The sequence below is a fragment of the Psychrobacter pulmonis genome (assembly GCF_904846465.1).
Taxonomy (GTDB): domain Bacteria; phylum Pseudomonadota; class Gammaproteobacteria; order Pseudomonadales; family Moraxellaceae; genus Psychrobacter; species Psychrobacter faecalis.
The window spans coordinates 173,014-230,684 of the sequence record NZ_CAJHAT010000001.1 but is presented as its reverse complement, the minus strand read 5'-3'; the positions used below and the strand labels follow the sequence as shown (position 1 = coordinate 230,684).

At 42.9% G+C, this 57,671-nt stretch carries 45 protein-coding genes (1 of these 45 running past the window's edge); 35 read left to right on the top strand and 10 right to left on the bottom strand.

Annotation, left to right across the window (positions count from 1 at the left end; genetic code table 11):
* Positions 1-123: 123 nt before the first annotated feature.
* The 22 genes from JMX70_RS00965 to JMX70_RS00865 all read left to right on the top strand — a co-directional run bounded on the left by JMX70_RS00965 (position 124) and on the right by JMX70_RS00865 (position 25,562).
* The gene (locus JMX70_RS00965) at positions 124-1,845 is read left to right on the top strand and encodes a hypothetical protein (RefSeq protein ID WP_201588856.1); all 1,722 of its coding nucleotides are present in this window, start codon (positions 124-126) and stop codon (positions 1,843-1,845) included.
* A gap of 91 nt (positions 1,846-1,936) precedes the next feature.
* Positions 1,937-5,971, top strand: a complete 4,035-nt coding sequence (tssM, locus tag JMX70_RS00960; protein ID WP_201588853.1) for a type VI secretion system membrane subunit TssM — start codon at positions 1,937-1,939, stop codon at positions 5,969-5,971.
* Positions 5,968-6,987, top strand: coding sequence for a type VI secretion system-associated protein TagF (gene tagF, locus JMX70_RS00955; protein ID WP_201588850.1), 1,020 nt, complete (start codon positions 5,968-5,970; stop codon positions 6,985-6,987). The genes tssM and tagF overlap by 4 nt, the downstream gene beginning before the upstream one ends.
* A gap of 65 nt (positions 6,988-7,052) precedes the next feature.
* Positions 7,053-7,880, top strand: coding sequence for an OmpA family protein (locus JMX70_RS00950; RefSeq protein ID WP_201588847.1), 828 nt, complete (start codon positions 7,053-7,055; stop codon positions 7,878-7,880).
* Positions 7,881-7,990: 110 nt separating this feature from the next.
* Positions 7,991-10,846 carry a DUF2345 domain-containing protein gene (locus JMX70_RS00945; protein WP_201588844.1) on the top strand — a complete coding sequence of 952 codons (2,856 nt, stop codon included), beginning with the start codon at positions 7,991-7,993 and terminating at the stop codon, positions 10,844-10,846.
* A gap of 2 nt (positions 10,847-10,848) precedes the next feature.
* A complete protein-coding gene (locus tag JMX70_RS00940) occupies positions 10,849-11,280 on the top strand; it encodes a hypothetical protein (protein WP_201588841.1) in 432 nt (143 codons plus the stop codon).
* Positions 11,277-11,801, top strand: coding sequence for a hypothetical protein (locus tag JMX70_RS00935; protein ID WP_201588838.1), 525 nt, complete (start codon positions 11,277-11,279; stop codon positions 11,799-11,801). The genes JMX70_RS00940 and JMX70_RS00935 overlap by 4 nt, the downstream gene beginning before the upstream one ends.
* Before the next feature lie 150 nt (positions 11,802-11,951).
* Positions 11,952-13,058, top strand: a complete 1,107-nt coding sequence (locus JMX70_RS00930) for a hypothetical protein (RefSeq protein ID WP_201588835.1) — start codon at positions 11,952-11,954, stop codon at positions 13,056-13,058.
* Between the two features lie 192 nt (positions 13,059-13,250).
* Positions 13,251-13,988 (top strand): DUF2345 domain-containing protein, encoded by a 738-nt coding sequence (locus tag JMX70_RS00925; RefSeq protein WP_201588832.1) that lies wholly within the window; start codon positions 13,251-13,253, stop codon positions 13,986-13,988.
* Complete coding sequence (locus JMX70_RS00920) at positions 13,988-14,956, top strand: hypothetical protein (protein ID WP_200662898.1); 969 nt, start codon at positions 13,988-13,990, stop codon at positions 14,954-14,956. Before JMX70_RS00925 ends, JMX70_RS00920 begins: the two co-directional genes overlap by 1 nt.
* An 88-nt stretch (positions 14,957-15,044) precedes the next feature.
* A complete protein-coding gene (locus JMX70_RS00915) occupies positions 15,045-15,485 on the top strand; it encodes a hypothetical protein (protein WP_201588829.1) in 441 nt (146 codons plus the stop codon).
* Positions 15,486-15,605: 120 nt separating this feature from the next.
* Positions 15,606-15,884: a hypothetical protein gene (locus tag JMX70_RS00910; protein ID WP_201588827.1), complete on the top strand. Its 279-nt coding sequence runs from the start codon at positions 15,606-15,608 to the stop codon at positions 15,882-15,884.
* Complete coding sequence (locus JMX70_RS00905) at positions 15,851-16,582, top strand: DUF2515 family protein (RefSeq protein WP_201588824.1); 732 nt, start codon at positions 15,851-15,853, stop codon at positions 16,580-16,582. The genes JMX70_RS00910 and JMX70_RS00905 overlap by 34 nt, the downstream gene beginning before the upstream one ends.
* 14 nt (positions 16,583-16,596) lie before the next feature.
* Positions 16,597-17,787, top strand: a complete 1,191-nt coding sequence (locus tag JMX70_RS00900; RefSeq protein ID WP_201588821.1) for a hypothetical protein — start codon at positions 16,597-16,599, stop codon at positions 17,785-17,787.
* A 298-nt stretch (positions 17,788-18,085) separates the two neighbouring features.
* Positions 18,086-18,256, top strand: coding sequence for a hypothetical protein (locus tag JMX70_RS12420; protein WP_227671114.1), 171 nt, complete (start codon positions 18,086-18,088; stop codon positions 18,254-18,256).
* Positions 18,257-19,837 (top strand): amidohydrolase, encoded by a 1,581-nt coding sequence (locus JMX70_RS00895; protein ID WP_227671113.1) that lies wholly within the window; start codon positions 18,257-18,259, stop codon positions 19,835-19,837. It begins immediately after the preceding gene.
* Between the two features lie 111 nt (positions 19,838-19,948).
* Positions 19,949-20,887, top strand: coding sequence for an alpha/beta hydrolase (locus JMX70_RS00890; RefSeq protein ID WP_201588818.1), 939 nt, complete (start codon positions 19,949-19,951; stop codon positions 20,885-20,887).
* Between the two features lie 74 nt (positions 20,888-20,961).
* Positions 20,962-21,783: a 2,3,4,5-tetrahydropyridine-2,6-dicarboxylate N-succinyltransferase gene (dapD, locus tag JMX70_RS00885; RefSeq protein ID WP_198327893.1), complete on the top strand. Its 822-nt coding sequence runs from the start codon at positions 20,962-20,964 to the stop codon at positions 21,781-21,783.
* A 231-nt stretch (positions 21,784-22,014) separates the two neighbouring features.
* Positions 22,015-22,755: a 7-carboxy-7-deazaguanine synthase QueE gene (gene queE, locus JMX70_RS00880; protein WP_201588815.1), complete on the top strand. Its 741-nt coding sequence runs from the start codon at positions 22,015-22,017 to the stop codon at positions 22,753-22,755.
* A 219-nt stretch (positions 22,756-22,974) separates the two neighbouring features.
* Complete coding sequence (locus JMX70_RS00875) at positions 22,975-24,159, top strand: multidrug resistance efflux transporter family protein (protein WP_201588812.1); 1,185 nt, start codon at positions 22,975-22,977, stop codon at positions 24,157-24,159.
* A 14-nt stretch (positions 24,160-24,173) separates the two neighbouring features.
* Positions 24,174-24,809 (top strand): trimeric intracellular cation channel family protein, encoded by a 636-nt coding sequence (locus JMX70_RS00870; RefSeq protein ID WP_144297166.1) that lies wholly within the window; start codon positions 24,174-24,176, stop codon positions 24,807-24,809.
* 90 nt (positions 24,810-24,899) lie between these two features.
* Positions 24,900-25,562, top strand: a complete 663-nt coding sequence (locus JMX70_RS00865; protein ID WP_201588809.1) for a trimeric intracellular cation channel family protein — start codon at positions 24,900-24,902, stop codon at positions 25,560-25,562.
* An 18-nt stretch (positions 25,563-25,580) separates the two neighbouring features.
* On the opposite strand, the gene recJ is transcribed toward JMX70_RS00865, so the two are convergent.
* A complete protein-coding gene (gene recJ / locus JMX70_RS00860; protein WP_201588806.1) occupies positions 25,581-27,416 on the bottom strand; it encodes a single-stranded-DNA-specific exonuclease RecJ in 1,836 nt (611 codons plus the stop codon).
* A 389-nt stretch (positions 27,417-27,805) separates the two neighbouring features.
* Here recJ and JMX70_RS00855 point away from each other — a divergent pair, with 389 nt between their 5' ends.
* A complete protein-coding gene (locus JMX70_RS00855; protein ID WP_068408032.1) occupies positions 27,806-28,321 on the top strand; it encodes a hypothetical protein in 516 nt (171 codons plus the stop codon).
* Between the two features lie 133 nt (positions 28,322-28,454).
* On the opposite strand, the gene copM is transcribed toward JMX70_RS00855, so the two are convergent.
* Together copM and JMX70_RS00845 are read right to left on the bottom strand one after the other, a co-directional pair.
* The gene (copM, locus tag JMX70_RS00850) at positions 28,455-29,210 is read right to left on the bottom strand and encodes a CopM family metallochaperone (protein WP_227671112.1); all 756 of its coding nucleotides are present in this window, start codon (positions 29,208-29,210) and stop codon (positions 28,455-28,457) included.
* Between the two features lie 239 nt (positions 29,211-29,449).
* On the bottom strand, positions 29,450-29,917 hold the full coding sequence (locus JMX70_RS00845) for a DUF305 domain-containing protein (RefSeq protein WP_227671111.1): 468 nt from the start codon (positions 29,915-29,917) through the stop codon (positions 29,450-29,452).
* Positions 29,918-30,302: 385 nt separating this feature from the next.
* On the opposite strand from JMX70_RS00845, the gene JMX70_RS00840 reads away from it, so the two are divergent.
* Both JMX70_RS00840 and JMX70_RS00835 read left to right on the top strand, forming a co-directional pair.
* Entirely contained in the window at positions 30,303-31,022 is a 720-nt protein-coding gene (locus tag JMX70_RS00840) for a heavy metal response regulator transcription factor (protein WP_200662907.1), read from the top strand.
* Position 31,023: 1 nt separating this feature from the next.
* Positions 31,024-32,490 (top strand): ATP-binding protein, encoded by a 1,467-nt coding sequence (locus JMX70_RS00835; protein ID WP_200662914.1) that lies wholly within the window; start codon positions 31,024-31,026, stop codon positions 32,488-32,490.
* Between the two features lie 65 nt (positions 32,491-32,555).
* Here the strand turns inward: JMX70_RS00835 and JMX70_RS00830 are convergent, their stop codons facing one another.
* The 3 genes from JMX70_RS00830 to JMX70_RS00820 form a co-directional block, all read right to left on the bottom strand.
* Entirely contained in the window at positions 32,556-34,862 is a 2,307-nt protein-coding gene (locus JMX70_RS00830) for a nitric-oxide reductase large subunit (RefSeq protein WP_201588804.1), read from the bottom strand.
* A 529-nt stretch (positions 34,863-35,391) separates the two neighbouring features.
* Entirely contained in the window at positions 35,392-36,315 is a 924-nt protein-coding gene (locus tag JMX70_RS00825) for an HpcH/HpaI aldolase/citrate lyase family protein (RefSeq protein WP_227671109.1), read from the bottom strand.
* A 109-nt stretch (positions 36,316-36,424) separates the two neighbouring features.
* On the bottom strand, positions 36,425-36,832 hold the full coding sequence (locus JMX70_RS00820) for a DUF1971 domain-containing protein (protein WP_144297173.1): 408 nt from the start codon (positions 36,830-36,832) through the stop codon (positions 36,425-36,427).
* 321 nt (positions 36,833-37,153) lie between these two features.
* Here JMX70_RS00820 and JMX70_RS00815 point away from each other — a divergent pair, with 321 nt between their 5' ends.
* The gene (locus JMX70_RS00815; protein WP_201588802.1) at positions 37,154-38,632 is read left to right on the top strand and encodes an MFS transporter; all 1,479 of its coding nucleotides are present in this window, start codon (positions 37,154-37,156) and stop codon (positions 38,630-38,632) included.
* Between the two features lie 122 nt (positions 38,633-38,754).
* On the opposite strand, the gene JMX70_RS00810 is transcribed toward JMX70_RS00815, so the two are convergent.
* From JMX70_RS00810 to JMX70_RS00795, 4 genes are all read right to left on the bottom strand, one after another.
* Complete coding sequence (locus JMX70_RS00810) at positions 38,755-39,711, bottom strand: cytochrome P450 (protein WP_201588800.1); 957 nt, start codon at positions 39,709-39,711, stop codon at positions 38,755-38,757.
* Between the two features lie 29 nt (positions 39,712-39,740).
* On the bottom strand, positions 39,741-40,010 hold the full coding sequence (locus JMX70_RS00805) for a hypothetical protein (RefSeq protein WP_201588798.1): 270 nt from the start codon (positions 40,008-40,010) through the stop codon (positions 39,741-39,743).
* Positions 40,011-40,178: 168 nt separating this feature from the next.
* Complete coding sequence (gene narL / locus JMX70_RS00800; RefSeq protein ID WP_201588796.1) at positions 40,179-40,838, bottom strand: two-component system response regulator NarL; 660 nt, start codon at positions 40,836-40,838, stop codon at positions 40,179-40,181.
* Positions 40,839-40,971: 133 nt separating this feature from the next.
* Positions 40,972-43,023: a histidine kinase gene (locus tag JMX70_RS00795; protein WP_201588792.1), complete on the bottom strand. Its 2,052-nt coding sequence runs from the start codon at positions 43,021-43,023 to the stop codon at positions 40,972-40,974.
* Between the two features lie 288 nt (positions 43,024-43,311).
* Here JMX70_RS00795 and JMX70_RS00790 point away from each other — a divergent pair, with 288 nt between their 5' ends.
* The 9 genes from JMX70_RS00790 to moaA all read left to right on the top strand — a co-directional run.
* Entirely contained in the window at positions 43,312-44,691 is a 1,380-nt protein-coding gene (locus JMX70_RS00790; protein ID WP_200663285.1) for a NarK family nitrate/nitrite MFS transporter, read from the top strand.
* A gap of 385 nt (positions 44,692-45,076) precedes the next feature.
* Positions 45,077-48,835, top strand: coding sequence for a nitrate reductase subunit alpha (locus JMX70_RS00785; protein ID WP_201588790.1), 3,759 nt, complete (start codon positions 45,077-45,079; stop codon positions 48,833-48,835).
* A gap of 106 nt (positions 48,836-48,941) precedes the next feature.
* On the top strand, positions 48,942-50,480 hold the full coding sequence (narH, locus tag JMX70_RS00780; protein ID WP_144297179.1) for a nitrate reductase subunit beta: 1,539 nt from the start codon (positions 48,942-48,944) through the stop codon (positions 50,478-50,480).
* A gap of 58 nt (positions 50,481-50,538) precedes the next feature.
* Positions 50,539-51,336: a nitrate reductase molybdenum cofactor assembly chaperone gene (narJ, locus tag JMX70_RS00775; protein WP_201589628.1), complete on the top strand. Its 798-nt coding sequence runs from the start codon at positions 50,539-50,541 to the stop codon at positions 51,334-51,336.
* 14 nt (positions 51,337-51,350) lie between these two features.
* Positions 51,351-52,076 (top strand): respiratory nitrate reductase subunit gamma, encoded by a 726-nt coding sequence (gene narI / locus JMX70_RS00770; RefSeq protein ID WP_201588788.1) that lies wholly within the window; start codon positions 51,351-51,353, stop codon positions 52,074-52,076.
* 260 nt (positions 52,077-52,336) lie between these two features.
* Positions 52,337-53,518: a globin domain-containing protein gene (locus JMX70_RS00765; RefSeq protein WP_201588786.1), complete on the top strand. Its 1,182-nt coding sequence runs from the start codon at positions 52,337-52,339 to the stop codon at positions 53,516-53,518.
* 245 nt (positions 53,519-53,763) lie between these two features.
* Positions 53,764-54,774 carry a peptidylprolyl isomerase gene (locus tag JMX70_RS00760; protein WP_201588784.1) on the top strand — a complete coding sequence of 337 codons (1,011 nt, stop codon included), beginning with the start codon at positions 53,764-53,766 and terminating at the stop codon, positions 54,772-54,774.
* 378 nt (positions 54,775-55,152) lie between these two features.
* On the top strand, positions 55,153-56,448 hold the full coding sequence (locus JMX70_RS00755; protein ID WP_201588782.1) for a molybdopterin molybdotransferase MoeA: 1,296 nt from the start codon (positions 55,153-55,155) through the stop codon (positions 56,446-56,448).
* Between the two features lie 272 nt (positions 56,449-56,720).
* Positions 56,721-57,671, top strand: partial view of a GTP 3',8-cyclase MoaA gene (gene moaA, locus JMX70_RS00750; RefSeq protein ID WP_201588780.1) — the 5' portion only. The gene runs 153 nt beyond the window's last position; only the first 951 of its 1,104 coding nucleotides appear in the window; it begins with the start codon at positions 56,721-56,723; its stop codon lies off the right edge, out of view.

Genomic DNA, 57,671 nt, shown 5'->3' with positions numbered 1-57,671 from the left:
GATAAACGGTTGATAAATATAGTCTAAAATACATGGCAAACTAAAGTAGGTATATTTAGTAGCCATAATAAAGAAAATACCATAAACTGCCTGTCATAAATTTGTTCTATCAGAGGTATTGAAGTGCATTCTAAGAAACGATTAAGCTATGCATTATATGCTTTAACCCTTATTTTTATTGCTTACTTACTATTGACTTGGATGTATTTTAAAGATAATGCAGTACAACTTACTGCCTTTAGACTATTACTTTGGTTTATCCTTATCCCGATATCTTTGTTTGGTTTCATATTAACATTAAGATGGTTTAGAGATAAGTCTGACAGTAAAGAAAATAAAACCGAGCTTATTACCAACGAAAAGGCAGAACTATCGTCTTTAGAAACCTACCGATTGTTTATCAAAGCTAGCATCAGCTTACCGGAAGGAAATAGCTGGTCTGAGATAATAGATAATAAAAACGACCTCACGGTATTGAGTGAAGATTTATCTGATTTTGATGGTTTAGCGATTCTAATCAAGCCAATAGAGAGAGTGATAACTGAGCAAAACCCGTTATATCTTTCTCAAAATAAGAATGTTTTTGCTAACGATTATTTTGAAATCGAAGCAGACAATTATGAGATTTATGACGAAACATATAACGACGACGATGAGGAAGATCGGGCGCAATCTACAGATACACTGACCTTGCGTTTGTGCGCTTTAATTGATGAGCAGCTACGACTGAGTGATGAGTTACTCTCCCTACTCGCTCAACATTCCTCTTATCTTGAACAAGATAAAGACGAGCCAAATTCAGCCATTCATGTACATCCTGATTGGCAGCCGCATTACCTTTTGGGTGCTAATAGCAGTAATCATAATAGTAATCATAGTAGTGATATGGACGATGAAGAATCACGTAAGGACTTGCCTGCCCCAGCTCTGCCAAAATTATCTATTTATTTGTGTATACCAAACCTTGCTGACGCTGATTTTCTGATACGTTTTATCAGACAGCAACTGGCTGATTATGGAATAGCAGATTCGTCATTCGAGGTCAGCATTATACTTGCTAATGATGACTCCCATCAGCCGCTCGACTTTATCGATGAGCATCTTATAACGCTTGCCAAAGCCACTACTCCTGTAGCTTGTATGCTTATCACAGTAGATTCCCAAATTAATGAGGCTTGGGTAGAGTCGTCACTATATGAAACTGCGCTCGATAATACGATACCAACTGAAGCAGGAACCTTGTTATTCTTTTCTAATAAAGCTGCTCAAGAAGCTCTTAATTTAGAAAATAACAACTCTATCTTACTGACTAAGGTTCCTAACGATACTCTCAATTCGCTAGACAATACTACAGATGCTGACTCCGATTCTTTAGAGGCGACTCCTCTTGAACGAGATATTCGCCAGCACTACGCAAAAAACCTACAAAAGATAAAGCACTTATTACTAAATGGTACGTCGACTATAGCCCTCATTGACAAACCTAAAATGCAAAGCATAGAAAGACAAAATCTTGAACCTATTGCTGATGGATCAACCATTAAAGCCATAACCTCTAAAAACAATATAAACGCCCTAACGGACATTAATCCATTAGAGCAGGCTTACAACCTATCTGCGTTTATGACATTTATCGACTCATTAATAGAAAAAGACGTACTGGTAAACGAACATCATTTAGGGCATTATATGCCATCAAACCTATGGTTAAAGACATATGTAAGCTTATCTTTACTGGTTTCTCAAGATGAACTCGATGAACAAGAGTCAGACTTATCGTTTTTAATTACCAAACATAAGAATAATTGTATGCTATGGCTTAAATATTTTTCGGAAGCCGCTTAAGTATGTTTTTATTCATTATTTGACATTATAGTCGCCGTTCACTCTGATCTGATAACTCCCTACTATTTTAAGATTACATTAGGTAGCAAGTATGTTTGCAAGATTTTTTCATCTTATTTACCACCCAAGAGTATTATTAGTCTTAGGGGTTATCGTCGCTTTGGTTTTACTTTACGATTATGTGCCACTAAAAACCTTCATCATTATTCTTGCTGTTACCGTCACGTGTGCCCTACTGTCCACCTTAGGTTACTATTTTTGGAAAAAACGCAAACTTGCCTCGGCAGACTTGGCAAATTTGGTAGAAGACAATGGCGACGAATATAATAAGGACGCCATTGCCAAAGATGAGAACGCGCAAGAGGTACAAGCATTACGTCAGCAAATGCAAGACGCCATTAAAACCATTCGTAAATCAAAAATCGGCGATCAAACTGGTAAAGCAGCATTGTATGAGCTGCCCTGGTATATGGTGATTGGCAATCCAGCAGCCGGTAAAAGCTCAGCAGTACTACACTCTGGGTTAAAGTTTCCATTTATGGAGCAAACCAACAAGCTGTCAGTCAAAGGTGTGGGCGGTACGCGTAATTGCGATTGGTTTTTTTCTACTGAAGGGATTCTGCTCGATACCGCAGGGCGTTATTCTGCTTATGAAGACGATCGTTCAGAATGGCTGTCATTCTTAAACCTACTGAAAAAGAACCGTCCCAAGGCCCCTATTAATGGCATTATTATCGCCGTTAGTATTGCAGAATTGACCAAAAACGAGCCTAGCTATGCGCTGGATTTGGCCAAAAACTTACGTAGCCGTGTGCAGGATTTGACCGAACAACTAGAAGTTTATGCCCCTGTTTATGTGGTATTTACTAAGATGGATTTGGTATCAGGATTTCGTGATTTCTTTCATGATTATGAGCAAGAAGAACGCGGGCAAGTATGGGGGGCGACCATTCCTTATCCAGAAGACCCCGACAACATCAATATTACAGATGTTTTTGAAGAGCATTTTGGCGTATTAGTCAATGGTCTAAAAGACTTAAGCACCACCAAACTGTCGTTACGCCATCAGCGTACTGTCTCACCCAGTTTAATGACATTTCCAATGGAATTTCAGTCATTGCGTCCTATGATACGTACCCTCATGCACGCTCTGTTTGAAGACAATCCTTTTCAATTTAAGCCGATATTGCGTGGCTTTTATTTCACCAGTGCGCTCCAAGAAGGCCAAGTTAGCAGTCAGATGACGCTACAAATGGTACAAAATTTTGATTTGCAGCCACCAGCCGTTCCTCTTAATTCTCAGCAAACTAGCACTGATAAACCTTATTTTTTAAACGATCTTTTTTCCAAGGTTATTTTAAAAGACAAGCATTTGGTTAAGCAGCACAAGAACCGTGATAAACGTAGTCATCGCGCCTTGGCAACCTTAGCATCTGTCGTGGTGCTCTGCGCGGCAGCTGGGCTATGGACGTGGTCATATGCCAATAATAAACAGCTGACTGAACGGGTAGCAGCAGATTTACAACAAGTGGCTCAAATCCAAAAAAATTCAAACGGTGATTTGCAGTCACAACTAGAATCACTCAGTATTTTACAAAGTCGCATAGAACAGCTTGAGGCGTACGAAGAAAATCGCCCTCTCTCGTTAAGTTTTGGCTTGTATCAAGGCGACAAGCTCAAAGAAAAACTGCTATCAGAATACTATAACGGTATTGGCATCATTGTCTTAGCACCTACCAAACAAAATATAGAAAAATTCCTTACTGAGGTCAATGCCAATACGGCACAACTAGCCGTTAAAGAGCCAGAGGCGCAAGAAAGTGAGTCTGCAGCTGGCAATACTGATACCTATATCCAATCAGACCCTACCGATGTTGAAGATGCTTACAATGCGCTCAAAGCGTATTTGATGCTAAGCAATCACGAACATTTAGAAACCAGCCATTTGAGCGATCAGATGACGCGCTTTTGGCGTACTTGGCTTGAGGCCAATCGCGCAGATATGCCGCGCGATAAAATGATTCGACAAGCCGAACGGATTTTAAGTTTTAGCTTGGCTCATATTAACGACCCAAGCTTTCCTTTGATTCAAAACGACTTAGGATTGATTGATAAAACCCGCATGAACTTATCTAAAGTCAGTAAGGGCCAGCCTGCACGTGAGCGTGTTTATTCTGAGATAAAAATGCGCTCATCAGCACGCTTTCCAGCAGTGACGGTGGCACAGATTACTCAAAATACAGGTAACGAAGCATTATTAGGTAGCTATGTGATTTCTGGCACCTTTACCAAGCAAGCATGGGAATCCTTTATCAGTGATGAAATCGATAAAGCGGCGACCAATAAGATGGTGGCTGACGATTGGGTATTGGCAACCAGCAGCCAAAACGACTTGACCTTGACCGGTAGTCCTGAACAAATACGCCAATATTTGGTCAGTCGCTATAAGCAAGAATATATCAGCGAATGGAAGCGGTTTTTATCACAAGTCTATATCCGTGACAGTGAAGGCTTTGACGATCATGCGGTACTATTAAATCAGCTGTCTAATGCCACAGAATCTCCTTTAAAGACTTTATTTGAAACTGTTGATCGCCAGACCCAATGGGATAATAAATCCACAAGCTCGTCCTCGGCGGATGGCGCGCAATCTCGGCGCTCGTTTGTAACTTGGTTTAAGCAAACCATTCTTCGTCAAAGCCCAGCGGAGCTCCGTCAGGCGGAAGCCATGATAGATAACAACCAATCAAGCCCTAATCCTACGGCTGCACCCGTGAATTCAGGCTTGATTGCGCAAGAGTTCTCCGCTATTCATAATTTGGTCACGCCAAGAGAAGACAACCAAAACCTGTCTTTGTTGGATAACTACTTGGCAAGTTTGGGTCATATTAGAACCCGCTTTAATAATATCGCTCGTAGTGATGATATTGGTCCCGATGCCTTGTTGTTTGCCTCACAAACTTTAAGTCCTGAAGGCTCAGAGCTTACCAAATCTTTACAGATATTAGATGAACAAATACTCAGTCAAGCCAACTCTGAGATGAAGCAATTGGTACGCCCATTATTAAGTGAGTCCCTTACGCGCTCATTTAATATGCTTTTAAAGCCTACCAAAGATGAGATTAACAAAGTTTGGCAAGCACAGGTCTATAAGCCTTTTCTTGACAATTTGGGCAATAAATATCCGTTTACTGCCAATGCCAATTTAGAAGCCACGCCTGCTGAGATTGGGCAGTTCTTTGGTGAGGATGGCTATGTAGCAAAATTCGTCAATGAAACCTTGTCGCCCTTTATCATTCGCCGCGGTGATCAGATATCTAGCAAAATTTGGAATGGTGCAGGTTTGGGACTCAGTCCGAAGTTTGTGGCTGACTTTGGTCGCTACTTCGTCAATTACACTGGTGGTAATGGCAGTGGCACGAACGGCGGCGCAGGTGCTAATGGTGCCTCGAATCAAACCACCTTTCAGATTATGCCATTACCAGTTAGTGGCTTAACAGAATACACCATTGTCGTCGATGGTCAGCAGTTGCGTTATCGCATGGGCACCCAGGCGTGGACGACATTTGTATGGCCAAACCCTAGTAGCCAGCCAGGTGCGAGTATTAGAGCCAAGGATTATGATGGCAAAGACTACACTGTCTTTGAAGAAGCTGGTAGCTTTGGGGTAGAGCGCCTTATCAATAGTGCACGGCGCACCGAGCTTGGCGATAATATTTTTGAGATGGCATGGTCAGGTGATGGTATCACTGTCTCCGTCCGCTTTAGGATTATCAGTGGCAATAGCAGCACCGCCAGTCAAGGTCGCTCAAGCAATCCTTTCACGGGTATGAAACTGCCTAACGAAGTGATTGGGCTTGGGGTTACGCGTACCGCAAAGCCCACAACAGCAGCATCCAATAGTGGTAATACCAATGAGCGTGATACAAACGCTCAAAACCAACCTTTGAGTAGCTCGCCACGCACAAACACCGCATCGCAAAATCCGAATGCTAGTGAACGGGCGGCGAATGGCGTAGCTAACTCTGCAAATACAAGCAATGACGATGTCAGTGAAGCGTCTCATTTGAGCACTGCTACTAGCGATGCTAATGCCAGCTCTGAGCCGCAGGAGCAAAATCCATGACTTCTGAATCATTACCATTAGTATATTTTGGCAAACTGCCTGCACGTGGTGACTTTATTCGTACGCGCACTCATATCAGTGAAACCAATGATATAGACACTTGGGTCAGTCAGGCACTAACAGAATCAGAAATATTAGGAATCTCAACGACGCAAGCTGCATTAACTGAGCACTCACTAGAGAAAGAACCTTTAAGAAATGGCGCTGTAAAAGAAGACACAGCGCTATATTTCAGTCACATCGATACGACGGCCAATAAAATCGTCACTGGTGTCCTGATATCCAGTCACGATAGCAATCAACGCAGCTACCCTTTGATTGGCTTTGCCCTGATGTATCACGATAAACCCAAAAGTTGGATGAATTATGTACCGATTAAGTCTCTGTCTTTATGGGATGACGTGTCTGACGCCTTAATAATCGCTAAATCTCAAACCGACACTATCAAAGTAATGGAAGATTTAAATGATTGCTCGTTGGTTGTCGATCAAAATGCCAGTACCCACTACTACAACTTCATCAATACCACCACGATGCAAGATATTGCAGACTTAATAGGTATCGATAAAGCACATTTGGTCCAACAAATTATTGCCACGGGTTTACTATTTTTACCAACTTACGCTAAAGGCTTTCATGGGCTAAACAAATCTATAAGCTGGGCGCTACCCGCTGAAAAGGCTACTGCTATATATATGGCAACCTTTTGGCATGACTTGATTCATGGGTTTTATCAGCCTCATCAACTACAGCTTAATACCTATGTTTATCGAACCTCTGCGCATTACCAGCTGTTATTGAGCTTTAGCAAACCAGACAGTCAGCTACTTGCTCAATTATTAACGCATAAGAACACTCTACCTGCTGATTGGGTCTCAATTGGAGATAGTGGTTGGACACAAAGCTATATCGATGAAGATATTGGTTTGACTCGATTCAACAAAATATTGTTGCAAGACGATCTTTATTTGTATGACACCAGACAATTATTTAAGCAAATATTTTTAGCTCAATGAGGCTTATTGTCTATTTTTTCCTATTTATACACCTGATAAACATTGAAGTAAAAAAGGGTACTGCCATGCTAACTCGTTTCTCAATCAAGAATTCTAGGCTAATAGGAAGTAGAAAAAACCTATTATTGGCAGCAATCACTACCTTATCTATGAGCGCGATGGTCTTTGCTGCTCAAGATAGCCTACCTAACGATCAAGATGTACCTGTGGTTATAAAAGGCGTCGTTGCCACAAGCTCAGATAAGCAGCAGCTTCTTGATAAGCTCAAGGCTCAGTACCCTGATAAACCGGTCAGAGATGAAATCGAGGTGCGCTCAAATATCAACATACCGACCAATTGGCAACAAGTAGCCACTGCCATTATTGACAGCGACATCGCCAATATACGTCAAGGTCGGATAGATATTCATGGTACGACTATTAGCCTACATGGCAAAGTCAGCAGCCTTGAACAAAAACAAGCCATCCAAAACCGCATTCATACGCGTTTGACCGATCTTTATCAATTAGAGAATCAGCTGGTTGTCACTCAAGGCGAACAACAGCTCATAGATGAGACTTTAGGCAATCGTATCGTTGAGTTTGAATCAGGAAGTGCCAACTTAACCCCAATGGGGCTTGGTATCTTAGATGATATGGCAGGGGTATTACAGCGGGTCGGTGATAAACCTGTAACTATCACCGGACATACAGACAATGTCGGTAATTCTGCTAGTAATTTAACACTATCGAATCAGCGTGCGGAAGCGGTAAAACAGTATCTTATTGGTCGCAACATTGATGCTGCTCGCCTAAGTACTGCTGGCAAGGGGGATCTAGACCCTATTGCTAGCAATGATAATGAAGAAGGACGCACGCGTAATCGTCGTATCGAGTTTACCCTTGCTGAATAACCTTTATTTGCTAGTAATCATTATCAGTGATAACTCAGAATGATAAAACTTGGCAATTTATACGCTTCATAGCACCGCTTTACATTGCTTAATAAAATGGGACAACAATCATGCTACGTTTGCTTAATACGGCGCTACCCATGCATCTTGATAGGCTATATGCCAGTGAAGGCAGTAGCCAAGCTCCTTATGCCAGTGCCAAACAAGATATTGTTGCTCATCAAACATGGCAAGATGAATTGCTCAATGCCGAGTATGAGGCAGCTATCATTGAGCGCTTAAATCCTAATAGCGGTTATCAGCATCAACAGCATGGTATCGACACTTATGTGCTACAGGTCTACATTCACGAAGGCCATCATTTGCCCTTCTCTTCTTGTACGGATTTAATTGGTAGTCCTTTAACCTTATGCTTTGATACGCCGAATGGCAGCGGCTATCGCCATCTATATCTAACCGCTATTTGTCAATTGGATCATGATGGCAGCTATGGCTATTACCGCCTACTCGCACAGCCTATTACTTATCGTTTGCATCAACATTTAAGCAGTCATATAGATACTGAAACTTCTGTCCAAACGATGGTCGCACAGCGCACAGCGGCGCTAGACATAGAAGTCATCGATGACAGTATTGGTAATGAAGATGCCGGCTGGACACCTGCACGTATGACCCAATGGCAAATAAGTGATTGGACACATATTTGTGAGCGGCTCTCGCGTCAAGGTTTAACCGCTTACCTGCGTCATCAGCAAACTTCTGAGCACCGCTCGCCGAAGCTGATCATAACTTCAGTATATCCAAGCGATAATGATAACATCAGTCAGAATATTGGCGCATTACGCTATCAGCAAGTACTACCTGACCGCGTGCATGCGCCTGTCTTAGCAATCAGTGAGCATGTTACGGTACAGCCTGATTCTGTCATCATGCAACGCTTCAATGCCGCAAAGGTTGCACACCCTACTCAAACGGCTGAGATTATTTTTGACGACGACAACCCCAAGCAAAATAATGGCAACGACAATACGCTGACTTTCGATAGTCCTGCCGCCTTTGCTCCAGTGACGGATACCGAGGCCATAGATGAGGCGGCTATCATCGCAAACAGCCATCAAAGTCAGTATAGCGTCTATCATGCTCTTAGCCATGCTACAGATTTAAATATCGCTGATACCTTTGTATTAGCCGAGCATAGCGCACTGAATCAGCATTACCGTACCACTCATATCGTACATTTAGCACGTAATAGCCTCGCTCATGTGACAGGATTAACAAGTAGTCGCCGCCATCATCAGCGTCACGCCTTTTCTTTAGAGGCTGGCACTCACCTAACCCAACTTAGATTAATCACTGCTAATACTCCGTGGGTCGGTCAGCTCTATAGTAGACACGCGTTGCCACCAATGACGGGCATCACTGAAATGCAAAATGAGATTGATAGCCGTAATCATATGACGCCGACTAAAAGCTATTTACTAGATAGCCCCGCCCAACCTATCAATCGCCTTGAAGCACAAGCAGGTGCTAATTACGGCAGTCATTTCACCCATAGGGCTGATGACCAAACCCTCATACAGTCTATCGGTGATGGCGAGCATCTGATCAATACGGGTAGCTTATTATCATCAAGTCGCCCAAGCCTATTTGCCACTGACAATGAACAAGCGGTCGAAAGCGGTTATCGCAACACGGGTAACGGCCTATCAGAATGGGTGACTGACCATCGTACAGAGCAAGCTTACTCTCAGCTAAAAGTAGACAGTGCCGGGATATCCGCCAGTCTAAAAATGGGGGTCATCAATCCATCAGACACCGCCAAACGTCAAGGTATTAATGCCATTACCAATGCCCAAATCAATATAAAATCAGGTGAAGCCCTCGTCCTATCAACCCAGCCGCAGACCCACGCGCAAGTCCAAGAGCACAATTATCAACAGCATACCCCGACCCTCACCCAAACTGGTCTTGGCGGACAGCACCTAGCGGCGCGTTTAACGCAGTTAGCAACGGGACTTGGCAGACAAGTGAATGACCATAAGGCGATTAAAACCCAACTTGAGACTATTGCAGAAGAACAGCACACCAAAACCCATCAAACAACGCCATTCACGCTCATTGATAGTGCGGCTGATACTGGTTATGTCAGTGATGACCTACTCATTCACCGGTCAATGGGTGAAATGATAATGACCTCGCAGCAAGATATGTTAACTAGTAGTGGCGATAGCCATAACCAAGTCAGCAGCGAGTCACTCAATATAGTAGCCGATGGTCAATTTAGTATGACCAATGCCAAAGAAAATATCACCCTTTCTGCGCATACAGGAAAACTGGAAGCCATAGCAAAACAGGATGTGAATATCGCCTCCTCGACTAAGGAAGTTGAGATAGTGGCAACGAATAAGATTACGCTGACGGCTGGCGGTGCCATTATTACGCTTGATGGTGCTGATATTACGATAACAGCGAAGCAGTTTACGGAGAAGGCTGGGAAGCATAGTAAGGCTGAAGGGGGGATGGATGGGTTGGGATTGGCGGGGTTGCCCAGCTTGATAGCTGGTGCGATGTACAAAGCTCAGTTTAGATTTGCTGACGATGATGATATCGCTTATGCCAATACACCGTATATTGCTATTAATGAAAATACAAAAGAGACTTTTGAAGGCATAACTGATACTGAGGGAAATACGGAAACTTTCTTTAGCTCTAACTCCAATAAGATTAAAGTGCAACTAAGAAATGAAGACCCTTGGGGATCTATTGAACTTTATAAAGTTAAATTTAAATTTACTGATGATGATGGTAACCCTTATAGCCATGTTCATTATCGTGCAATATCTGAGGTAAAAGAGTTAATTTATTTTGGAATCACTAATGCTGAGGGTGAAACTGAAAACCTTGTATCATCACTTGAGGAAAACTTTAATGTTCACCTTTACCTATCAACGAATGGAGATTATTAGTTATGCAAAAACCGCCTCAATATTCTACAGATAAAACTACCTTAGATGGTAAAACTAAACAGGTGAAGATTACAAAGGGGAACAAAAATTTAAAAGCTTGTCCTGTATTTGATAATTTGGTGCTCAGTGCAAAGGGATCTGAATATTTAGATGACATTAACTCTCGTCTTAAACTTGGTAGCTGGCTAACAAGATTTTTAGGTATAGGAGGAGTAGCTACTGTCTTTATAGGCGGAACAACTTTAAATGCAGAAGTTGCAGTAAAATCAACAGACTGGATAATGCTTGCAGAAGGTATGAGAGACGTGAGTAAGATAACTCGACGAAAAGTTGAAGACATAGCAGGTATGGCTGTCATTGACCTTCAAAATGATGGAGCAAGTAACGATGAAATTAAATTCTTTAGATCTATTTACGATGGATGTATACCATGAAAAAAACTATATTCTTTTCATTAATATTAATCATATTTTCAGTATCGGCTTGTGCTAAAACAGAGACACAATTAGAAGATAAAATTACTCTAGAATCAGCAATAGAACAGTACGAGAACACTATAGATCTATGCACTGCTGAAGAAAAAAACAGAGCTTTACCTGATGAAAGTACTTTAAAGAAGATAAGTGAAATTGACATAAAAAAAGTTAAAGATTACATATTATATCGTTCAGATATCAACTATAAGATATGTATGCTTAAAAATGGTGCAGCTCCACTTGAATATTTTGTAGCTTTATCAACAGATAAGGCAAAAAGCTCCGCAGTACGAAAAAGAGCACGTTTAATTTCTGAAGAAATAGTCAGCAGTCATATAATAGATAAAGTAAATAATATTTCAAATTTAACATCAGAAGAAATGTTACAACTAAAGTCAATCGGTTATTTAAACACAAGCTTTGATGCGGTTAAAACATATGATGCTTTAAAATCTTATAACAGCCAAAAAATCGATTGACTTAATGATAGAAATTAGAATAGTAAGAAGCAGTGCACTTTGATGTTTGATCTGAATGAGTAGATAGATATGTTGAAGCGATTAAGGTTCATTACTTCTTTTTTTATCATATTAATAGCTACTTCTTGCCAAGCTAAAACAAAGGTTACTATGCCTGATAAACCGTTAGAAATCGCCTTGAACATGACAGCAAAAGAACTATACGATGCAAACCCTGAATATAAAGCATTTCAAGAAGGTGATGTTCAACCTATGGGAGTTACCTTTCAAGGATATGACTTTCCTACTTCTAACATGGCAACCACCACCTTTATTTATCCTAATGGGCAAATAACTTTAAATAATGTCGTTACGGTTATGGGGTTAGATAACCTCAAAGATAATGACCGTTCTTTAGAGTTTCTTTCCATATCTTTTTTTCTTCGTGATGAAAGTAATAATATTACTGACGAAAAAGCCTACGATCAAACTATGACTTTATTTGATGAGCTTGAGAATAAAGGATGGGTTTTTAATTATAGTATTGGATCTCCACGTCTTTTTAAACAAGACAGCTTTGATTTTACAATTGCGGATCATACAAGCGATTTAAATTTAGACTTTACTTACCCTCTCACCTTTGAAGAATGGATGCAACTAGATGATATACATACATGGCAACTACGCCATGGTACAGATGTTTTTATGGATATACGTTACAACAGGCAAACCGACCCTGCCACAAACAACCGATATTATTTGATGGACTTAGATATTCTTAGTGAAAAAGAGTTAGTGCAACAGATGGTAGACTCCGTAAACAGAAATAGTTGGGATCAATACTATCCAGAAGAATACAAGGATTTACCGCTAGCAAGATTACAATCAGAGACCCAAGCATTAGAGATGGGCTTAGACATCCAACAAGATCAACCTGACTACACCCTACCACTCATACTAGAAAAGACAGGTATTGATACCAGCAAGTTTGTATCCATCGATCCCTATAAAATAACTTACGAAGAGTTTATCAAGCGTCAGGAAGCTGGCGAAGATATGACGCCCTACTACGAAAACCAGCCCACAGCTAAACCCGAAATCACCAGTCAAGCCAAAGGGCGTTGCCCAGCAAATCAGCCCTGCCCTATATCTGGTTACTGGTTCACTTTAGCCAAAGCAGATAGCAGAGCTTACTTTAAAAAAGGCGACATCATGCCAGATTACCCTCACAATAATTGGGGTGAGGTTATTTGGCAGTTCGATGGTGAGAAAGCTTAGTTTTTAATATTTCGATCTGAACCACCTTCGGGTGGTTTTTTATATTTAGTCCTATCAACCCAAGCACAAACCCACGCGCAAGTCCAAGAGCACAATTATCAACATCATACCCCGACCCTCACCCAAACTGGTCTTGGTGGACAGCACCTAGCGGCGCGTTTAACGCAGTTAGCAACGGGACTTGGCAGACAAGTGAATGGCCATAAGGCGATTAAGACGCAACTTGAAACTATCGCAAAAGAACAGCACACCAAAACCCATCAAACAACGCCATTCACGCTCATTGATAGTGCGGCTGATACCGGTTATGTCAGTGATGACCTACTCATTCACCGGTCAATGGGTGAAATGATAATGACCTCGCAGCAAGATATGATAACTAGTAGTGGTGATAGCCATAACCAAGTCAGCAGCGAGTCACTCAATATAGTAGCCGATGGTCAATTTAGTATGACCAATGCCAAAGAAAATATCACCCTTTCTGCGCATACAGGAAAACTGGAAGCCATAGCAAAACAGGATGTGAATATCGCCTCCTCGACTAAGGAAGTTGAGATAGTGGCAACGAATAAGATTACGCTGACGGCTGGCGGTGCCATTATTACGCTTGATGGTGCTGATATTACGATAACAGCGAAGCAGTTTACGGAGAAGGCTGGTAAGCATAGTAAGGCTGGGGGTGGGATAGATGGGCTTAGTTTGGCGGGGTTGCCGAGTAAATCGATAGAAACAGATGACAACTTAAGAATTGTATATGATGAAGGTTTCGTGATCGTTGATGAAGATACTCAAGAACCTATACCAAACTATCACTATAAAATTACGAAACCTGATGGAAGTATTGAAACAGGGATTACAGATGATGAAGGCAGAACAAAAGTAATAGAAAGCTATGCAATTGAAGATCTTAAAATAGAGGTAAGATTCTAATGGCTGATAATTGGGAATTAATTGGACAGTCATCAACTAGTCCAAGAAGTAATACTAATAGAGCAGTAGTAAGTACGAAAGTACCAAAAACTGAGAATATTATATTTATTGGTTCTGAATTCGAATACAATAACTTTTGGCTAAAAAATATGTTTATCGCAGCTGCCTATCCTTTTATTAAAAATAGAAGAAAATTTAGAGCGTGTGATAAAGTGACTATTGCCTATGTTGATTATGGCTATACTCGTTTAGAAAAACTAGCTATTGAAGGGCTAAAAAACGAAATAGAATTTACTGATAATATAATTTTTGTCGCGTTGAAAACCAAATCAAAAATTATAGAGCTATTAAACGCGAATAGAGAAAACTACAAAATTAAAGACTTAGCTTTTTTTTGCCATGGGTTGAATGGAAAGATTACCTTGAATTATAGTGCCAGACCTAACATCGACCTAACTACTTCAGATATAAATTCTATTGGTAACACTAACTTTCTTAGTTCAGCTAAAGCTAGTTCGTATGCTTGTAGAACAGGAATGGCAGATAGTGTAACACTTAGGACTCAAGGATCGTTTGATGACATTAGCGAGGCAGATCCTGATAACAGTTTTGCTCAACTATTCGCAAATAGACACAATATCGATTTTTATGCATTTCATAAACGTACACTATATAGTAATATTTTGAACCCCAAAGACGATGCTGAAAAAATAGCTGAAGACCTCAAAAATAAGAGAAAAACAAATAGTATTGATGTCATTTCTATATTAGAAAATTATGAAGCATTAACACATCCAGAATTGGGTGAAGGTTATAAAAATATGTGGGGATGGATTCCTAGAGGGGCAGTATCAGAAGGAACAGTTGGATATTCATTATGGCGAAAAGGGGGTGGATTAAAAATACCAGTTGCTGCCAGCACTCCTACAGGATTACCTTCAATAATGACTAGATTCAGTCCTAAATAATATGATTAACAAAAAACCAAAGCTCACATTCCTTATATTTACGCTAATAATCTTATTAGTTTTTTCATATATTTATATGGTGAAGTCAATGAATGCATTTAACTATCAACAATTCGACGAGAAAGATTTTTTACTCATTCAGGCAGATTTAAAAAGAGAATATAGTCTCTATTTAAATAGCTTTGAAAAAGATAACAGCGTTCAAGTCACTTTTAATCTCTATAATATTTCACCGCCACATGGTTCCACTATAGAATTATACTCTCATAAAATATCTAGTTACATATATATTGGTCCTTATCAATCTACACTTTCATTTGTTGTAAAAGATGATTTATTCGAAGATAGTCTCGATTCGCTAACTATCTCAATAGTCGATTCAGAAAATAGATCCTCTTATACTATAGAGCAGGAAAAGGTTTTCAAATTTTGGCAAAAAGGAAAGGTTATTAATATTTGGTTTTTACCTTTTAGAAAAAGCGATGAAGAAACTAGTACAACTATAGGTTATACAGTTTCTTTAGATTAATTAGATCCTAGTGTTCACACTATGTCTTAGATTATCTAAGATCTATTTAATATCTGACTATCGGTGTGGTCAAGATATATACAACTCTTCTCAGTAGAGCATCTTAGTGAAGCATTAGTAATGTCAACCCAGCCGCAAACCCACGCGCAAGCAGAACAGCACAACTATCAACAGCATACACCGACCCTCACCCAAACTGGTCTTGGCGGTCAGCATCTAGCTGAGCGTTTAACACAACTAGCAACAGGGTTAGGACGTCAGGTTAAAGACCATGCCAATATCAAAACGCAATTAGAGAATATCGCCGAAGAACAGCAAACCAAAACCCATCAAATAATGCCATTCGCGTTAATCAATAGCATTGGATGGCGCTCGGGGCTTTTGCGAGCAAAACTGTAGCTTGTACGCTAGAGCATTGGACACTGACATCAACTAAGCATGGCATTGTCGTTACTGCTAGTGATTGGTTTGGCCAAGGCAATTTTTGGCTGTTCCAAGATATCGCAGGGTGGCATCATTATTACAGTAAGTTTGGGTCTGAAGTTTTTTTCAATTGTATGAGTAAGCGAAACACTAATACACTTGTTCCTGAAATAAAATCAGCTATTGATAAAGCAGACTGGGCAGCAGAATCTTTACCCAAAATCAATAATCTCAGAAGTAACGAGTTTATAAAAAAAGGCTTTGATGAAGTTAAGAAGTTTGAGAATGCTCGTCTCAAAAACAATAAATTAAAAGCTCAATACCAAAATTTATTAATTATAGCTGAACATGAACAAGGTGAGATTTTACAGCCTTTGATATACGAAGGCTGGAGAAACAGGCGTGAAATCGATTCAATGGGAATGTTTAGTTGGCTTGCACCTAATGTTGCCTTGTTTTTTACTAGCGATTGCTCTACTAACACTGAAAGATATATCTCACATGCGCCTGAGGGTACTGTAGTCTATGATTATGACAGTCGTATGACATGGATCAATCAGGTTGCTAAAAAATTTCATAGCTTGATGCAAACTGAAACTACCTATATGGAGACACAACTCCAAACTATGGCAGGATGGTACAACAAAGCAGATCGCTGGATTAATTTGAATTAGAAAAGTAGATCATTATGTTTAAACAACTGGGTTATTTTATTCTTTATATTTTTATTAGCTTACTAACTACTTCCTGTCAAGCCAAACCAGAGGTTACTATGCCTGATAAACCGTTAGAAATCGCCTTGAACATGACAGCAAAAGAACTATACGATGCAAACCCTGAATATAAAGCATTTCAAGAAGGTGATGTTCAACCTATGGGAGTTACCTTTCAAGGATATGACTTTCCAAGATATAAAGAGCCTACCGTTACTATCAAATACCCAAATGGTGAAATAAGTATTGACGGTGTCATGTCAGTTTTAGCTTATGACGATAATAAACAGGAAAATTACAAACTTTCCAATATAAACCTTGGCTTTTTATTTAACCATAAAGTAAGTGGTATATCGGATGAAAACGCTTACAAAGAAATAATGTCTCTATTTAAAGAACTGCAAGAAAAAGGTTGGACTTACGCCCATTCAAACAGTGCTCCTAGATTGACTGCCAAAGACAGTTTTACCTATGCAATAACAGAAGGAGGCTCTGAATTATATCTTGACTACAGCTACCCACTTACTTTTAAAGATTGGATGCAACTTAGCGATCTACAGTTATGGCGATTAAAGTATGGCACAGAAACTTATATGGACATTAGGATAAATAGACAAACAGACCCATCTACTAGTAAGCGTCATTACCTTATCAGTTTAAATGTTTATAACGAATTAGAAAAAATTCAAACAAACTTAGACTCTAAGGACAGAGGCAGATGGCAGAATGCCTATACAGAAATCTACCCAGAATTAGCCTTATGGAGATTAGAAAATGAAACTTCCGCTATAAGAATGAGTCTAAAAATCCAACAAGATCAGCCCGACTACACTCTACCCCTTGTACTAGAGAAGACAGGTATCGACACTGGTAAGTTTGTATCCATTGATCCCTATAAAATAACTTACGAAGAGTTTATCAAGCGTCAGGAAGCTGGCGAAGATATGACGCCCTACTACGAAAACCAGCCCACAGCTAAACCCGAAATCACCAGTCAAGCCAAAGGGCGTTGCCCAGCAAATCAGCCCTGCCCTATATCTGGTTACTGGTTCACACCTGCCAAGAAAGATAGTAGAGCTTACTTTAAAAAAGGCGACATCATGCCCGATTACCCTCACAATAATTGGGGTGAGGTTATTTGGCAGTTCGATGGTGAGAAAGCTTAATATCTTCTACTTATTCATTCATACTGAAGTCCGATATCTTTATAATTGTCATCGCCGCTTTATATCATCTCACCTTAAAAGCATTTCGTTTCATTCTTAGTAGTATGACGTTTTAGTACGAGAAAAAGTTTGCTACAAAAAGCTGTTTTTGAAAATGTAAAATAAGTTTGTAGATCTGGCTAAAAAGTGCCAACGATAAAATCATAAATAGCATTGACCCTTTAAAGCTTTATCGCTACTTTGGATAAAGCTCTTAGTTATGTGAAAAAAAGTATAAAAAACTATTAGGGATAGCGCCATGACTATAGGTATTATTAGGCCGACGTTACTGAGTATTGGACTGATGAGTATGATTGGTTGTACTGCCCTGCAAACCACCGCAAAACAGCCAAATACAGAAAAAACAAGCGATTCAGCAACGGTTTATTACAATGGTAATATCATTACCATGGAAGGTGAGCAACCGTAGATGGTCGAAGCTTTAGTCACGCAGGCTGGCAAGATTGCTTATGTTGGCAATTTAAATACGGCGCAATCAAAATATAAAAATGCCGCTCAAGTGAATTTAAACAGCAAAACCTTGCTACCGGGTTTTATCGATCCGCACAGTCACTTTGATATGGTGTCAAATACCATGGGTCAGGCAAATTTAAACCCGCCGCCAGTTGGCAAGATAGATAGTATGGATAAATTACTACAAGCCTTAAAAGACTATAAAAAGGACAATAACATCGCCGATGGTGAATGGATCTATGGTTGGGGTTATGATGAGAGTCAATTAAAAGAAGGTCGTCATCCAACCAAAGCAGATATCGATAAAGTATTGCCCAATAACCCTGTATATCTGCAACATACCAGCGGTCATATGGGTGTCGCCAATAGCAAAGCCTTGGCAGCCCTGAACATTACCGCCGATACTAAAAACCCAGAAGGTGGTAATATTGCACGGGTTAAGGGTTCTAGCGAGCCAAATGGTCTCGTCCAAGAAACCGCTATGTACCCATTTATGCGGCGAATGCTAGAGGTATTAGAGCCCAATCAAGCTAAGTTTTTTGAGCAAACCCAAGATTATTATGCCAAAAATGGTCTGACTACCGCCCACAACGGTTCAACAGCTCGTAATACTATTCAGTTTTTCCAAAAACAAGCCGATGTTGGCAAGCTGAAAATCGACTTAGTCGCATTAGCAGGTAGCAGTGATTTAGATGAAAACTTAGCGGACAAAGACTTTGTTTGGAAGACCTATCAAAACGGTTTTAAAGTTCAAGGAACTAAAATCATAGCTGATGGCTCGCCGCAAGGTAAAACCGCTTATTTCAGTCAACCTTATTTGACGCCAGTGCCAGACTGCAAAAAAGACTGTCGCGGTTTGCCGAGTATCAGCCAAGATGCGCTCAATGAGATGTTTGCCAAGGCTTATAAGCACGATAACCAGCTGTTTATCCATAATAATGGCGATGGCGCGACAGATATGATTATCAAAGCCCATGAATATGCAGTCAAAAAGACGGGACAAGCCGCTGATAAAGATCGCCGTACGGTGCCTATTCATGCTCAGTTTGCGCGCCCCGATCAGCTAGAAGCCTTTAAAAAATATAAGATGTTACCGTCATTTTTTACCAATCATGCCTATTTTTGGGGTGATGTGCATGTGCAGAATTTAGGCAAAAAACGCGCTGATTTTTTAAGTCCGATAGCGACAGCGGATAAAATGGGGTTAAAATACACCAACCATTCTGACGATACCGTGACGCCTGTCGATCCGTTATTTACCGTTTGGTCAGCGGTTAATCGCACCTCGCGCTCAGGCAAGATTATCGGCGCCAATGAGCGCGCAACCCCTTATCAAGCGCTCAAAGCCATCACGACCAATGCCGCTTATGAGTATTATGAGGAAAATAGCAAAGGTACCTTAACCAAAGGTAAGCTCGCTGATTTGGTTATATTAGATGCCAATCCATTGACGGTAAATGCAGATAAGCTTAAAGATATTCATGTGGTCACTACCATTAAAGAAGGTAAAATAATCTATCAGCGCCCGACAAAGTAAAACTATAATGACAGCATACTAAGAAAAAATTTAATGCTTTATAGTCAAATTCATATAAGCTTGACTATAAAGTTTTTTCTGTCTCTTTTATATCAATATTAGGATTCGTTTATGAGTAACACCGAGCAAATCACCTCCTCTGACAACACCCATTATCTACACCATACTTTTTTTGACCCAAGCGATAATACCACACCGATTACTGCTACCCTATTGATTGTGCATGGCATGGCCGAGCACAGTGGCCGCTATGCAGAGTTTGCGCAGTTTTTGGCAGATCATGGTATTGCGGTCGCCACTTATGATCAGCTGGGTCATGGGCAGACGGTCAAATCAGCCAATGATTTGGGTTTTTTTGCTGAAGAACATCCGGTGCAATCGTTATTAAAAGACGTTATTATCATGGCGGACAGCTTGAAAGCGCGCCATCCTAATGTGCCGCATTTCGTTATGGGTCATTCAATGGGCTCGTTTATCGTGCGCAATGTTCTCAAACATCACGCCCAGAACTTTACTGGTGCAATTTTAATGGGTACCGCTGATGCCAATCCATTGACCAAAGTGCTATTACCCATTAATAAAGTACTGGCAAAAGTAGCGCCCAAAAAGCCAAACCCAGTTTTCGCCAATGTGATGAATAAGGTACTCAATAGTAAACTTGATAATCGTATTTCTTCTTCAGAATTTGCTTGGCTTAATGAAGACCCTCAAGCTATCGAAGCTTATGAAGCCGATCCATTGACGGGTTTTGATTTTACCAACAATGGATTTTTAACCTTGTTTAGCTTAATGGAAGCGGGTCTTAATAAAAACTGGGCAATGACCATTGCCAAAGATTTTCCGATGTTACTGGTCAGTGGCGAGAACGATCCGATCGGCGATATGGGCAAAGGTATTCGCAAAATTGCCAGCCGTTTAGAAAAACAGAACTTTAGCAATATCACGCTACAGCTCTACCCGCACATGCGCCATGAGCCGATTCATGAACAAAATAAGCAGCAGGTTTATCAAGATATTGTAGACTGGATAAATAGCAATACTGCTGCCTAGTAACAAAATGCTTGATTAATTTAAACGACCACTTTTATTATCTTTTTTACCCTTCACCAACTTTAGGAATATTTATGACATTGCAACAAACCATCGAGCAAGCCTTTGAAAATCGTAACGATTATAGCCCAGCAACCATGCCACAAGACATACGCGACGCTATCAACGAAGTGCTTGAACAATTAGACAACGGTAGCTTGCGTGTTGCTGAGAAAAAAGATGGCGAATGGGTGGTCAATCAATGGGCTAAAAAAGCGGTATTATTATCATTTCGTTTAAACGATAACTATGTCCAGGCGGCGGGCGAACACGTGCAGTTTTATGACAAAGTGCCGACGAAGTTTGCTGACTGGACTCAAGAGCAGTTTAAAGCAGCTGGCGTACGCGTGGTACCGCCAGCGGTTGCTCGTAAAGGCTCATACATCGCAGCAGGTGCCGTCTTGATGCCATCGTATGTCAACATTGGCGCTTATGTCGACCAAGGCGCGATGGTAGATACGTGGGCGACGGTTGGTTCGTGCGCCCAAATCGGTAAAAATGTGCATCTATCAGGCGGCGTTGGTATCGGCGGTGTCTTAGAGCCACTGCAAGCCAACCCAACGATTATCGAAGATAATTGCTTTATCGGCGCGCGCTCTGAAATCGTTGAAGGCGTGATAGTAGAAGAAGGCTCAGTAATTTCTATGGGCGTGTTTATCGGGCAATCAACGCGCATTTATGACCGTGAAACGGGCGAGATTCATCGCGGCCGTGTACCAGCAGGCTCAGTCGTTGTACCCGGTAGCTTGCCATCAGAAGACGGTACGCACAGTTTGTACGCTGCTATCATCGTGAAGAAAGTCGATGCGCAAACCCGAGCCAAAACCTCGGTCAATGAGTTATTACGTTTGGCCTAGCTTTTCGGTGATTAAGCTTTAGTTATGACGTTAATTTTTTATCAAAAAAGATGCTGAGGTTGACTCCAGCATCTTTTTTAATGCCTTATGGCAGTTTAATGCAAAACTTTACGTTATAATCTTCGTCTCATTTGAATACCAACATTTTTAGAGTTAGTCAGATTATTGACGCTTTTTTCATTTAATAAATGCTTGATAGCATTATCAATCCTTAACTGTATTTGACATATTATGAGTGAGTTATCTTTACGCACCTCGGCAATTCCTGTCACTGATCCCGAAGCAGGGCTACGTTTGACCGAGATTTTTTATTCCTTGCAAGGTGAAGCGCTAACCTCAGGCTTGCCGACGATATTTGTACGCTTGACTGGCTGTCCGCTACGCTGCGTGTATTGTGATACCGAGTACGCCTTTAGTGGCGGTGAGCGGCAATCGTTAGAAGCCATTATCGCAACAATCAAAAGCTATCCGTGTCAGCGTATCTGCTTGACTGGTGGCGAGCCATTAGCGCAGCCAAATGCCATTGGATTGATGCAACGTTTATTAAATGACGGTTATGAGATTTCACTTGAAACCGCAGGCGCGCTGACGGTAAAAAATGTACCGCCTGCGGTCAGCAAAGTGATGGATCTGAAAACGCCAAGCTCAGGTGAAGTCGATAAAAACCTTTGGTCAAACCTTAACTATCTCACCCAGCACGACCAAATCAAATTTGTCATTATGAACCGCAATGATTATGAGTGGGCAAAGGCAACACTGTTTGAGCATCAACTTGATAAATTGGTCGGTACGGTTTGGTTTTCACCAATGTTTACTGTCGCAGAAGAAGTCGTTGCTAGTGAAGCATTGAGCAGCCCCGATGTGCCAGTATTGGCGCGTGAGTTAGCTGAATGGATACTGGCTGATGCCTTGCCTGTACGTTTTCAACTACAACTGCATAAGATTATTTGGGCCGATGCTAAAGGTAAATAATGGAATGAGCTTTGCGCAAATTGGGCAAATCAGTAGTTCAAATAAACAAGCAACCAAAATTCCAAACTAAACATCCTCTAAATATGGTCAAGGAATTTTAGAATCGCTACAAGGCGACCGACCGCAGATAGTACATTGAGTACATCTAGGATAGGTAACACCGTAGCGGTTTAAAAGTGCTCTGACTATAGCTAACCAGCCGACTGCAAGGACGCATACATGGTTAAACTGATTTTACTGGGCTTATTGGCGGGGGCGTTCTTTAGCTCGACATTTATTTTAAATGAGCTGATGAGTAATGCCGGTGGTCATTGGTTTTGGTCAGCGAGCCTACGCTATGTCTTTATGTGGCTGATTATCAGCGCCGTTATTATCCTGCAACATGGCTTTAGGCGTATTGAAGCACTTGCGAGCATTTTTCTTCAGCACTGGCGCTTTTGGTGTCTTACCGGCAGTATTGGCTTTGGGGTATTTTATACCGGTATTTGCTATGCAGGCGATCACGTGGCAGGCTGGGTCGTTGCTGCTACCTTTATGTTTACCGTCGTAACCAGTTTGCTCGTACTATTGGCATTTGGGCAACGTTTCGATAAAAAGTTTATTATTTATGCCTTTTTGGTGTTTATCGGGGTGGTATTGGTCAACGTCAGCGAAGGTTTGCGCGCCTCTGCCCTCGCCGATATTGATAGCGCACCGATGGCAGAAATGCTGCTTTACGGTGCCCTACCTGCGCTAATCGCGGCTTTTAGTTACCCAATCGGCAATCAACTGGTCTGGCAAGTCTCACACAACTCGCGCAAACACCATCCCCATAAAGATAAGGCTAAAACGCAACAAGTAACAGAAGATAAGAAATTTAACAGTAAACAAAGCCATCACGAGCATAGCAATAGTAACCAAGCACTTGTCTCAGAAGCTTATGACTTATCTGCTGCTGCCTCTAACGCTGCACACAGCAGTATTTCTTTAAATACCAGTAGCACTATTAATGCTAACCAAACTTCTGCTTTACAAAACCTCATTGCCCGCATTCCTGTTATCGAGACGAGCTTATTACAAAATGCCTTTAATAAAGTCTGGCTAATGACCTTGGGTAGTTTTCCATTTTGGCTGGTTTTAGGCGCTTTTATCCAGCCTGAACCACCTGCAACCACCCAGTTATTTAATACCTTGCTAGTAGCATTACTGGCTGGAGTAGCGGCGACAAGCATATTTTTTTATGCACGTGAGCAAGCGGTGACTTCAAGCGAAGTCGCAGGCGTTGACTCGACCCAAGCCAGCGAGGTAATCTTTGCTTTGATTGGTGGTATACTATTGTTGGATAATGCCATACCATCAGCAATGGGATTGGTCGGTATTGGGCTAATTATTCTAGGACTGATTTTATTTGCAAAAGACGGTTGAGGCTAAAATAAGTCATGATGAATCACTTTATTTTCCCCGATGTTTTGCTGTATTTATTAGATATGGTAGGCGTCATTGCTTGTGCCATTGCCGGCACTTTGCTGGCGCAGCATAAAGGCTTTGATATTGCGGGCTGTATTTTGGTTTCTATGGTCAATGCCATTGGCGGTGGTACATTGCGCGATATGGCGCTCGATCGTCATCCGCTATTTTGGATGACTGACCTCAACTATGTCATCGTCATTACCATCACCTCGCTTATTCTACAAATTTTCTTTCATCTGTATCATAAGATTGATAAAGCCCTCAAATTCTTTGACGCGATTGGTCTAGCGGCTTTTAGTGTCATTGGTTTTAAAGTGGCGTTGGCGCAAGATATATCGCCGGTTATTGCGGTTATGATGGGAGTTTGGACGGCGATTATCGGTGGTTTATTGCGTGATATTATCTGTAATGAAATACCACTGCTGCTACAGCGTGAGATTTATATCACCGCTAGTATTGCAGGATCCTTGAGCTATTTGGCGCTTGATTACTGGGGCGTTGATGCGGTTGCCAATGAATTTATGATGTTATTTATCATCTTTGCCGTGCGTATGCTGGCGCTTAAATTCGATTGGCACCTGCCCTCTATTCGTTTGGTCGATTAACTCTTCGTTTTACCGCTTAACCTCATGGGCAAAAAATACCAGTGCTTTGATATTGATGTTTTAATATAAGAGATTTAATGAGAAAAATGCATGCTCACCATCGCTTTAGATTCTGAATTGATGACTACTTTTGACCCGCGTTCACTCATTTATCTGTTTGATATGATTGGGATTGTCGCTTGTAGTATTTCGGGAACGATATTGGCCAAGCATAAGAACTTTGATGTCTTTGGCTGCTTATTGGTATCGATTGTGACTGCCATCGGCGGCGGTACGGTGCGCGATGTGATTTTGGATCGTCATCCACTGTTTTGGATGGTGGATATGAGTTATTTGACGCTTATTACTATTTCGTCATTGGTGATGCAGGTATTCTTTCACCCTAACTCTAGGCGCGTTGATAAATTTCTCAAGCTCTCCGACACTATTGGCCTATCAGCTTTTACCTTAATCGGTATCAAGGTTGCTGATAGTATGGGTGCCAATGTGCCAGTGGCATTATTACTCGGGGTGATTACGATTATTGTCGGCGGTATCATCCGCGATATGATTTGTAATGAGATTCCGTTGGTGCTACAGCAAGAGATTTATATTAGTGCGTCTTTAACGGGCGGCATTCTTTATTTTGCCCTGCACAATCTTGGCGTAAGCGCTTGGATTGCCGATATCTCAGCAATGGCGACGATTTTTACTTTGCGGATGCTTGCCATTCGTTATGACTGGCAATTTCCAACCATTGAATGGAAATATTAAAGTATTCAAGCCTAGCAACTACTTGCTTTCCTCTACTGTCTCTTTTACCAGCGCCAAATCTTTAACCATCAACTGCAGGCTTTGTTTACCGTTCCACTCGTTAATGTCTAGCTGAAATAATACATGCACTTTTTCGGCGCGGTAATCCCAAGCACTACTATCAAAATTAAATTGGATTGCCTCAATCGGATATTGCACCTCAGGATAACGTAACGACAATTTAAGATGTTTGTCTTTTAATATCTTAAAGCTCAATACCTCAAATACGCCGTCAAATATCGGCGGCGCAAAGCCATGACCCCATATACTGGCATTCGCTAGATGCTCTGCAAAGTACAAGCTAAAGTCAGCCGCCTGCAAGGGTCCGTCGGTAAATTTCTGCTCGGCAAAGACTTCCTCATCCATCTGCGCCATCACGTCGTTAAATGCGGTTACGAAGCCATCGAAATGACGCCGTTTAATGGTTAAACCTGCCGCCATAGCATGACCACCAAAGTGGCTGATTAAATCAGGGTAACGTTCGGCCACTTGCTCAATCGCATCACGAATATGCACGCCTGCGATAGAGCGCGCCGAGCCTTTGATGGCATCGTCGTCACCCGTGCGTTCTGTATCCGCTGGCGCAAAAACGATACTGGGCAGATAGTGGCTTTCTTTTAAACGACCAGCGACGATACCGATAACCCCTTGATGCCAATCGTCTTGATATAAAATGATGCTGCGGTTTTGATTATCAATAGCCGACTTTTCAGTTTTAGGCTGGATAAGAGTTTCATCGCTCTCGTCAGCATCATTCTTAGCATTAGAGTCAGCAGTAGCTAACGCTTGCACAATGCTATCTGCTTGCGCGCGCATCTCACCTTCGACATGACGGCGCGTACGGTTAAGCTGTTCAAGCTCTTGAGCCAAACGCTGTGCGGTACTCCAGTCATCGGTCAATAAGCATTCGATACCGATGCGCATATTATCCATGCGCCCCGCAGCATTGATACGCGGACCTAAAACAAAACCAAAATCTTGCGCCTGTAATTGTTTTGGGTCGCGACCTGCTTGTTCAAGCAGTGCCAATATCCCAAGCGAGCAGCGACCTTGGCGAATGGCGTTTAGACCGTGATGCACTAAAATACGATTGTTTTTATCAAGTACACCCACATCGGCAATCGTCCCAAGCGCGACCAAATCTAAATATTGGCTGACTTGCACGCTAGACTTGCCTGCTTCGCGGCGCAGTTTCGCCAAGCGTCCGAGCACATAAAACGCCACGCCGACGCCAACCAAGGCTTTACTACTAAAGTTGCAATCAAGCTGATTGGGATTGACCACTGCTTCGGCGGGCGGTGTTTCTTTGGTAGTCAGATGATGGTCAGTGATAATGACAGTGATGCCATCGGCCTGCGCCCGCGCCACGCCGTCATGGCTTGAGATACCATTATCGACCGTCACAATCATGTCGGGCTTATAAGTTTTGATACCTAATTCGACAATCTCTGGCGTCAGACCATAGCCATATTTAAAACGGTCAGGGACTAAAAAATCAACCACTGCGCCCATCTTTGTCAGCGCGCGCATCATCAATGCGGTACTGGTTGCCCCATCGCAATCAAAGTCACCGACGATTAATATACGCTGACCTTCGTCGATGGCGACATCTAACAAACGCACCGCTTCGGTGACGCCATGCAGCATTTCAGCAGGTAATAAACCAGATAAGCCAGTCTCTAACTCATCAGGCGCAGTGATACCGCGACCGGCATAAAGCCTAGCAAGGGTAAAGGATTGGGCGGCAAGTGGTTGCAACGCGGCGGGCAACTCGTCGATGCGAGTGCAGGTATAACGGGGGGTTAAATTTAGCATAGTGCTATTCTACTGGCTTTGGTACATAGCCACAATGAGAATTTTTAGCACTATCGTCTAGGTTTGGCGATTGCCCAATTATGCCTTATGGCGTAATTTATATGACATATCATGTAGGAAAAACAAAGGCTATATATGGCGAATGTTTAAACGCTTGCTTGCCAACCTGCCCTTTATTTACAAAAACGGTGCAGAGAGCCTGCAATTTTCTGCATTTTGCTACAAAGCAATGATTGTATGGCGCTTATAAAGCCATAAAATGGTAAACATTGAAGATGAGTTATGCGAAGATGACTTATTTGAAAATTATAAGATACTCATCATTTTTGCCATATTTGCTTTTACTATATTAATGACTTTCTGTTTTTTAAACATTTTAAGGACGCGTTATGAAAACCACCCCAACCGCTGAAAAACTGCCTAATACCATCGACCCTAATTTAGACCTAGATAAAGTCAAAAAAGACTGCGAAAAATTGGTCAAAAAACGCGCCAAACTTTCTGCTGGTGTCGCTATTGTACCTATTCCATTTTTTGATGTGGCAGTTGATGCCAGCATGCTGACCGTCCTGCTACCTGAGATCAGTGAGCGTTTTGGACTGATTGAAGGGCGTCAATCTGCCGTTGATTTAGAATCACGCGCTATCCATTGGCAAGCGCTAAAAGACCGTACGGTTGATTTTGCAGGACTAATGGCGACACGTGGCATCGTGAAAAAGACCGTCCAAGGTTTCGGTGGTCGTATCGCTGCCAAACAAGTGACTAAGTTCATTCCTTTAGGCGGACAAATGGTCGCCGCGACCATGGGCTATATGATTTTCAAAAAAATTGCCACCGACCATATCAATGAATGTTATAACTTGGCAAAAGACATTCAGCAAAAGCAACATGGTAAAAATGTCTAACAGCATGCCATCATTTTTTAAAGTTTAAGAAATTATTATTCGTAAAAAAACCCAGCTAAGATTCTTAGCTGGATTTTTTAATTTAAGGAACAGATTTTTATATTAAACCAACATCGCATTTTATACAAAAGCACTAGCCACCATTTTTAGCAATCCAATTTTGCATTTGCTCAATTTCAGCCTGCTGCGCATCGATAACCGCTTGCGCTAGCTGACGCATTTCGGCATCTTTGCCATATTTTAACTCTACTTCTGCCATATCAACAGCACCCTTATGATGCGGTAACATACCACGCGCAAACGCCATATCAGGTTTAGGGTCCGCGATACCCGCCATCATCTCATCGTGCATAGCGTCCATCCCATCAGCGTAGGCTTGCTGCATGGCTTTGGTATCAGGCGTGGCTTCAGCTGCATCAGGATGACTGGCTAGCCAGTTTTGCATCTGCTCAATCTCAGATTGTTGGGCGTCGATGATTTCTTGCGCTAGCTGACGCATCTCTTTATCCGTACCGTATTTTAGCTGAATCTCCGCCATTTCAACCGCACCGACATGATGACCGAGCATCCCTTGCGCAAACGCGGCATCGGGATCGTTGTAATTCATCCCAACCATCATCGCATCGTGCATTTTTACCATCGAATCATTGTACGCTTTGTGCGTCACCGACATGTGCTCAGTATCTGTGCTCATCGCTGCCATATCATGATTGGCGTGCGGGCTGGTCGCTGTGTTGGTTGCCGTGTCAGTGACGATTGCTTCTTCTGTAGCAGGCGCAGCGTTTTCATTAGCAGCTTCTTCATTTGCAGGCTGACACGCACTGATAAGCAAGGCAGCACTGATACTAGCACTAAGCAATGCTAGGCGTGAATGGTTATTAATTTTCATGGTGTATCCTTTGTTTAAATAAAGCATAAAAATGGCAAATTAAGGAAAATTTACCGAAAAAAAATAGTTAAATGACTGCGTTAAATACAGCCATTTAACTACGAGCATTTATTAAAATATTAGTTAATTTTTTAACATGGTTGTTCAATTTCTGGGCTTTTTAAGTTCTAGGGCGTTCAATTCTTAGGTTTTTTGAGCGATCAATTTACTAAATGATTAAACGACAGCACTTCTTTAATTTATTTAAGCTCTTCGATCAGCTCTTGCATTTCGCCAATTTCGCGCTCTTGCGCCTTGATGATATCATCAGCAAGCTTACGCACTCTCGGGTCGTCGATATCGGCGCGGGTACTGGTCAAAATAGCAATCGAATGGTGCGGTATCATCGCCTGCATCCAGTCAACTTGATCAACGGTCGCTTGGGATCTGACGCCCCAAAGACCAACGGCAAACATTACGATGCTCAGCCCATAAATCATAAGATTGACTTTGGTTTTTTTGTACATATGGCTCATAAATGCCAACATGATGACCGACATAGCGGCGCCCATATACAACGCCATATAAGCTCTGGTTTCGCTAAAATAAACGTGATCCCATTGATAAGTATTAAAATACATCATGATATACATGACAATGGTCGACGTTAAAATCATCAATGAAAACCTGACATACGGGTTCATTTTTTCTTCTTCTGAATGCTGCATAAGGTAGTCTCCAGCTACGTTGTTTATATTATTTTTATTAATTTATATTACTTAGGCTATTTAAAGGCTAGCCGATTACTAAAAGGTTTTTCATTGCATTTATGAGCTTATAACTGCTGCTTAGCAGACTCAACATCTGCGTATAATTGGTTTGTACTGTCTTTGTTTGCACGCATGGGTTTATAAAGCGCAAATTAACCTTGTTGATTTTTATCCAAAAATGATAGCAGTATCAGCCTGACAATGAGATGACGCTAAGATGACAATGTTGTCATCTTAGCCATCTGGCATAGGCATAGCGCTGGCATTGCTCTATGATTGGAGGTTTGCAACTTGTATATGTTGCAATCGCATAAAAATTATAAATAACGGGCATGAGTACGCTATGAAAATACTATTGGTCGAAGATGAGCTGTCGCTTGGGGATTATATTAAAAAAGGTTTGAGTGAGGCGGGCTTTATCGTTGAGCACCAAACGACAGGACTTGGCGGCTATCATGCTTTGATGACCGAGGATTTTAATGTGGTCATCATGGATGTGATGTTGCCTGATGTGAGTGGTTTTGAGTTGGTACGCAATTATCGGGCGGCGGGCAAACTGACGCCAGTGCTGTTTTTGACCGCGAAAGATGATTTAAGCGACCGCGTAAAAGGCATAGAAATTGGCGGCGATGATTATCTGACCAAGCCCTTTGCCTTTGCTGAATTATTGGTCAGAATCAAAAATCTACTACGCCGCGTCAATCAAACCGATTACGCCAATACAGTGCTACAAATTGCCGATTTAAAAATGGATATTGCCAAACGTACTGTCACGCGCGGTGAGCAGCCTATTAAGCTAACCGCTAAAGAATTTGCACTACTACAATTTTTTCTTGAGCGCCAAGGTGAGGTGCTACCACGCTCTGTGATTGCCTCGCAAGTCTGGGATATCAATTTTGATAGCGACACCAATGTGATTGATGTGGCGATACGGCGTTTGCGGATTAAAATCGATGACGATTTCGATACCAAACTGATTCATACGGTGCGCGGCATGGGTTATCGGCTAGATATAGATGATGATGCCAATGACAGCGCTGTTATCACTGCGGTTATTGAATAATATGACGCCGATTGCGACGGATGGTCGCCTATCTTTATTGTGGCGCACTATTCTGCTGTTAAGCTTGTGCGTCATCGTCACTCAGATATTTCTGTATGTCTGGATACAGCGCTCGGTTAATGAGCATTTTGAGCAAATGGATGCGGAGATTTTAACCCATGCGGCGTTTAATTTACGCCAGTATATGGATAGCAATAGCATAGTTGACACGAGTAACACTAAGAAAAAGCCACTTTCTCAGCAGACGCTCGCTTTACAGAACGCTAGTATCGACTATGAAGTCAAAACCGTGATTACCGATAATAACGGGCAAGTGCTTATCAGTGTGCCAACTGGTTTTATCAATCAGTCGAGTCATCATGGCGCGGTCAAAGCGTTGTGGCAAAAACATCACGAACAGCCGTTCGATCTAAAAATTAACGACCGCCATTATCGCGCTATTGTCATTCAGCACGCCAGCCGCTTAGCACTCATCGCCCTACCCGTCGATGTTCATCATCAGTATTTGGCGCAATTTAACCGTCAGCTGATTGTTATCTTAATCGCCATTACCTTTCTTTTAGTCTCTATCGCCGCTTTTAGTGTGCATTTAGGCTTTGCACCGCTTGCGACCATTCGGCAAAAAATGAGCCGTATCAATGCCGACCAGCTCGACGATAGAATTGTGATAGCGGATATGCCCAGTGAATTGCGAGCGCTTGCAGAATCCTATAATGCAATGATGGTTAAGCTCGCGCATAACTTTGAAACGTTGTCGCGCTTCTCAGACGATATCGCCCACGAGCTGCGCACGCCGCTTGCCACCCTCAGCACCCAAACCCAAGTCATGCTCAGCAAACCGCGAGCCAGCAATGAGTATATCGAGCAGCTGCATCATCAGCATGACACCTTAGCGCAACTATCGAGCCTCATTAACAACATGCTGCTACTGGCAAAAACGCAAAAAGGCTTGATTCATTCGCAGTTTAACCGCGTAGATAGCGATTTACTGCTGACTAAGATGATGGAGTATTATGAATGGATAGCCGAAGACCGCGCTATCACCTTTAAAAAAACAGGTGACTTTAAAACCATACTTGGCGATGCAAGCCTATTGCAAAGGTTGTTTGCTAACTTAATTGCCAATGCCGTTTATTATGCCGCCAGTGATAGTATTATTCATATTAATGGCAAAATTGTTACAGATAAGGTTGCAGAAAATAGGCAGGTTTTATCTTCATCAGGCATGCTAGCCTCATACCTGCAAATCTCCTTTACTAACCGTCTAACCGCCCCGATGACGCAAGCAGAGGTGGATAAATTATCAGAGCGTTTTTATCGCCATCATAAAACTCTATCAATGCATGCAGGGTCGGGCTTAGGTTTGTCAATTGTGCATGCGATTGTCAATGCCCACAATGGTAAAATAGCTATTACGGTAAAAGACGGCTATTACTTTGAGGTCAGTATCAAACTCCTTCTTGCTTAGCCACAAAAAAGCCCTGCCATTGCAGAGCTTCTTTTGCTTTTAATTGATTTTACTATTTTTACCTTTTAATCTACGGTGTTGGTTGGTAAGTTATCTGAATTTACAGGGCTATCAGGTTGATAGTTTGCATGTGAGGGTTTGGCAAAAGCAAACTTAACGACCTGCAGTGCCACACAAACCGCACCAGTAATAAAGATCACGTCAGCAAAGGTACGAATCCAGCGCAGTGTTACTAAGAAATCTTGTTGTAAGAAGCCTTCACTACGTGCGTACCATAGACCTTCGGTCATTGACGCGTGCGCTTGGAAAATACCAATCGGTAATAAGCTAGTGACAATCATCAATACCAAGCCTGCATTTAGTGCCCAAAAACCAGTTTTGATAAGGTTTTCACTAAACACATAATCAGGACGGATATAGCGCATGACCAGTAATACAAAGCCGATTGCTAAGAAGCCATAGACCCCAAACAGTGCAGCATGTGAGTGAGTGGCGGTAGTATTTAACCCTTGTAAATAGAACAATGAGACTGGTGGGTTAATCATAAAGCCGAACACCCCTGCACCCAACATATTCCAGAATGCGACTGCAACGAAACACATGATAGGCCATTTAAGCTTATTCATCCATGGCGCTTGACGCTGCATCGACCAATGCTCATAACCTTCATAGCCTAGCACCACTAAAGGTACCACTTCTAAAGCACTAAATGACGCGCCGATTGCCATGACTGGTGTGGTTGTACCAGAGAAATATAAATGGTGGAACGTACCTGGCACACCGCCAAGCATAAATAGAGCTGCTGAAGCGATGGCAGAACCGGTGGCGATTTTTTTGTTGACTAAGCCTAAGTTGTAGAAAATAAATGCGAGTGAGACGGTGGCGAATACTTCAAAGAAGCCTTCTACCCATAAATGTACCACCCACCAGCGCCAGTATTCCATGATGGTTAAGTGGGTACGCTCGCCGTAGAACAAACCTGCACCGTAGAATAAACCGACGCAAACGACTGATGCAAAGAAGATGGCCAACAAGTTTTTATCACCGCCCTCTTTTCTTCTAAGCGCTGGTAAACAGCCACGGGTCATCAATACTAACCAGAATAAGATACCAACCCATTTTAAAATCTGCCAGAAGCGACCAAGGTCAATGAATTCATAGCCTTGATGACCAAACCAGAAGTTGTATTTTGCAGGCATAATACCGGCAATCGCAAAGTACTGACTAACAAAAGAGCCTACAACCACGAGTATTAATGCCACCCAAAGGATGTCTACGCCCAATTTTTGGTATTTAGGATCTTTACCGCCATTGATAAGTGGCGTTAAGTACAAGCCTGCCATCAAGAAAGCGGTGGCAATCCAAAATAGTGCTGCCTGAATATGCCACGTACGTACTAAGGAGTACGGGAAGTAATCGGATACAGCGATACCATAAAACTCTTGCCCTTCAACGGTATAGTGCGCGACGAAACCGCCGATAAATACTTGGAATACGAATAGAGCAACGACTAGTACACCGTATTTTGCCAAGGCTTTTTGTGACGGTGTTAACGCCACTTTGGTTAATGGATCAGAACTTGCCGTTGCTTCTTTGACGTCTTCTTCTTTACGTAAGAACGACCAGCCCCAAATAAGAAAACCAACCCCAGCGATTAAGAACACCACACTGGCGATAGACCACATGATATTTTCAGAGGTTGGGACGTTATCAATTAAAGGCTCATGCGGCCAGTTATTGGTATATGTCGCATCAGTACCCGGACGGTTGGTAGACGCAACCCAAGTGGTCCAAAAGAAAAAGTTAGTCAGTTTTTGTCTGTCTTCAATATCTGCCAAAGTATTGTTTTTCATGGCAAAATTTTCACGCGACTTTTGCAATGAAGGCTCATTACCGTAGAGACCGATATAGTAAGGCGCGACTTCATTAATAGCGGCGATACGCGTATCTGACAGTACCACTTGATTGTTAGCATTGGTATTGCTGCCACGATATTCTTTTTTCAGTTGCGCGCTAAGTACCGCTTTTTGATCATTCGTTGCCGCGGCAAAATCATGTCCATATAACTCTTGCGCCCGGATATCTAACCACGCCACAAGCTCTCTGTGTAACCAATCTGCTGTCCAGTCAGGCGCTTGATAGGCACCATGTCCAAGTACCGAGCCAAGCTGCTGACCACCCGTGCGCTGCCAAGCAGATTGACCATCTAAAATATCTTCTTCTGTGATTAATGCCTTTCCGCTGCTATCAATATACTGATCAGGGATAGGAGGTGCGGTGCGATAGACTTCCACGCCGCCCCAACCTAAAAAGGTAAAGGTAATGACGAGGACGGCGATTAAGCCCCACCAATACTTTTTATATTCGCCCATATCTTGCTCCTACTGGCTAGATAGATAAACTAAACACCTAACATTCATTTTAAATGAATTTTTATAAGCGCAATTATAATTCCATAAATGATTAATACCGCTGCCTGTTATGATAAATCTATCAATCATCTGGTGAATATTAAGCCTGCTGCCTGAGTTGCGCTCTAGTCTTGGAATTAAGAATAAAGCACAATAAAAGCTGGGATTGAAGGCTTAAATCTTTGATGACATTAGAGTTAATGAATAGATTTTATCGCTTCAGGCGCTAAATCTATTTGATGTATATTTACATCTAGCATCAAATTGGAAACATTTTAACATTCATTTAATATGAATGTTAAGAGTTATTTTTGCTTATTTTTATGTTTCTTATAAACTGCGCGGTTCACTTTTATCAAATCACGAGTGAAGTCCTTCATTTATAACCAAATTTAGAGATAGAAACTCGAGTGGCAAGTTACTATACCTAATGCAAAAACATAAAAAACCAGATAAATGAAGTTATCTGGTCTTTTATTAGCAAGTTTTATTAATTATTCAGACGATTTGATAGCAGATGATAACTGCGCTCAATCACCGGCGCATCGACCATATTACCGTCCACTTTAAAGATGGCTTGCCCACTGCTTTCGTATTCTGCGACTACCCGCTGCGCAAATTCAATCTCGCTCTCAGTTGGTTGCAGGGCTTCTTTAACAATATCGACTTGCTTAGGATGGATACAAAGCATGCCTGACATGCCCATTTGCGACCATAGCTGCACACGTTTGTGCAGTCCCGCGCTGTCATCAAAGTCCGCATACACGCTATCAATCGGTGCGAGCAGTTGATGGACTTTTGAGGTTAAAATAAGCTGATAACGAATTTGATTGGCGATGATATCGGCTGATGCTGTGCCCACCTGTACCTGTAAATCATTGCATAGGTCTAAAAAGCCGTAGCTAAATGCTACCATACCGTGCGCTTCTGCTATCTCATCGGCACGATATAAACCAATAGCATTTTCTATCACTGCAATCACCGGCAGACCCGTTTCTTGGTTAACTTTCTCTATATCTGCTGCCTGCTCCGCTTTTGCTAATAGTACGCCTGCCAGCTTAGGCAGCTGCTGACATAGCGCTAAGTCTTTGGCAAATTCAGCACTACTCGCTTGATTGATACGTAGCCAAAACGGGCGATAGCTTTGCGCCTCATGCTCAGCAGCATAGTAGGCTTTTAATGCTGCGCGAGCTTGGGCTTTGTCTGCTTGCGCAACCGCATCTTCTAAATCAACAATCACTGCATCTGCCCCGCTAGCAAAGGCTTTTTCTACCCGATCTATGCGCGTTGCTGGCACAAACAACCACGTCTTAGTATCAGCAAGTGATTTGATAACAGCTCGGTAAATTGGCGATTCGATATTGGTATCGATACTCGTATTTTTATGGGCAGATGGATTGCTAGAAGGTAACATGCTCGATTCCTAGAGGTAGATATTCATCATATAAACACTTAACGTTATTGTGCCACGACAAAAGCGCTTGTAATAGCCCAATAACGCTAGTTGGTTATAACGCTGGATATTAAGATTCCTCTGGTTTATCAAATAACTTTTCGATAGGTTTACTATGGATTTTCGAGCTGTTAAACATCGATTTATTGCCAGTATCGCCTTCTGTCCAAAAGTTGATATTAAACTGAGCATCATCGCTTAACTCTACGCGGTGCCAATATTGCGGTGGACTGACCGCAAACTGTCCGGCGTTGATAACGACTGTTTTTTCTGGCTCAGTGGCCGCTTCGTCAGCGAAACCATAAAAAGTCACCGTACCTTGCATGACGCAGATTTGGCCGTAAACGCCCTCAGCCGTATTGTGATGGGTCAATAAAGCATTGGGTACTTTATCTTTGGTGAAGAAGTGTGTCGAACGTTTGATTTTCCAATGGCTTGGAATGACGGGATTAGGATTGGTTTGGGTATCAGAACTCATGATAACTCCTTAGCTGGTTTGCTGAGTATAGATTTTTATCTCAATCTGCCTTAAAACCAATATGCGGTTAAGTGTGTAATTGAGAATAATTATCATTAATATAAAATAGCACCTTTTAAAAGCTTTTACTAGCTTTGTATGTTTTGACTATCTATAAAAATGTAACACCTTAAATGCGATCGCCGCCCCATTAACGGTCGCCCTATCCATAAGTAGTATACAAACTACGCCCTATACTGCTTTCGCTCAATGGTGATGCTGCCCCATTATTGCTATTTTGTATCCATTACCAGCATCAGAATTTATAATGGGGACATTATTATGCATGCCAAAGAATTACTTGAGCTTGAGCGCCGTGATATCAGGGCGCTGCACTATACGTGGATTGCTTTTTTCCTCACCTTTTATGTCTGGTTTAATATGGCACCGCTGGCAACATCGATGCTACAGACAGAAAGCTATCTGACCCCTGACCACATCAAATTATTTTTAATCGCCAACGTCGCGCTAACGATTCCTGGGCGGGTTATCGTCGGCATGGCATTGGACCGCTTTGGTCCGCGGCGTGTGTTTTCTATCCTGATGGTCGTGATGGCGATACCAACATGGTTTTTTGCGTTTGGCAACTCGGCAACCCAGCTATTCGTTTCGCGCTTATTTATGTCGATCGTCGGTGCCGGTTTCGTCGTCGGTATTCATATGACCACCTTATGGTTTAAGCCAAAAGACATCGGTTTTGCCGAAGGTTTTTATGCTGGCTGGGGCAACTTTGGTTCGGCGGCGGCGGCGATTACCATTCCAACCGTTGCTTTGCAGTTCTTTGGCGGCGACGATGGCTGGCGCTGGGCAATTGCGCTATCAGGTTTGTTAATGGCCTTATACGGCGTGGCCTATTGGTTTTTGATTACCGATGGGCCAGAAGTTGGTACGCATAAAAAATCTCGCAAAGCGGGCGCGTTAGAAGTATCGACGTGGAAGGATTTGTGGTTATATTGCTTATTTATCATTCCTTTATACGGCGTCTTATCGCTGCTGGTGTATCGTACGCAAGCGATGGGTTTTTTAAGTGCCACTGGCGGGATTATTTGTTATAGCGTCATTATAGTGATGGTCATTTACCAAATTTATAAAGCCATTAGTGTCAACGTACCTGTGATCAAAGCGGGTATTCCAGAAGATGATAAATATCCCTTTAAATCAGTGGCGGCGCTAAACGTCAGCTATTTTGCTAACTTTGGCGCAGAACTGGCGGTGGTTTCTATGCTGCCGATGTTCTTTGCCGCGACTTGGAAACTTGATCCAACGGCTGCTGGTTTGATTGCCTCTACCTTTGCCTTTGTTAACTTATGGGCGCGGCCACTTGGCGGCTATATCTCTGACAAAATCGGTAATCGCCGTTTGGTGATGTTGGTTTATATGTTTGGTATCGGCATTGGTTTTGTGCTGATGGGCGTGCTTAATGCCGAGTGGCCGTTATTTATCGCCGTGGTGTTTACCATTTTGTGCTCGGTATTTGTACAAGGAGCCGAAGGCGCGACCTTTGGTATCATTCCCTCGATTAAACGTCGTCTGACCGGTCAGATATCAGGTATGGCAGGCGCTTATGGGAACGTGGGCGCGGTATTTTACTTATTTATTTACACCTTTGTAGAGCCCAATCAGTTCTTTTATATCATCGCGTTTGGCGCATTTGTCGCGTGGATTGTGTGTTATTTTTGGTTGGCAGAGCCCGAAGATGCCTTTGGTGATGAATATAAAATGTCCTCTGTCGATCGTCAGATTGCCGCAGAACAAGGCTAATTATTCATAATAGCTTTTTATCGAAAACAAAAACCCACTTAGCAAACGTTAAGTGGGTTTTTTAATGGGGGCGATATTTATCTCAGAGTAATTTTTTCTAAAATAATTTAACCTAAAACGATTTAAGCTAGCACCACAGGCACATGACTATAACCGCCCAATGGTGGCTGCTCACGCTCCAAAGAAAAACCCGCCGCTAAGGTGATATCTGTGAAATGGGCTAATAGTGCTTTAGTAGCAATTCTAAGCTGCCAAGTAGCAAGCAGGCGCCCTGGGCAGACGTGCTTGCCGATACCATAAACCACGTTAGCAGCGGCATGCTTTTGAGGGTCGAAATCATTGTCACCAAACACCGCTTCGTCGCGATTGGCTGATGTCCAGTTTAACTGTACGCGCGCGCCTTTGGGTAGCTTGTGCGCACCAATAGAGACGGGACACGTAGTGATACGGCGGTTTGAGACGAAAGGATCGTCAATTCGTAATATCTCGTCGATGATAGCCTCAAGTTCGCTATCAGTAGCTCGTGACCAGAAGTTTACTTGCTCAGGATGCTTGACAATATGAGCGATGATAACGCCGACACACAAAGCGATAGACCCCAAATCGCCGCCAGTCCAATTACGCAAAATAGAAACCAATTCGGCTTCGCTCAGCTCCCGCCCATCGATACGCTCACGGCACAATTGAGCGGTGACGCTATTCATATCAAGGCTGTTTTTAGTGACGTTGTTTATAGCAATGTTGTTTTCAGCAGTTTTGGTTTCAGCAGTGCTCGCTTTAAACATGCCAGCCACTTCGTCAGTATTACGATATGGCTGTAACACCGAGCGGATAATATCATCGAAGTCTTGCGCGACTTGTGCCATTTTTACGTCGTCTTTTGAGCGAGTAGCGCTGTGATTGTCGCACATCCATTGTAAAAGCCTTGGCTCCAATTCAGTAGGCCAGCCAAGCCACGCGCATTGGGCGCGTACCGCAAATACCGCGCCGATATCATCGACTGCATTGAGCATTTTGCCTTTTGGTAGCTCACTCATTAATTCGGTTGCAACCTTGTCAAAAACAGGGACATAATCCATCAGCGCTTCTTTACTAAGGTAGCCATCAATCAGCGCCTAAAATGCTCGTGCTCTGCGCCGTCCAAACCATTGGGTACTTGCAAAAAACGCGACACCTGACTGGAAAAACGCTTATCATCTAAAGCCGCCGCCACCACATCAGCATGGCGTAGTAACACCCACTCCCCTGCGTCATTATTTTTTATGACATCATGCGCTTGCCGTAAGTTATCGGTCAGGGCGCGCAAATCACTGTCTTTACAAATAGTGACCTCAGCAGTCGCATGAACGGTTTTTTGATCAAATAAGTTAGATGTCATCATAAATCCTTACAGCAGGTATTCGGTTTTGTAGCGCCTTTCAATTCTCTACATGTTGAGTTTATACTGCTAGGCAGCTTTATAAACAATAACCATCATACACGCAAATCCATAAGTTTTTAATGAACAAGGAAGTAATGGATAAGGAAGTCACGCTTAAAGCTTTCTTTATTTAGATAAATGATTGACCGTCCACACCGCCGCTTCTACACGCGTGCGCAGACCCGTTTTATTGAGGATATGTTTGACATGGACTTTTACTGTCGACTCGGCGATATCTAAACTATTGGCAATCATTTTATTACTCAGCCCTTCAGCAATCATCTGAATCACTTGCAGCTCTCGGCTGGTCAAATTACTGGCGATATCTTCGATACTGGGTGTGCGCAAGGTTTGGGCAAGTATCGAGGCAAGGTTTGGACTAATGACCAGCTCGCCGCGCAGGATTTTTCTGATATCAATGATAATCAGCTCAGGCTCCATATCCTTTAACAAGTAACCATCGACGCCCAATTTTAATGCCTCTTGGACATCCTCGCCGCTATCTGAAACCGTGAATAACACGGTCTTGGTATTGATATTTCTGGCTTTGATTTCTCGTAAAGTTTCGATACCGGTCAGTACCGGCATTTTATGATCAAGTATCACCAAATCCACGTCGTTATTTTCTAAAAATGCCAATGCTTCTTGACCATTACTGGCTTCGCCAACGACTTCGACATCGTCCTCAAGGCTTAGTAATTCAGAGATACCGCGGCGTAACATCGGATGGTCATCGACCAATAATAGACGCGCAGGCGACATGCTGGTATAAACTTTAGTGCTCATAACATACTCACAAATTAGAAAAAATGGTACAAAAACTCTCTTACTCAAAAAAACTGCTTAAAAAATCAAAAAATGGCAAAGTAAAAACAGCGAAAATGATAAATCTATTATCTAAAAGAGTAATTTTATTCGATTATAAATAAGCGTCTTGGGTATTTTTCTCATCAAAGAAGTTGGGCGCAAATCTGACCGTGACGATGGTACCCTGCGGTTGATTGTCTGTGACAATAAGCTCACCGCCGATGTTATGGGCGCGCTCTTTCATAATGATGAGGCCGTGATGCTGGGTTTGATCGACATTTCCTGACATGCCAACGCCATCATCGATGATACTCATAACGATATATTTATCACCGTCCTCGTACGCCAATTGAATCTCTACATTTTTTGCTTTGGCGTGACGGCTGATGTTTGATAACGCCTCTCTGGCAATCTGTATCAAATCTATCTGTTCAGTGGCGCTTAAATTGAGCGTCATAATCCGATTGTGCACGGTCATATTAAAATCGCCCTTGGAGGCAAACTCACTGGCAGCATCACGCAGTGCTTCATCAAAATTATCATTATCAATAGTCAAGCGGAACGTCACCAACAAGTCTCTTAACTGCTGATAAGCGGAGCCCAGACCTATTTTTATCTGCTCAATGTTTTGATAAACAGGCGCTTGTACTGGCTTACTGCCCACATTTTTTAAATGTCTCTCAAGAACGCTGACTTGGATTTTTAAATAAGACAACGACTGCGCCAAGGAATCATGCAGCTCACGGGCAATGGTTGAGCGCTCTTCAAACAAAATCAGCTGATGCTCTTGCTGTCTTTGTTTGCGCAGTGATAAGGCGGTACTGATTAAATTGGTCAGCGCCACGATGAGCTCGTCATTTTGCGCATCCAACTCGGCACTGACAAACGGAAAAATATTGCCCACTTCGGTCATTTGAATACGCTGTTCTGGTGTTATATTGCTATGACTATCAGCATTATCGTCGCCATCCGTGACAAAAGAGCGATTCATGACCAGCGTCGACTTTGGTCGTATGCGCAATTCCCCAAAGGTTTCTTGTTGATGGACGATAGGATAAGACTTGGTATGTTCGCCATTTTTAATGCCACAGCTTTCACAGCTCAGTTTTTTGCACAGCTCTTTCATTTTTTCGCCGTGCAGCACGATAGCATTTTTATTGGTGATATATTTATTTTGAATACACAAGGTAAATTCTAAATGCGGCAGCGCCTTGCTAAAGTCTGCAATCAAGTCATCGAGCTGGTATAAGCTCACTTGGCTGGTGGTCAGCGTTTTTGAAAAGTCATAAAACAGCGATAGCACTTGATTGGCTTTGACCAAATGCTGAGTTTTTATTTGTACTTCACTCTCAAGCGAGCGCTGATAGGTTTCAATCGTGCCTGCCATGTCATTAAATGAGCTGCCCAATACTTCAAATTCTCGGTAGCCTTTGATGGATACGCGCGTCTGGGTCTGTCCTCGTTTAAATTGGTTATTGGCTTTAATCAATTGCTGAATGGGCAGGAGTACCGATTTTTGCAAACGGCGCATGCCGATTAAGACGATAATAGCGATAAGCAGCAATGAGAGGATTTGTAAGTTTTGTTGCCATGTCTGGCGCTGCTCGTTTCGGTATTGCAGCTCACCGACGAAGTCATTGACATCTTCGATATAACGCGACGAGACGCTATAAAACCCTTGCTTATCTTGCGCCAATAACGCTGGCTTTAAATCTTGATACCACTGCTCTTTTATCTCTTTAAGCTGCTCATTGATGCGCACATGTCGATTGGCGCTCGTCAGCTGATAGACCTGTAATTCTTCGAGACGATTTTCCATATCGCGGCTGAGAATATCTATCTTTTCAGCGGTCGTTTTATTGGCAAAGTCTAATGTATCCTGTTTGGCGCTCTGCGCATTGGTTTTATCGCCTACGCTGTTTTGTCCGACATGTAAACTTGGACTAAAAGGATGGTCATCTGAAAAATCCGTGGCTATCTGAAAATTGAGACGGTAAGTTGCCATACGCACCGAACCTGCCACATTAATGGCCTCAGCATCCGACCTTGCCACCCATGCCAGTGCACCACTTCCTAGCGTAGACATCACCGCTAAGGTGGCTATGATCAAAATAGCGCCCCAAGCATGCAGCGATAAAGACTGTCTGTGTTGTTTAGACCTCATGAATGGCATTCACCTAGCAAATTAGCGAAAACAGGGAGTAAATAACACTATTAAAATCGTTCATTTTAAAACCGTCGACATTCAAAACCATCCGTATTTAAAATAACAAATGCGCTTATTAATCATTAAAAAACCAAACTTTTGGTAATAATTCTATTACTACTATACCCCTTTTAGCCATCAGTATACCACTATGTATGAATACTCATTATCCCGATAACAAAGTACCGTGAGTTATCATTTTTTATAAATACTTATTTTTTATAAAGACAATAAGTGAGGAAGAGTATGGGCAATAAATACAACTTCAAAGGTGGTACGCTCATTACTGACTGGCGACCTGAAGTAGAAGAGTTTTGGCAAGGCGGCGGCAAAAAAGTCGCCACGCGAAATTTATGGATATCTATTCCATCTTTGCTATTGGCGTTTGCAGTATGGATGGTATGGAGTGCGGTCATCGTGCGCTTGCCAGAGATTGGCTTTGATTTTGATGGCGGACAGCTATTTTGGCTAGCCGCGCTACCGGGGCTGTCAGGGGCGACGCTGCGGATTTTTTATTCTTTTATGGTACCTATTTTTGGTGGACGTCGTTGGACAGCGATATCCACCTTATCTTTATTAATACCCGCGTTATGGATGGGTTTTGCGGTACAAAACCCTGATACACCGTTTATTATATTTGCCATTATCGCCCTACTGTGCGGCTTTGGCGGTGGTAACTTTGCGTCGTCTATGTCCAATATTTCGTTCTTTTATCCAAAAGCCGAACAAGGTACAGCGCTTGGCCTAAACGCTGGTTTGGGTAATCTAGGCGTCTCTGTCATGCAGTTTGTGGTACCGATGATTATCTTAATTGGCGCTTTTGGTAGCTTGGGCGGCGATCCACAAGTATCTGACAGCGGTCGATTATTTTATCTACAAAATGCAGGCTTTATTTGGGTACCCTTTATCTTGCTATTTACGGCATTGGCTTGGTTTGGCATGAACGATATCGCCACTGCTAAAGCGTCGTTCAAAGACCAATCGGTTATCTTTAAACGCAAACATAACTGGATTATGTGTATCCTTTATATGGCGACGTTTGGCTCTTTTATTGGCTTTTCTGCTGCCTTCCCGATGTTGATTAAAAACTCCTTCCCTGCTATTGACGCACTTAAATTTGCCTTTTTAGGGCCTTTGGTTGGCGCGTTATTTCGCCCATTAGGGGGCTGGATATCTGATAAAACCAGCGGCGCAAAGGTCACGTTTTGGAACTATATCGTGATGGTACTAGCGGTACTAGCGGTGATGTACTTCTTACCTAGTGAGACCAGTGACGGCAGCTTTGTCGGCTACTTTATCTCCTTTATGGTGCTCTTTATTACCACTGGTATCGGTAACGGCTCAACCTTTACCATGATTCCGGTTATTTTTAGAACCTTTCATGACCGCCGTGAGCCTGAAAAAGCGGGTACAGAAGAGCTGTTTGTCGAGATACGTAAAGAGTCAGCAGCAGTGGTCGGCTTTACCTCAGCGGTTGCCGCTTATGGCGCTTTCTTTGTGCCAAAAATGTTCGGTTCAGGGCTGGGTATCGATGGCACCTTTATCTCTTTAATCATCTTTTATGTCCTCTGTATTGTGTTGACATGGTGGTATTACAGCCGCCCGAATGCTGAGATTCCTTGCTAAAACGGCTGTGTTATAAGTCCTTTAAAGCGACTTTTATACAAGCAAAACTAAATCTATAAAGTGCTACTTGCCCATGTAAGTAGCACTTTTTTTATTTTAAATTTTTACTGCTCATGATTGGCTTAACAATCAGCGTCACACGCCGTCACTGAGCAGCTATTTAGCCGCCATTTTCCAGTGCTTTTATTTTTAGCAGCTACTACTAAGGTGGTAGTGCTCTGCTCATGTTAGCGGATAGTAAGGGTGCTATGGCTTACTTAAAATGACGCTATTGAAATAATATTTACGGCTTAGGTGCATACCAATATCGAGTCAAGTACGACGATACCAGCATGCGGCACTCAGCTTTAGATACACCATAGGCAATAAAACAGAGGATAGCGAAATGAGCCATTTACTCGACCAATTCCGTTTTTTTAAACGTAAACAGGGCGAATTTTCCGATGGACACGGCGAAACGCGTGATGAGTCTCGTGACTGGGAAAACGTGTATCGTAGCCGTTGGCAGTATGACAAAATCGTGCGCTCAACGCATGGCGTCAACTGTACCGGTTCTTGCTCGTGGAAGATTTATGTGAAAAACGGCTTGGTGACGTGGGAAACCCAGCAAACCGACTATCCTGAAACCCGCCCTGACTTACCAAACCACGAACCACGCGGCTGCCCGCGCGGCGCAAGCTACAGCTGGTACATGTACTCAGCGAACCGTGTCAAATATCCAAAGGTACGTAAACCGCTACTTAAACTATGGCGTGAAGCCAAAGCGCAATATCCTGATCCAGTCGATGCGTGGGGCAGTATTGTCCAAGACCCTATCAAAGCAGAACAGTACAAATCTAAGCGCGGTTTGGGTGGCTTTATCCGCTCTACATGGGCGGAAGTCAATGAAATCATCGCTGCCAGTAATGTGTATACCGCCAAAACCTTTGGTCCTGACCGTATCGTCGGTTTCTCTCCAATTCCTGCCATGTCGATGGTCAGTTATGCTGCTGGTAGTCGCTATTTATCATTAATTGGTGGTGTTTGCTTATCGTTTTATGACTGGTATTGTGATCTGCCACCAGCGTCGCCGATGGTTTGGGGCGAGCAGACTGACGTGCCAGAATCAGCCGATTGGTACAACTCTGACTATATTATTGCGTGGGGTTCAAACGTTCCGCAAACGCGTACACCTGATGCGCATTTCTTTACCGAAGTACGTTATAAAGGCACGAAAACCGTCTCTATCACGCCTGACTATGCGGAAGTCTCTAAACTCACTGACTTGTGGTTAAACCCAAAACAAGGGACCGATGCGGCAGTCGCGCAGGCATTTTGTCATGTCATTATCAAAGAATTTTATCTTAAGCAGCCTAGTGACTATTTCTTAGATTACGCCAAGCGTTATACCGACTTACCTGTGCTCGTCATGCTAGAAGGTGAAGAAGGCGCGCGCCGTGCGGGTCGCTACCTGCGTGCTTCTGACTTAGTCGATGACTTGGGTCAAGAAAACAATCCTGAATGGAAAACCATCGCTTTAAATAATGACGGCGAATTGGTCTCTCCGCTGGGCTCTATCGGCTACCGTTGGGGCGAAAAAGGCAAATGGAATCTTGAGCAAAAAAATGGCACCACAGGCGCAGATATTGACCTAACGCTGACTTTAAAAGACAGTAATGAGACTTGCAAAGTCAGCTTTGATTACTTTGGTCATGTGGATCATCCGCATTTCACCTCAGTACCGGGCGAAGCGATACAGCAAAAGACCGTGCCTTGTAAAACCATTACCTTGGCCGATGGCACAACCGCTATCGTGGCGACCGTCTTTGATTTAACCGTTGCCAACCTTGGGGTTGATAATGGCGTTGGCGGCGAGCATGTCACCGATGACTATAACGATGCCACCGTACCGGGCACGCCTGCTTGGCAAGAAGTCATCACCGGTCTGAGCCGTGAGCGCGTCATTCAAGTCGCGCGTGAATTCGCTGAAAACGCCCATAAGACTCATGGTAAATCGATGATTATCATCGGCGCGGGTATGAACCACTGGTATCACCTCGATATGAATTATCGCGGCGTGATTAACATGCTCATGTTATGCGGCTGTATCGGTAAATCTGGCGGCGGCTGGGCGCATTATGTTGGGCAAGAAAAACTACGTCCTCAAACCGGCTGGTTGCCATTGGCATTTGCGCTTGATTGGCATCGTCCACCGCGTCATATGAACGGCACAAGCTTCTTTTACAATCACAGCTCACAGTGGCGTCATGAGACCATCTCTGCCCATGAAATCCTCTCGCCTCTCGTTGATAAAAAGTTTTTCCCTGAGCATATGCTTGACTACAACATTCAAGCAGAACGCGCAGGCTGGTTGCCTTCAGCACCGCAACTCAATCGTAACCCACTGACCATCGCTGCCAAAGCCGCCGATTGCGGTAAAGATGTGGAAGAATATGTGGTCGATTCTCTACAAGACGGCAGCTTACGCTTTGCTTGTGAATCCCCTGATAATCCTGACAACTTCCCGCGCAATATGTTTATCTGGCGCTCAAACTTATTAGGCTCATCAGGTAAAGGCCATGAATATATGCTGCATTATTTCTTGGGCACCAAAAACGGCTTGCTCAATAAGGAAAATGCAGAGGGTCACCTGCAACCAAAAGAAGTCGATTGGGTAGAAAAAGGCCCTACTGGCAAATTAGATTTGGTTGTCACCCTAGACTTCCGTATGTCTTCTACTTGCTTGTATTCTGACATCGTACTACCAACAGCAACGTGGTACGAAAAAGATGACATGAATACCTCCGACATGCACCCATTCATTCACCCATTAACTGCGGCAACCGACCCTGCGTGGGAATCTAAAACCGATTGGGAAATTTATAAAGGCATTGCCAAGAGCTTTTCTGAAGTCTCAAAAGGTCATTTAGGTGTTGAAACTGACGTTGTCACTTTGCCGATGCAACATGACACCCCAGGCGAGCTTGCACAGCCATTTGGTGGCACTGACTGGAAAACCGCTGGCGAAAAACCTGTACCGGGTAAAAACTGCCCGATGATTAAAGTGATTGAGCGTGACTATCCGAATACTTATGCCAAATTTACCTCGCTTGGCCCTGCCCTAGAAAAATTAGGCAATGGCTCCAAAGGTCTGAATTGGGATATGAAAACCGAGGTCAAACAGCTTGGCGATTTAAACCACCGCGTGACTGAAACGGGGATCTCTGAAGGCAGACCGCGTCTTAATACGGCGATTAACGCTTCTGAGATGATTTTGATGCTCGCGCCTGAAACCAATGGTCATGTGGCGGTAAAAGGCTGGGCTGCACTCTCTGAATTCACCGGTCGCGACCATACCCACCTTGCCAAATCTAGCGAACATGAAAAAATCCGCTTTAAAGATATCGTCGCCCAACCACGAAAAATTATCTCAAGCCCAACGTGGTCAGGTATTGAGTCAGATGAAGTCAGTTATAACGCCGGTTATACCAACGTCCATGAGCTGATTCCTTGGCGCACGATTACTGGTCGTCAACAGTTTTATCAAGACCATCCTTGGATGCAAGCGTTTGGCGAGCAAATGCAGCAGTATCGTCCACCGATTGATACCAAGACCACTGAGCTGCTCAAAGACGCTAAGCCAAATGGTAATAAAGAGATTGTACTGAACTTTTTAACACCGCATCAAAAATGGGGTATCCACAGTACCTACTCTGAAAACTTGCTCATGCTAACCCTAAGCCGTGGCGGCCCTTGTGTTTGGATGTCGGAAGTCGATGCCCAAAAAGCTGGCATCGTCGATAACGATTGGATTGAGCTGTTCAATGCCAATGGTGCTATCACCGCTCGTGCCATCGTCAGCCAGCGGGTCAAAGAAGGCATGACCATGATGTATCACGCCCAAGAAAAACTGGTCAATATTCCCGGTTCTGAGCAAACAGGCACGCGCGGCGGTATCCATAACTCAGTCACTCGGACGATTTTGAAGCCGACCCACATGATTGGTAGCTATGCCCAGCAGTCTTATGGCTTTAACTATTATGGCACCGTTGGTTGTAACCGTGATGAGTTTGTCGTGATTCGTAAAATGTCAAAAATCGACTGGTTAGAGGACAAACCCGATAACGAATTGCCACGTCCGTTACCAACCACCATTGAGGATTAAAGCGTTTTCTTCTATTGAAAACCTGTCGTTTTAAAAGACATCTTTTGAAACGACATGATTGAAGAATAAAGGCTGCTTTTTCTACTAATATTTGGAGCACAGATCCATGAAAATTCGTTCGCAAGTCGGCATGGTGCTTAACCTTGATAAATGTATCGGTTGTCACACCTGCTCAGTCACCTGTAAAAACGTCTGGACCAGCCGTGAAGGTATGGAATATGCGTGGTTTAACAACGTTGAGTCAAAACCCGGTATCGGCTACCCCAAAGAGTGGGAAAACCAAACCAAATGGAAAGGCGGCTGGATACGTAATGCCAACGGCACCATCAATCCGCGCATCGGTGGTAAATTCAGAGTATTGGCTAATATCTTTGCCAACCCTGACTTGCCAGAGATTGATGATTATTACGAACCGTTTGATTTCGATTATCAGCATCTACATACCGCCCCTATCAGCAACCATCAGCCTATCGCCCGCCCGCGCTCAGCCATCACCGGCAAGCGTATGCAAAAGATTGAATGGGGTCCTAACTGGGAAGAAATCCTCGGCTCAGAGTTTGAAAAACGTCGCAAAGATAAAAACTTCGACAACATTCAAGCGGAGATTTATGGCGAATACGAAAACACCTTTATGATGTATTTGCCGCGTCTGTGCGAGCATTGCTTGAACCCTACGTGCGTCGCATCATGCCCAAGTGGCGCGATTTATAAGCGTGAAGAAGATGGCATCGTCTTGATTGACCAAGAAAAATGTCGCGGCTGGCGCATGTGTATCTCAGGCTGCCCGTATAAAAAGATTTACTATAACTGGAAATCGGGCAAATCTGAAAAATGTATCTTTTGTTATCCGCGTATTGAAGCAGGCTTGCCAACGGTTTGTTCAGAAACCTGTGTTGGTCGTATCCGCTATCTAGGCGTACTGCTTTATGACGCAGACAAAATCGCCGAAGCGGCAAGCACCCCTAACGAGCAAGACCTTTATCAAGCGCAGTTGGATGTATTCTTAGATCCAAACGACCCTGCCGTTATCGCTCAAGCGTTAAAAGACGGTGTCCCGCAATCGGTTATTGATTCAGCGCAGCGCTCACCAGTTTATAAGCTGGCGATGGATTGGAAACTTGCGCTACCGCTACACCCTGAGTACCGCACGCTGCCTATGGTTTGGTATGTGCCGCCGTTATCACCGATTCAAAACGCTGCTGAAGCGGGCAAAGTCGGTATGGATGGCCTCATTCCAGATGTCGACAGCTTACGTATTCCTCTGCGCTATCTTGCCAATATGCTTACCGCAGGTGATGAAGAGCCAGTACGTTTGGCATTAAAACGTCTACTTGCTATGCGTAGCTATAAGCGTATGCAACTGGTCGAAAAACAAGAAGTACAAAGCATTTTAGATGATGTTGGCTTAACCAAGCTACAAGTTGAGGAAATGTATCGCTACTTAGCTATTGCCAATTACGAAGACCGCTTTGTGATTCCAACCGCCCATCGTGAAGAAGCCTTAAGTGATGCCTTTGCTGAGCGTAATGGTTGCGGCTTTACCTTTGGCGAGGGCTGTTCAGGACATTCTGACAACAGTATGTTTGGCCAACGTAAAGCCAATCGCCGCGATTTCATCGATACTGTCCAAAAGTGGGAGTCATAAGATGCAAACTACTCAAGTTCATACTAGCAGTTCAGTAAATGACATTATTGAGACGCCGATGATTGGCACTTCAGACTTAAAAATACTCAAAGTCCTAAGCTTACTTATCGACTATCCAAGCAATGAGCTGTTTTTAGGCGATACGCTTGCCGATTGCACCGAGATTGTCGCCAAATCAACGCTGATTAGCCCAGAAGTACGAACGCAAATCATCGACTTGATTGAAGATTTAATCGATACCGGCTCTCTTGAGGCGCAAGCGCGTTATGACGGTCTGTTTGAGCGCGGTCGTTCTTTATCATTGTGGTTGTTTGAGCATGTACATGGCGAATCGCGCGACCGTGGTCAAGCGATGGTCGATTTGATGGGTCAGTACGAAGAAGCTGGCTTTGCCATTAGCGTTAAAGAGCTGCCTGATTATCTGCCTTTATATCTCGAATTTTTAGCCTATCAAGCGACCATTATCGAAGACGATATTCAAATTCGTATGGATATCGCTGACGTTAGCCATATCATTGCGCTGCTTGCTGCCAGATTAGAGGATCGCGGTAGCCTGTATAAAGGCTGCTTTAATGCGCTATTGCAAATCGCGGGTAAACCGCTTGAGATTGTTGAAGAGTATCAAGAAAAAATCAGCAAAGAAAAGCGCGATGACAGCTTTGAAGCCTTAGATAAAGAATGGGAAGAAGAAGTAGTGACGTTTTTAGATGCGCAACAAGAAGAGCGCTGCCCGTCACAGACGAGTACCCAAAACCTTGCGGCAAAAGCGGGCATAAAAAACGCCGCTGCTACAAATGCGGTCGATGCCCCTGTGCACTGGGTAGACTTTAAAACCAACCAACCGGTTAAACCCTAATAAGGAGAAAGGACATGAATATCGCAGATCCTAGTGTACAGTCTTTAGCCAACCTCAATTGGCTGCAAATTTTCCTTTTTGGTGTTTATCCGTACGTAGCCTTGACCATCGCTATCATCGGTACTTGGGTACGTTTTGATTTATCTCAGTATTCATGGAAGACAGGTTCGACCCAGATGCTCAGAACCAAAAACATGCGCCTTGCCAGCAACCTATTCCACGTCGGTATTATCGTGGTATTGCTCGGGCATTTATTTGGGATGTTGACGCCGCATTTTCTTTATGACCGTTTTATCAGCGCGGGTCATAAGCAGATTTTAGCGGTGGTCGTCGGTGGTATCGCGGGGGTGTTTTGTTGGTTTGGCTTAGTCATGTTGATGTGGCGACGCTTTACCGATGACCGTATCTCAAACACCTCATCGTTCTCGGACAAATTGGTACTGGTGCTGTTATTTATTCAGCTTAACTTAGGGCTACTGTCTATCTTTACCTCAGTGAAGCATTTAGATGGCTACACCATGATGAATCTGGCCGGCTGGGCACAAGATATCACCGTCTTAAGACCTTGGCAGGCAGCAGCACGTATTGAGCAAACTGACCTTATTTATCAGCTGCATATGGCGCTTGGCATCACCCTGATTGCGATATTCCCATTTACACGGCTTATCCATATTATCAGCGCGCCAATCTGGTATTTCGGTCGCCGTTATCAGATTGTCAGAGAAAAACGTTCGCAATAGAAACGTTGCCAATAGAAATAGCCACAATAGCGATACAGCATTGATGTTTGGATGAAGTTACGATACTATAAGATTCATTTTTAATGAATCTTATAGAAACCACTCAATTATTAGACGGTTAAATGCTTAATCCCAGCGCTTTTTTAACAGTTTAATGATGGTTTTCTTAATGACGGCTTTCTTAATGACAGTTGTCAGATTCATAATTTGAGCTTCAATCCCAAAACTTATCAATGTGAAATATCACTAAAGGATCCACCATGGCGTCACCAAAAACCCTAGAAATCGTGAAAGCAACTGTTCCTGTACTCGAAGAACATGGAACCGCGATTACTACCGTATTTTATAAAAATATGTTTAACGAACATCCTGAACTACTGGATATTTTTAATGAAACCAACCAAAAACTAGGTCGTCAGCAAACCGCACTTGCCATGACTGTTTTGGCCGCAGCCAAGCATTTGGAAAAATTGGCGACACTATTGCCGCAAGTTACCCAAATCAGCCATAAACATCGCGCTTTGCAAATTTTGCCAGAGCACTACCCGATTGTTGGTCATCATTTATTGGGTGCGATTAAAGAAGTACTGGGTGACGCTGCGAACGATGACATCATCAATGCTTGGACAGAAGCCTATGATGAAATCGCTTCGGTATTTATCCAAATCGAACATGGCATGTACGAGCAAGAAATGTGGTCAGGTTTTGCGCCGTTTAAAATTACCGAAAAAGCAGAAGCCGCGACTGACATTGCTGCCTTTACTGTCGTTCCTGTAAATGCTGATATTGATTTAAGCAAACTTAAATTGTCTGCTGGTCAATACATCACGGTTAAAACTGATCCAAAAGACAGTAAGCATATAGCTCTACGTCATTATTCTTTATATTCAGCGAATAGCGATAAAGGCATTCAGTTTGCCGTTAGACGCGACAATCGTAATGAGCATAATGGCTTAGTGTCGAACTACTTACATGACCACTTAGACGTTGGCGATACGATTTTACTATCTGCCCCTGCCGGTGATTTTGAGCTTAACCAAGAGCTAGTACAACAAAACGAAATCCCATTGGTATTGGTCAGCGCGGGTGTTGGCGTGACGCCAATTTTATCGATGTTAGAGGCGCAAGTAGCGGCCAATCCACTACGCCCTATTATTTGGGTTTATGCTTGTCAGAATAAAGAACATCATGCCTTTGACAGCAAGGTTAATGAGTTGCTTGCCGCCGCTGAAAACGTAGAAAAGCATATCTTCTACTTTGAGTCTGGACAAATTCTGGATGAAGCATGGCTTGCTACTTTACCGAAGCCTGCCGATATTTATGTTTGTGGTTCTATGATGTTTATGGAAAGCATCATCGACGGTTTAATGACCCTCGACCATGGCGTTGATAGCGTTCATTACGAACCCTTTGGTCCGAAGATGAGCCTAGAGTTGGCTTAATATTATCAGTCTAACTAAGTATTTAAGCATTGAGTAAGATAGAAAATGCGCTCAATACTTGGTTAGAGATAATATAAAGTCAATTAGCAACAGCCATAGAGCCGCCTTTAAACGCTTCATCAGTGCGTAAACAATTTAAAGGCGGCTCTATTTTTTTATTTAATTTTTGACGTAAAACTTTAATCGTATTTAACGATATTTATCATCCGATTCCTTTTATCAGAACCCTTAATGGAGCAAAAGCCATGACTGTTAGTACCTACAATCCAGCCGATCATACCAGCAACCAAAACGCTCATGCCTCTACTGCTGCCAATCATATAGCAACTGGTAATGGGGATGATATTCTGCGGGTCATGCCAACCCTATCCGACTTGCAAAAACCACATTCTGACCAAGAATTTATCGAAAAAGCGATGGCGGAAGAACGCAGCAATCATAAGAACCTGATTGCCTCTAGCCGTGATGAGCTGCCTTCAGTGACGGTCAATGGTGTGATGATAGATAGAACCAATATCGCCCAAGAGCTGCAATATCATCCAGCGGAGAACAAAGAAGATGCAGTATTTCTAGCGACGCAAGCACTGGTGGTGCGTGAATTACTCAGACTGGCTGTGTTAGATGAGCCAAGTCTTGGTGAAACGGCATGGGAAAACGATGAAGAGCAAGCCATTTCTACTTTAATAGACAAAAACGTTCAAGCAACGATGCCAGATATGGCAACCTGTGAGCGCTATTATAGCCAGAATATTACTGATTTTAAGACCGATCCTATCATGACCGTACGCCATGTTTTATTGGCATGCCCGCCTGAAGATGGCGATGAGCGCTTAAAACTTAAAAAAACCGCCTACGAATTTATCGAACAAATCAAAAATAATGCCAACCCCGATGCTGAATTTATCCAACTGGCGCGCCAGCATTCAGCTTGCCCATCAAAAGAGCAAGGCGGCGAGCTTGGCATTATTAATAAAGGTCAGACTGTACCAGAATTTGAAGGCGCGTTATTTAAAATGGATGCAGGACTGGCGCCAAGCCCTATCGAGAGCCGTTACGGTTTTCATGTTGTCGACGTGCTAACCAAAGAGCCTGGCATTCAGATGACTTATGAGCAAGTCAGCCCTGCGATTCATAATAAGCTGAGCCAACAAGCCTTTCACCAATCCTTGTGCGATTACTTATTTACCTTAGCAAACGATGCCGTTATCGAAGGTATCGAGATGTCGCTTGAACAAGAAAACATATTCCGCGGCTAAACAATCTATTTTTAGTCAATTAATTTTCATATGATAAAGCCGCATTGATGATAGGTAATGATGATATAAAGTAGCTCGTATGGTATAACGTATCTTGTTAGGTTATACCATCTCGATAGCTAGATGACTTTAGGGCGTGTCTTCATTTTAAAAATGGTGATAAAAATGAGATAAATTGCAGTCAAACAAGGAAAATAGCGCCGTTAATATCGGGATATTACCTAGCTATTTGATGAAGTTTGGCAAAATTTAGCCATTTTTAGCCCATTTAGATGTCCATCGATTGAATTGAAGACACGCCCTAGCCGTTGTATAAGCTAAATAGCTATCTCAGTTCAATACCAGTTCAATATATATAAATAAAATAAGTAGGGATTTATGATTACTGTCGCAGGGCTTACCGCAAAAATAACGCAGCGTATAGAAACTTATAACAATGACGATTTTCCGCTCCTCAAAAGAGATATCGTAAGCTATGATCTATTAGACAGTCGCAATCATATCTTGGCAACGGATATCGTCTCGCCGTTTGCTGTCCCTAGACAAAATCTGTCGGCGATGGATGGTTATGCGCTAGCGCAAGGTAGTACGCTTGACGCCGAAAGCACGATTGCGATCGTCGGTGAGTCGCAAGCAGGTAGTCCTTATCGTGGTGACATTGTCGCAGGACAAGGGGTGCGCATCTTTACGGGTGCCGTCGTTCCGGACAGCTGCGATACGGTCGTCATGCAAGAAAACACCAATTTTGCCGCGATAAAAGACCATATTGATAAATCAAAGCATTATGATATTACGCTTAGCAAAGCTGCTAAGGCCAATGACAATATCCGCAAGCAAGGCGAAGAGATTGAAGCTAAGGATGTGGTATTACAAAAGGGTAAACGCTTAAATCCTACTGATATCAGCCTATTAGCGAATTTAGGCTTTGATAAAGTCGATGTTTATCAGCCTTTAATCGTTGGTGTACTCGCAACGGGCGATGAATTGGTGGCGATTGGCAATGAGCTAACCAGCCTAGCGCAAATCTATAATTCCAACACCCCGACACTAAAAACCTTACTCTCAAGCTTACCCGTCACTGTCCGCGATTATGGCATCATTGCTGATGATTTAGATAAAACCACCGCTGCCGTAACCCAAGCGATGCAAGAGTGCGACGTCCTTATCTCTACCGCTGGCGTATCGGTTGGTGACTATGACTTTTTAACCACCGTCATTGAGCAGCTGGGGCAGATTAATCATTATAAAGTCGCCATGAAACCCGGCAAACCGTTTGTCTTTGGCGAGCTGACGCAAAATCTTGCCAAGCCGGTACTATACTTTGGTTTACCCGGCAATCCCCTATCAACTGTCGTTGGCAGCTTACAATTTGTCATTCCCGCTTTGTGGCAAATGGCAGGCGCTGCACCACAAGAGCGACCCATGCAGCTTAGCCTGACCGCTACCCTTAAAAACGATATCAAAAAATCAGCCGGACGGATGGACTTTCAAAGGGGCATTATGTCGCAGAATACAGCTGGTGAGTTTGAAGTAGAAAGCTTTAGCAAGCAGCAATCGCACCGTATCAAACAACTGAGCCACGCCAATTGCTTTATTGTCTTAGCGCAAGATTCTGGCAATGTAGCCGCTGGCGAGCAAGTATTGGTTCAGCCTTTTCCTTGGTTATATAGCTAAACGCTGTGTTATTAATAAGGACTGCACTATTAATCCTTACATAGCGGATTAATGGTTACATAGTTAATAACTCTTTATGCCATTAATCGTGAGAAACTGAGGGTTTGCTATCAAATGCTATCTACTACTTTGGTGGTAGTTTTTAGCTTACTTACGGTGAATGGTTATTTGCGCGCAAGCTGTCATAATTAACTATAAATGGAATTTCCCACTCACAACCTGAGGCAACGCCTAAAAGTACACACTATACTTAATATTAATGGTAATCATCTATGAACCATCTTGCCCCCAACGCAGGCAATGTGCAATTGTACTCGCCTGCCGCTGCACCCGCTAATTTTGACGGTGACTTGTCGTCGAAAACGGCTCTCTCGTCAACGTATTCTCCGGTCACGCTCTCTCAACCATTAACCGATGGTTTCGCACGACGTCTTACCTATTTGCGTTTATCGATTACTGATTTCTGTAATTTTCGCTGTGAATATTGCCTGCCAGATGGCTATCAAGGTAAACCCCCACAAAACGAACTCAGCGTCACGGAAATTGCTACCCTAATCCGCGGCTTTGCCCAAGTTGGCACCAAAAAAGTTAGGATTACCGGCGGTGAGCCCTCTATACGCCGTGACGTGGTAGACATTATTAAAACCATCAAAAACACCGAAGGTATTGAAACGGTTGCTATGACCAGCAATGGCTATAAGCTTGGCAAGCATTTGGCTGCTTGGCAAGCGGCTGGACTGAATCAAATCAATATCAGTATGGACAGCTTTGATGCTGCGACTTTTCATAAGATGACAGGCTTCGATATGTTGCCGCAGCTGTTGGCTGATATGGATACCTTACTTGCAACTACCGATATTAAGCTAAAAATAAACAGTATCTTAATGGCAGAAACCGCCTTTGAGAATCTTATAAATGCAATCGACTATGTCAAAGAAAGAGCGGTCACCTATCGCTTTATCGAATTTATGCAGACCAGTGACAACAGCGATTTGTTTTTTGCCCAGCACGCACAGTCTGACATCATCACCAATTATCTAATCAAGCACGGCTGGCAAACCCATGTGCGTGGCAGCAATGACGGTCCAGCGATAGAATATAGCCATCCAGATTATAAAGGCCGTATCGGCATGATAGCCCCTTATGCTGCCCATTTCTGTGACAGCTGCAATCGTCTGCGGGTCAGTAGTCAAGGTAAGGTGCATCTGTGTCTATTCGACCAA

What these genes read in the sequence shown, in the direction of transcription:
- JMX70_RS00785 (WP_201588790.1), top strand. Translation starts at nt 45,077, where the DNA reads ATGAGCCATTTACTCGACCAATTCCGTTTTTTTAAACGTAAACAGGGC.
- JMX70_RS00755 (WP_201588782.1), top strand. Translation starts at nt 55,153, where the DNA reads ATGATTACTGTCGCAGGGCTTACCGCAAAAATAACGCAGCGTATAGAA.
- JMX70_RS00760 (WP_201588784.1), top strand. Translation starts at nt 53,764, where the DNA reads ATGACTGTTAGTACCTACAATCCAGCCGATCATACCAGCAACCAAAAC.
- JMX70_RS00765 (WP_201588786.1), top strand. Translation starts at nt 52,337, where the DNA reads ATGGCGTCACCAAAAACCCTAGAAATCGTGAAAGCAACTGTTCCTGTA.
- recJ (WP_201588806.1), bottom strand. Translation starts at nt 27,416, where the DNA reads ATGCTAAATTTAACCCCCCGTTATACCTGCACTCGCATCGACGAGTTG.
- JMX70_RS00910 (WP_201588827.1), top strand. Translation starts at nt 15,606, where the DNA reads ATGTCAACCCAGCCGCAAACCCACGCGCAAGCAGAACAGCACAACTAT.
- JMX70_RS00825 (WP_227671109.1), bottom strand. Translation starts at nt 36,315, where the DNA reads ATGTTACCTTCTAGCAATCCATCTGCCCATAAAAATACGAGTATCGAT.
- JMX70_RS00945 (WP_201588844.1), top strand. Translation starts at nt 7,991, where the DNA reads ATGCTACGTTTGCTTAATACGGCGCTACCCATGCATCTTGATAGGCTA.
- JMX70_RS00895 (WP_227671113.1), top strand. Translation starts at nt 18,257, where the DNA reads ATGGTCGAAGCTTTAGTCACGCAGGCTGGCAAGATTGCTTATGTTGGC.
- tssM (WP_201588853.1), top strand. Translation starts at nt 1,937, where the DNA reads ATGTTTGCAAGATTTTTTCATCTTATTTACCACCCAAGAGTATTATTA.
- copM (WP_227671112.1), bottom strand. Translation starts at nt 29,210, where the DNA reads ATGAAAATTAATAACCATTCACGCCTAGCATTGCTTAGTGCTAGTATC.
- JMX70_RS00805 (WP_201588798.1), bottom strand. Translation starts at nt 40,010, where the DNA reads ATGACATCTAACTTATTTGATCAAAAAACCGTTCATGCGACTGCTGAG.
- JMX70_RS00875 (WP_201588812.1), top strand. Translation starts at nt 22,975, where the DNA reads ATGGTTAAACTGATTTTACTGGGCTTATTGGCGGGGGCGTTCTTTAGC.
- JMX70_RS00855 (WP_068408032.1), top strand. Translation starts at nt 27,806, where the DNA reads ATGAAAACCACCCCAACCGCTGAAAAACTGCCTAATACCATCGACCCT.
- narI (WP_201588788.1), top strand. Translation starts at nt 51,351, where the DNA reads ATGAATATCGCAGATCCTAGTGTACAGTCTTTAGCCAACCTCAATTGG.
- narH (WP_144297179.1), top strand. Translation starts at nt 48,942, where the DNA reads ATGAAAATTCGTTCGCAAGTCGGCATGGTGCTTAACCTTGATAAATGT.
- JMX70_RS00865 (WP_201588809.1), top strand. Translation starts at nt 24,900, where the DNA reads ATGCTCACCATCGCTTTAGATTCTGAATTGATGACTACTTTTGACCCG.
- JMX70_RS00795 (WP_201588792.1), bottom strand. Translation starts at nt 43,023, where the DNA reads ATGAGGTCTAAACAACACAGACAGTCTTTATCGCTGCATGCTTGGGGC.
- tagF (WP_201588850.1), top strand. Translation starts at nt 5,968, where the DNA reads ATGACTTCTGAATCATTACCATTAGTATATTTTGGCAAACTGCCTGCA.
- narL (WP_201588796.1), bottom strand. Translation starts at nt 40,838, where the DNA reads ATGAGCACTAAAGTTTATACCAGCATGTCGCCTGCGCGTCTATTATTG.
- JMX70_RS00940 (WP_201588841.1), top strand. Translation starts at nt 10,849, where the DNA reads ATGCAAAAACCGCCTCAATATTCTACAGATAAAACTACCTTAGATGGT.
- JMX70_RS00835 (WP_200662914.1), top strand. Translation starts at nt 31,024, where the DNA reads ATGACGCCGATTGCGACGGATGGTCGCCTATCTTTATTGTGGCGCACT.
- dapD (WP_198327893.1), top strand. Translation starts at nt 20,962, where the DNA reads ATGACATTGCAACAAACCATCGAGCAAGCCTTTGAAAATCGTAACGAT.
- JMX70_RS00810 (WP_201588800.1), bottom strand. Translation starts at nt 39,711, where the DNA reads ATGGATTATGTCCCTGTTTTTGACAAGGTTGCAACCGAATTAATGAGT.
- JMX70_RS12420 (WP_227671114.1), top strand. Translation starts at nt 18,086, where the DNA reads ATGACTATAGGTATTATTAGGCCGACGTTACTGAGTATTGGACTGATG.
- JMX70_RS00930 (WP_201588835.1), top strand. Translation starts at nt 11,952, where the DNA reads ATGCCTGATAAACCGTTAGAAATCGCCTTGAACATGACAGCAAAAGAA.
- JMX70_RS00830 (WP_201588804.1), bottom strand. Translation starts at nt 34,862, where the DNA reads ATGGGCGAATATAAAAAGTATTGGTGGGGCTTAATCGCCGTCCTCGTC.
- JMX70_RS00920 (WP_200662898.1), top strand. Translation starts at nt 13,988, where the DNA reads ATGGCTGATAATTGGGAATTAATTGGACAGTCATCAACTAGTCCAAGA.
- JMX70_RS00815 (WP_201588802.1), top strand. Translation starts at nt 37,154, where the DNA reads ATGCATGCCAAAGAATTACTTGAGCTTGAGCGCCGTGATATCAGGGCG.
- queE (WP_201588815.1), top strand. Translation starts at nt 22,015, where the DNA reads ATGAGTGAGTTATCTTTACGCACCTCGGCAATTCCTGTCACTGATCCC.
- JMX70_RS00900 (WP_201588821.1), top strand. Translation starts at nt 16,597, where the DNA reads ATGTTTAAACAACTGGGTTATTTTATTCTTTATATTTTTATTAGCTTA.
- JMX70_RS00905 (WP_201588824.1), top strand. Translation starts at nt 15,851, where the DNA reads ATGGCGCTCGGGGCTTTTGCGAGCAAAACTGTAGCTTGTACGCTAGAG.
- JMX70_RS00915 (WP_201588829.1), top strand. Translation starts at nt 15,045, where the DNA reads ATGAATGCATTTAACTATCAACAATTCGACGAGAAAGATTTTTTACTC.
- JMX70_RS00870 (WP_144297166.1), top strand. Translation starts at nt 24,174, where the DNA reads ATGATGAATCACTTTATTTTCCCCGATGTTTTGCTGTATTTATTAGAT.
- JMX70_RS00840 (WP_200662907.1), top strand. Translation starts at nt 30,303, where the DNA reads ATGAAAATACTATTGGTCGAAGATGAGCTGTCGCTTGGGGATTATATT.
- JMX70_RS00935 (WP_201588838.1), top strand. Translation starts at nt 11,277, where the DNA reads ATGAAAAAAACTATATTCTTTTCATTAATATTAATCATATTTTCAGTA.
- JMX70_RS00890 (WP_201588818.1), top strand. Translation starts at nt 19,949, where the DNA reads ATGAGTAACACCGAGCAAATCACCTCCTCTGACAACACCCATTATCTA.
- JMX70_RS00790 (WP_200663285.1), top strand. Translation starts at nt 43,312, where the DNA reads ATGGGCAATAAATACAACTTCAAAGGTGGTACGCTCATTACTGACTGG.
- JMX70_RS00950 (WP_201588847.1), top strand. Translation starts at nt 7,053, where the DNA reads ATGCTAACTCGTTTCTCAATCAAGAATTCTAGGCTAATAGGAAGTAGA.
- narJ (WP_201589628.1), top strand. Translation starts at nt 50,539, where the DNA reads ATGATTGGCACTTCAGACTTAAAAATACTCAAAGTCCTAAGCTTACTT.
- JMX70_RS00820 (WP_144297173.1), bottom strand. Translation starts at nt 36,832, where the DNA reads ATGAGTTCTGATACCCAAACCAATCCTAATCCCGTCATTCCAAGCCAT.
- JMX70_RS00845 (WP_227671111.1), bottom strand. Translation starts at nt 29,917, where the DNA reads ATGCAGCATTCAGAAGAAGAAAAAATGAACCCGTATGTCAGGTTTTCA.